The organism is Variovorax sp. CAN15 (assembly GCF_030462475.1).
Lineage (GTDB): Bacteria > Pseudomonadota > Gammaproteobacteria > Burkholderiales > Burkholderiaceae_C > Variovorax.
Genome location: NZ_JASMRZ010000011.1, coordinates 1 through 54,827 on the forward strand (window position 1 = coordinate 1; position 54,827 = coordinate 54,827).

Here is a 54,827-nt window from a genome sequence, read left to right on the forward strand (position 1 = left end):
CAAGAAGATCGCGCTGCTGCTGGCGCGCATGAGGGCGCTTTTATGTCGCGCCAGGCGCTGCGCAGCCATGAAAAGGCTCTTGGAGCGCTACTTGGTCGCTGTCGCTGGGCTGTGGCCCCATCGTCGCGAAATCAGCTTCACCTGAAAGAAAAAACCCCGCGTTCCAGAAAACGGGGGGTTCGTCAGCAGTCTGAGGGCGCTCCATGGAGCGCCCTTTTGTCTTGCCGCGGTCCGCTACTGATTACCGTGCGCGGAAGCTGTCGTGGCAAGCCTTGCAGCTCGCGGCGGCAGGGCCGAACTGCGCCTTGAGCGCGTCGATGTTGCCGGCCTTGGCGGCGCTCGCCGGCTTGCCGGCTTCCTCGATCAGCTTCTGCTGGCGCTCCTTGAACTTGGCGTCTTCCTTCCATATCTCGGGCCCGGCCTTGCCGCCCTCGGTGCCGGCACCGAAAGCCGCCCAGGGCAGCTTCGCCATGTCGGCGACCACTTCGGCATTCTCCGTGGCAGCGGCTGCGTCGTAGGGCACGCGGCCGTTGGCCATGGCGCCGAGGCGGCCGAAGTGCTGGCTCATCACGAACAGCGCGCTCTGGCGGTACTTGATGGCGTCTTAGGGCTTGGCGAACTGGGCGGCAGCGGGAAGGGACATGGCTGCGCAGGCGGCTGCGACAGCCAGGGAGGCGAATCGGCTCATGGGTGATCCTCGCGTGGGGGAAAAACGCCATCGTGCGCGGCGCTGCGGGCGAGTTTAGGGGCGGGTCGTGCCGGCCGCATAGCAACAACCCGAAGCGGCCTGGGGCCCGGACTTTGCTAATCTGCGCCTTCCGCAGCATCGCGCCTCCGCGCCATCCTCGATGACCGACTCCTCCGTGGCCGCCTTACGCGCGGCCTCCGGCCCCGCTGCCCGCACCAGGGTCTGGGACCTGCCGACGCGCCTTTTCCATTGGGCACTGGCCATCGCCGTGTTCGGCATGATCGGCACCGGCCTGAACGGTGCGATGGAATGGCACTTCCGCGTCGGCTACTCGGTCCTTGCGCTGTTGCTGTTCAGGCTGCTCTGGGGTTTCGCAGGCGGGCGCTGGTCGCGCTTCGGGTCCTTCGTCTACGGACCGGGTTCGCTCGCGGCCTATCTGCGCGGACGGGCGCATCCCGATCACCTGATCGGCCATACGCCGTTGGGGGCGCTGTCGGTGTTCGCGGTCTTGATCATCCTCGCGCTACAGGTCGCGACCGGCCTGATGGCCGACGACGAGATATCGGCCTCCGGGCCGCTGACGCGCTTCGTCTCCGGCGACATCGTGAGCCTGGCCACCGGCTGGCACAAGGCGCAGGGCAAGTGGATCGTGATCGCTCTCGCAAGCCTGCACGTGGTGGCGGTGCTGTTCCACGTGGTCGTCAAGCGGCACCGCCTGGTGCGACCGATGGTGACGGGCGACAAGCTGGTCGCCCCCGCGAGCGGCCGGATGGCGCCCAGCCGCGACGACGCGGCTTCGCGCTGGCTGGCGCTGGTGTTGTTCGCGCTGTGCGCGGGCGTGTCCTGGTGGATTTCCTCGTTGCGCGTATGAGCTTTTCCATTTCACGTCCCCTGCCGCTGTCGGCCATGCCGGCGGTGATGCTAGTCATCCCTGAAGGGGCCCACGAGATCGAGGCGGCGCGCACGATCTTTCGCGACTACGCGGGTTCGCTGGGCATTGACCTCGATTTCCAGGATTTCGACGGCGAACTGGCGCAACTGCCCGGTGAATACACCGAACCGCGCGGCACGCTGCTGCTGGCATTGGTCGATGCGGCGAACGTCAAGGAAGAGGCCGGGCGCCAGGCGCCGACGCTCAGGCGAGCCGACGGCACGCTGGCCCACGTGGCAGGCTGTTGCGCGCTGCGGCCGTTGGACAACGCGGACTATGCGAACGCGGCGGAAATGAAGCGCCTGTACGTGCGCCCTGGCTTCCGTGGGCTGGGGCTGGGCCGCCAGCTGGCCGAGGCGATCCTCGATGCCGCACGCAGCGCGGGCTACGGCTGCGTGCTGCTCGACACGCTCGACGACATGGAGTCGGCCCGGGCGCTGTACGAAGACCTGGGTTTCGTGGAGGTGCCGCCTTACTATCACAACCCCGTCGCCGGGGCTCACTACCTGAAAGTGGAGCTTTAGCGCCTCACGCTGTACGCACTTTGTGTCGCTTCGCCAACCCCTGCGGGGAGCGGGCCGGCTGCTTCGGGCGGCCGTGCGCGGCGGCCCTCCCGAAGAACTCAAGATTCAGCCGCGAGCCTGGGCCAGAAGCGTATCGGCGTCGCTGACTTCGAACTTGCCCGGTGCCTCGACGTTGAGCGTCGCGACCTTGCCGTCCTTCACGAGCATCGAATAGCGGTTGCTGCGCAAGCCCATGCCGCGGCCGGTCAGGTCGAGCGTGAGGCCGGTGGCTTTCGCGAAGTCGGCGCTGCCGTCGGCCAGCATGCGCACCTTGGCGCCGGTCTTCTGGTCGCGCGCCCAGGCGCCCATCACGAAGGCGTCGTTCACGCTCACGCACCAGATCTCGTCCACACCGGCGGCCTTGAAGTCGTCGAAATGCTGCACATAACCCGGCACGTGCTTGGCCGAACAGGTGGGGGTGAAGGCGCCGGGCAGCGCGAACAGCGCGATGGTCTTGCCCGCCGTTGCCTTGGCCACGTCCACCGGGTTCGGCCCGATGCTGCAACCTTCACCCTCGACTTCGGAATATTCCTGCAGGGTGGCCGAGGGAAGGGTGTCGCCGACTTTGATCATTGAATGTGCTCCTGGAAAAAGAAAACGGCCCACATTGTGGGCCGTTTCCGGATGGGCTGTATCGAGCCGGGGATGATCAGACCAGAACGGCCTTCTCGACCAGACGGGTCACGACCCAGTTCTTGGTCTTCGAGATCGGACGGCTTTCCGTGATCTCGATGGTGTCGCCCAGCTTGTACTCGCCCTTTTCGTCGTGGGCGTGGTACTTGCTCGTCTTGGCCACGATCTTGCCGTAGAGCTCGTGCTTCACACGGCGCTCGACCAGCACGGTCACGGTCTTGGCACGCTTGTCGCTGACCACCTTGCCGATCAAGGTGCGCTTGAGGGATTTTTTAGCTTCCGTCATGTTCACTCCTTACTTGGCGGCTTGGGTTTCTTGCTGCTTCTGGGCAAGAATGGTCTTGGCGCGCGCGATGTCGCGGCGGGTCACGCGCAGCGTCGAGGTGTTCGACAGCTGTTGCGTGGCCTTCTGCATGCGCAGGCCGAAGTGGGCCTTCTGCAGATCCTTGATTTCGGCTTGCAGACCCGCGACGTCCTTCGTGCGCAGGGTTGCGGCCTTCGTCACCTTGGCGGCAGCCGCGGTGTTCTTCTTACGTGTTGCCATGGGTGTTCTCCTCTCAGGCGCCGAGCTGGCGAGCGACGAACGTCGTACGCAGCGGAAGCTTGGCGGCGGCCAGGCGGAACGCTTCGCGGGCGAGTTCTTCGGGCACGCCGACGATCTCGAACACGATCTTGCCAGGCTGGATCTCGGCGACGTAGTACTCGGGGTTGCCCTTGCCGTTACCCATCCGCACTTCGGCGGGCTTGGTAGAGATCGGCTTGTCGGGGAACACGCGGATCCAGATACGGCCACCGCGCTTCACGTGACGCGAAATCGCGCGACGAGCGGCTTCGATCTGGCGCGCCGTCAGGCGGCCGCGGTCGGTGCATTTGAGACCGAAGTCACCGAACGCAACCGAGTTACCCGTGGTTGCGATGCCGGTGTTGCGGCCCTTTTGTTCCTTGCGGAACTTTCTGCGTGCAGGTTGCAGCATGTTTTGTTACTCCGTGAGGGCCCCAGGCGCTTGCGCGCCCGGGAGCGACCGATTACTCGGTCTTGGCACCGTCCGCTGCTGCAGCGGGCGCGGCTTTGCGGACGCGCTTAACGGCGGGTTTCGAGTCTGCACCGGCACCGCCGGTTGCTTCCGCGGGCTTGTCGCTGCCATCGGCCGGAGCGGTGTTGCCACCGATCGGGCCGCGGGCACCGGCGCGCGGGCCGGGGCCACGGCGGTCGCTGCCCGGACGGTCGCCACCGGGGCGGCCATCGCGGCGGGGACCACGCGGGCGACGTTCTTCTTCGGGACGCGGCGTCTCGACGGCGGGCAGGTCGTTACGACCCAGCGTGTCGCCCTTGTAGACCCAGACCTTGACGCCGATGACGCCGTAGGTGGTCTTGGCTTCCGAGGTGCCGTAGTCAATGTCGGCGCGCAGGGTGTGGAGAGGCACGCGACCTTCGCGGTACCACTCGGTACGAGCGATTTCGATACCGTTCAGGCGGCCAGCCGACATGATCTTGATGCCCAGGGCACCCAGACGCATGGCGTTCTGCATGGCGCGCTTCATGGCGCGGCGAAACATGATCCGCTTTTCGAGCTGCTGCGTGATGCTGTCGGCGATCAGCTGCGCATCGATTTCGGGCTTGCGCACTTCTTCGATGTTGACCGCGACCGGCACGCCGAGCTGCTTGCCCAGTTCGCGCTTGAGGTTCTCGATGTCTTCACCCTTCTTGCCGATCACGACGCCCGGACGTGCCGAGTAGATCGTGATGCGTGCGTTCTTGGCGGGACGTTCGATCATGACGCGCGAGACCGAAGCGTTCTTCAGCTTCTTCTTCAGGTATTCGCGGACCTTGATGTCTTCGGCCAGCATGCCCGCGAAATCGCGGTCGCTTGCGTACCAGCGGCTGGACCAGTTACGGGTAACCGCAAGGCGGAACCCGGTTGGGTGGATTTTCTGTCCCATATTTCTTCCAGGCCTTCTTAGTTGCCGACCGTCACGTACACATGGCACGTGGGCTTGCTGATGCGATTGCCGCGACCCTTGGCCCGCGCGGTGAAGCGCTTGAGCGTTGCACCTTGCTCGACGTAGATGGTCTTGACCTTCAGCTCGTCGATGTCGGCACCGTCGTTGTGCTCGGCGTTGGCGATAGCCGACTCCAGCACCTTCTTGATGATCACAGCGGCCTTCTTCTGCGTGAATTGCAGAACGTTGAGCGCTTGATCGACCTTCTTGCCGCGGATCAGGTCAGCGACCAGACGGCCCTTGTCGACCGACAGGCGGACACCGCGGAGGACTGCACGTGTTTCAGACATGGTCGTTCCTTACTTCTTCTGGACTTTCTTGTCCGCGGGGTGCCCCTTGAACGTGCGCGTGAGCGCAAATTCGCCGAGCTTGTGGCCGACCATCTGGTCGGTGATGTACACAGGCACGTGTTGCTTGCCGTTGTGCACAGCGATGGTCAGGCCGATGAACTCGGGCAGAACCATCGAGCGGCGCGACCAGGTCTTGATCGGCTTCTTGTCCTTGGTCGTCACGGCCTTGTCGGCCTTGGCCACGAGGTGGTGGTCGACGAACGGACCCTTTTTGAGAGAGCGAGTCATTGGCTATCCCTTACTTCTTGCGACGCGACACGATGAAGACCTGCGTGCGCTTGTTGTTGCGGGTCCGATAACCCTTGGTCAGGTTGCCCCACGGGTCGACCGGATGACGGCCTTCGCCAGTCTTGCCTTCGCCGCCACCGTGCGGGTGGTCCACAGGGTTCATCACCACGCCGCGAACGGTCGGGCGAATACCCATGTGACGCTTCACACCGGCCTTGCCGAGCTGGCGCAGGCTGTGCTCTTCGTTGGCCACTTCACCGATGGTCGCGCGGCATTCGATATGAATGCGGCGGACTTCGCCCGAACGCATGCGGACCTGGGCGTAGACGCCTTCACGGGCCAGCAGCGTGGCCGACGTACCGGCCGAACGAGCGATCTGCGCGCCCTTGCCGGGTTGCAGTTCGATGCAGTGGATCGTCGAACCCACCGGGATGTTGCGGATCGGCAGGGTGTTGCCGGCGCGGATCGGCGCTTCGGAGCCCGACAGCAGCGTCGCACCGGCTTCCAGACCGCGCGGGGCGATGATGTAGCGGCGCTCGCCGTCGGCGTAGCAGACCAGAGCGATGTGGGCGGTGCGGTTCGGGTCGTATTCGATGCGTTCGACCTTGGCCGGGATGCCGTCCTTGTTGCGCACGAAGTCGACCACGCGGTAGTGGTGCTTGGCACCGCCGCCACGATGACGGATCGTGATGTGGCCGTTGTTGTTGCGGCCGGCCTTCTGGAACTGGGGTTCCAGCAGGGGAGCGTGAGGAGCACCCTTGAACAGGTGGTCACGCGAGATCTTCACCGCGCCGCGTTGGCCCGGCGAAGTGGGTTTCATCTTGATGACGGCCATGATTAAGCGCCTTCCCCGACGAGGTTGAGCTCTTGACCGGCCTTCAGCGTCACATAGGCCTTGCGAACGTTGTCGCGGCGGCCGACGGACTTGCCGAAGCGCTTGGTCTTGCCCTTGGTGTTGAGCACCGATACACCCTTGACCTCGACCTTGAACATCAGTTCGACGGCGGCCTTGATTTCGGGCTTGGTGGCGTCTTGCAGCACCTTGAAAGTGACAGAGTTCGACTTCTCGCCGACCATCGTGGCCTTTTCGGACACGACTGGGGCGACCAGCACGTTCATGAGACGGCCTTCGTCGAACTGGCGTTGTGCAGGGGTGGGGTTCACGCGGCTCATGCGAACATCTCCTTGAGCTTGTCGACGGCACCCTTGGTGACCAGCACCTTCTTGTAGTGAACCAGCGACACCGGATCGGCGTAACGGGGTTCGACCACGAGAACGTTGACCAGATTGCGCGAGGCGAGGTACAGGTTTTCGTCGACTTCTTCGGCGATCACGAGCACGGACTCGAGATTCATCGCCTTGAAACGGGCAGCCAGCGGCTTGGTCTTGGGCGAGTCGACCTTGATCGAATCGACCACGGCCAGACGGCCTTCGCGGGCGAGCTGCGAGAAGATGGACGCCATGCCGGCGCGATACATCTTCTTGTTGATCTTCTGCGAGAAGTTTTCGTCAGGCATGTTCGGGAAGATCCGGCCGCCTCCGCGCCACAGCGGCGAGGAAGTCATACCGGCGCGGGCGCGGCCCGTTCCTTTTTGCTTGAAAGGCTTCTTGGTCGAGTGCTTGACCTGCTCGCGGTCCTTCTGGGCGCGCGTGCCTTGGCGTGCGTTGGCCTGGAATGCGACGACGATCTGGTGGACTAGGTCTTCGTTGTAGTCACGGCCGAACACGGTCTCGGGGGCGTCGTACTTCGACGCAGCCTGGCCTTGTTCGTTCAGGAGTTCGAGTTCCATTACTTCGCTCCTTCAGCCGCTTGCGGCTTGGCCTTGATGGCGGGACGCACGGTGACGAAGCCACCCTTCGAACCCGGAATCGCGCCCTTGATGAGCAGCAGTTGACGCGCTTCGTCGATGCGGAAGACGTCGAGGTTTTGGGTGGTGCGGGTGACGTCGCCGAGGTGGCCAGTCATGCGCTTGCCGGGGAACACGCGGCCGGGGTCCTGCGCCATACCGATCGAGCCGGGCACGTTGTGCGAACGACTGTTACCGTGCGACGCGCGCTGCGAGCTCATGTTGTGACGCTTGATCGTGCCAGCGTAGCCCTTGCCGATGGAAGTGCCCTGCACGTCCACCTTCTGGCCCACGGAGAAGACGCTTGCCACCGGGATCACGCCGCCAGCCTTGTGCTGACCTGCGGTATCGGCGGTAACGCGGAATTCCTGGATGATTTCGCCAGCTTCGACACCCGCCTTGGCGAGGTGGCCGGCTTCGGGCTTGGTCACGCGCGATGCCTTGCGCGAACCGAACGTCACCTGCAGGGCGACGTAGCCATCGTTCTCTTGGGACTTGATCTGGGTCACGCGGTTGTTGGACACATCCACCACCGTGACAGGGACTGCGTCCCCGTCATCGGTGAAGAGACGCATCATCCCCACCTTGCGGCCCAGCAACCCGAGGGAGTTGCTCAGACTCATTTGTTTTCTCCAAAAAATGGAAGCTTCCTTCGCCGCTGCCACTTCAATTGGCGACAGCGTTTGCCGGGTTTCCCCGAACTGCGGAAGAAGGTTGATAAATCTCTGCTCGCATAGCGCCCATATGGACGCAACAAGGGCAGAGCCAGCGATTATAGCCCGCGCGGCGGGCACTGTGCAAGCGCCGCTGTTGCGGCGTTTTTCAGGCCTTGGAAGCCCGTTTTCGGTGCGTTTCCCGGCCTATTTCGGCTCTTTGGCCGGCATCGAGATGATCTTCTCGCCCTCTGCCGAAGAATTCAGCTCACCCGCTGCCTTCATGGCGGGCGCGCTGGCACCCGCCTGGATGGGAATGGCGACGATGCTCGTGGCCCCGTCTTGCGTGACGAAGACGTTCAGGTAGGCAAGGCCTTCGCGGGCGACCGTGACTTTTGCGTTGATGGTCGCGCCCTGCCCGGCGGGAAGAGTCAGGCTGCTGGCCGTTGCCAAGGAGAGGCCCGAGTCGGCCGTCAGGCGCACGGTGGCTCCGGCCGGGTCGCTCACGCCGTCGAACTGGAGAATGACGGAGACAGACTGCCCGATCCGCGGCGTGCCTTCGACCCTGTACTGGATCGCCACACCGGAATCGTTGGGCTTGCGTGCGGCAACCGTCATGGGTGCCGCATTGCGGGAAGCGCCGGCTTGCTTGGCGGCGCGCTGCCCCGGCACGCCGTCTGCGCACGCGGACGCCGCGGCGAGCGCCAGAAACGCGGTGGCGGCGGCGATGGTCGAACGGGAACGGAGGTTCATGGGTGGACTTCCTCGCTGCTACTTATTGGATCAGCACACCGAAGCAAGTGTTTGCGCCGGAGTTGTTGACATCGTTGACGACCAGAACGTAGTCGCCGGCCGAGAGGCTGACCGAATTGGTGTTCCGGCTCACCACCCCTCCCCTGTAGACGACGAAATTGGGGCTGGCACCAGCCGGCGCAGTGATGGCGAACTGGTAGTTGCGGCTGGTCGGCGCGGTGAAACGCAGATAGGAGAAGCTCCCGAGCTTGTTCCCGTTGCTCCGAGGGTCCTCGGTGTTCGTTACGCAAGCCGACGTGCTTGCACCGATGGTCGCCTGGCCGTACATCGGCAACGCATAGTTCACGGTGGGCGATCCGCCATTGTTGGTTTCCTGGGTGCCGTAGGCATCGTTGGAAGCCGCGCTGATGCTCTGGCCCGAAAGCAGAGCCGCCAACGCCGAAGCACTGCCGGGCGCGGCGACATTGAACGCCGCCGTGAAAGGATGGATCGAGGTGACTGGCGCGCCGCCCTTGAACAGCGCGCTCGTCATCGTGTCGTGGATCGGCTTGAACCCGACCTGCTGATTCAGGCTCCAGAAGATCGACTGGATCGAAGACTCCCGGAACCAGCCTGGATTGGTCGTGGGCCCCCGCGTGAGATCGAGGTTGCTGCCTTGCGCCTGGCCGGGCCCGTCGGAATCGACATAGTTGCTGCGTCCGAGCACGATGCCCGACCAGCCATTGCCCCATCCTTCGGAGAAGGCCAGCCGGCGATCGACGCGCTCGCTCGTGGAGTGCGCACCGCCGGTCGAGTCGTCGCGGCTGAAGGAGGCCTGGTAGTAGTGACCCCATTCATGGGCGATCACCGGTGCGTCGAATTCATCGGTATCCACGTCCTCCTTGCCGAGCACGTAGATCTCGGCGCCCGAGCTCCTTCCAACGAAGAAGGTGGTCCCGATCTGCCCCAGCGCGACGCTGCCGCTGGCGTTCGTGTTGTTGACGCTCCAGAACACCTTCAGCGAAGGAAAGGCCGTCGCCGGCGCGGCCGTCATCACCTTCTGCATCGCGGTGTAGACCGTGTCCATGATGGCGAACGGCCCGGACACGCGCTGGCCGGTGTAGCTCGAACCACCCCAGCCGCTGGGGGCGCGCAGGTCGCGGGTGAGCGCGGCGCCGCCGGTGGAGAACACCGACGACTGCATGGAATAGATTGCGCTCGACTGCGTGTTGTCGCGCACGGTGACGTCCCAGCTCGGAAGGGCACCGGTGCGGGTCAATTGCGCCCGCACGCGGACGATCACGTTCGTGTTTCCCTGGACGTTCACCGAATAGGCGCCATTGTCATCGGTGGCGGTCGTGGCCAACTGGTTGCCGCTGCCGGCATCGAGCACTTCGACAAAGGCGCCGCGCACCGGCTTGACCTCGGTGTTGGCATACACGAGGCGGCCATTGGGGTTGGGCACCGACTCGTAGGTGGCCGTGCCACTCAGCGCGACCTGAGCGGCGGGAATCAAGGGCAGCAAGGGAATACCACCACCGCCTCCCCCTCCTCCACCACCGCAAGCGGTCAGAAGCACTGCCGCCACGCAGGCAACCAAGCCCGATGAAAAAGAGATGCGTTGTCCCATGATTGTGCTGCCCTCGCTTCAGCTACCGACGCCTGGAAGATTGGCGGACGCCGTCACGGGAGGATGCCACATTCGCGAGACATAAAGCACAAAACCCGCCTGCATTTCTGCAGGCGGGTTTTTCAACGACATTGGCGCGAAGCCGAATGTGTTATTGCAGCTTGATCTCGACGTCCACGCCGGCCGGCAGGTCGAGCTTCATCAGCGCGTCCACGGTCTTGTCGGTCGGGTCGACGATGTCCATCAGGCGCTGGTGCGTGCGGATTTCCAGCTGGTCGCGCGACGTCTTGTTGACGTGCGGCGAACGCAGGATGTCGAAGCGCTTCATGCGGGTCGGCAGGGGCACGGGGCCCTTGACGATCGCGCCGGTGCGCTTGGCGGTGTCCACGATTTCAGCGGCCGACTGGTCGATCAGCTTGTAATCGAATGCCTTCAGGCGGATGCGGATCTTTTGCTTGGTTGCCATGGTGATTCCTTTGCGCTCGGCTTAGATGTCGAGGATCTTCGCCACGACGCCCGAACCCACGGTACGGCCGCCTTCACGGATGGCGAAGCGCAGGCCTTCTTCCATCGCGATCGGGTTGATCAGCTTCACGGTGATGCTGACGTTGTCGCCGGGCATGACCATTTCCTTGTCCTTGGGCAGCTCGATCGCGCCGGTCACGTCCGTCGTGCGGAAGTAGAACTGCGGACGGTAGTTGTTGAAGAACGGCGTGTGACGGCCGCCTTCATCCTTCGACAGGACGTACACCTCGGCGGTGAAGTGCGTGTGCGGCTTGATCGAGCCGGGCTTGCACAGCACCTGGCCGCGCTCGACTTCTTCGCGCTTCGTGCCGCGCAGCAGCACGCCCACGTTGTCGCCGGCTTGACCCTGGTCCAGCAGCTTGCGGAACATTTCCACGCCGGTGCAGGTGGTCTTGACCGTCGGGCGGATGCCCACGATTTCGATTTCTTCACCAACCTTGATCACGCCGCGCTCGACGGCGCCGGTCACCACGGTGCCGCGACCCGAGATCGAGAACACGTCTTCCACGGGCATCAGGAACGTGCCGTCCACGGCGCGCTCGGGCGTCGGGATGTACGTGTCCAGGGCTTCCGCCAGCTTCATGATGGCGCCTTCGCCCAGCTCGCCCTTGTCGCCTTCCAGGGCGAGCTTGGCCGAGCCGTGGATGATGGGGGTGTCGTCGCCGGGGAATTCGTACTTGTCGAGGAGTTCGCGGACTTCCATTTCGACCAGTTCGAGCAGTTCCTTGTCGTCGACCATGTCGCACTTGTTCAGGAACACGATGATGTAGCCCACGCCCACCTGGCGAGCCAGCAGGATGTGTTCACGGGTCTGGGGCATCGGGCCGTCGGCGGCCGAGCACACCAGGATGGCGCCGTCCATCTGGGCGGCGCCGGTGATCATGTTCTTCACGTAGTCGGCGTGGCCGGGGCAGTCGACGTGTGCGTAGTGGCGGTTGGCCGTTTCGTACTCGACGTGCGCGGTGTTGATCGTGATGCCGCGGGCCTTTTCTTCGGGCGCAGCGTCGATCTGGTCATAGGCCTTGGCTTCGCCGCCGAACTTGGCCGACAGCACCGTGGCGATCGCAGCCGTCAGCGTGGTCTTGCCGTGGTCGACGTGACCGATCGTGCCCACGTTCACGTGCGGCTTGGTGCGGGTGAATTTACCTTTTGCCATTTTTCAATCCTTGAAAGAGCAGTTCCCGTGCATTGGTTTTATGTCTGCACCCGATTGCTGGTTCGCCTCGCACGGGAACGTGGCGGCACCGGATCGCAGACAACGGGGGCCGCGCACTGCGCGGCCCCGCATTCTTGAAAACTTACTTGGCGCGAGCGGCCACGATGGCTTCGGCGACGTTGCGCGGAGCTTCGGCGTAGTGCTTGAACTCCATCGTGTACGTTGCGCGGCCTTGCGACATCGAGCGCAGCGTGGTCGAGTAGCCGAACATTTCCGACAGCGGCACTTCGGCCTTGATGGCCTTGCCGCCACCGACCATGTCGTCCATGCCCTGCACCATGCCGCGGCGGGACGACAGGTCGCCCATCACGTTGCCGGCGTAGTCTTCAGGCGTTTCGACTTCCACGGCCATCATCGGCTCGAGGATCACGGGGTTGGCCTTGCGGGCACCTTCCTTGAAGCCGAAGATCGCGGCCATCTTGAACGCCATTTCGTTCGAGTCCACGTCGTGGTACGAACCGAAGTGCAGCGTGACCTTGACGTCCACGACGGGGTAACCCGCCAGCACGCCTTGCGTCAGAGCTTCCACGACGCCCTTTTCCACTGCGGGAATGTATTCGCGCGGAACCACGCCGCCCTTGATGGCGTCGACGAACTCGAAGCCCTTGCCGGCTTCCTGGGGTTCGATCTTGAGCACGACGTGGCCGTACTGGCCCTTACCACCCGACTGGCGGACGAACTTGCCTTCGGCTTCCTCGACGGTCTTGCGGATCGTTTCGCGGTAGGCCACCTGCGGCTTGCCCACGTTGGCTTCCACGCCGAATTCGCGCTTCATGCGGTCCACGATGATTTCAAGGTGGAGCTCGCCCATGCCGGCGATGATGGTCTGGCCCGATTCTTCGTCGGTGCGAACACGGAACGAAGGGTCTTCCTGAGCCAGACGCTGAAGCGCGATGCCCATCTTTTCCTGGTCGGCCTTGGTCTTCGGTTCCACAGCCTGCGAAATCACAGACTCCGGGAACACCATGCGCTCCAGCGTGACGATGGCTTCGGGATCGCACAGCGTTTCGCCGGTGGTCACTTCCTTCAGGCCCACGCAGGCGGCGATGTCGCCAGCGCGGATTTCGCTGACTTCTTCACGGTTGTTCGCGTGCATCTGCACGATGCGGCCGATACGTTCCTTCTTGCCGCGCACCGGGTTGTAGACGCTGTCGCCCTTCGAGAGCACGCCAGAATAGACGCGCACGAAGGTCAACTGGCCCACGAACGGGTCGGTCATCAGCTTGAATGCGAGAGCAGAGAACTTCTCGTTGTCGTCGGCCTTGCGAACGACAGGCGCTTCGTCTTCGTCCAGGCCAGCCACCGGCGGGATGTCCAGCGGCGACGGCATGTATTCGACGACGGCGTCGAGCATGGCCTGCACGCCCTTGTTCTTGAAGGCCGAGCCGCACAGCATCGGCTGGATTTCGCCAGCGATGGTGCGCTGGCGCAGGGCCTTCTTGATTTCTTCCTCGCTCAGCTCGCCGCCTTCGAGATACTTGTTCATCAGCTCTTCGCTGGCTTCGGCAGCCGCTTCGACAAGCTTTTCGCGGTATTCGTTGCAGACGTCCACCAGGTTGGCGGGAATCTCGCCGTACTGGAAGGTCACGCCCTTGTCTTCGTCCCAGATGATCGCCTTCATCTTCACGAGGTCGACGATGCCCTGGAAGTGCTCTTCGGCACCGATCGGGATCTGGATCACGACGGGGTTGGCCTTCAGGCGGTCGACCATCATCTGACGAACGCGCAGGAAGTCGGCGCCGGTACGGTCCATCTTGTTGACGAACGCGAGACGAGGCACCTTGTACTTGTTGGCCTGGCGCCAGACGGTTTCCGACTGGGGCTGCACGCCGCCGACAGCGTCGTACACCATCACGGCGCCGTCCAGCACGCGCATCGAGCGCTCGACTTCAATGGTGAAGTCCACGTGGCCGGGGGTGTCGATGATGTTGATGCGGTGTTCGTCGAACTTGCCGGCCATGCCCTTCCAGAAGCAGGTGGTGGCGGCGGACGTGATCGTGATACCGCGCTCTTGCTCTTGCTCCATCCAGTCCATCGTGGCGGCACCGTCGTGCACTTCACCGATCTTGTGGTTCACACCGGTGTAGAACAGGATACGTTCGGTCGTCGTGGTCTTGCCAGCGTCGATGTGCGCGGAGATGCCGATGTTGCGGTAGCGCTCGATGGGGGTCTTGCGGGACATGATTTACTTTCGGGTTGAAATGCGTTGAGCGCTGGGCCCCGGGCACGGGCACAACGCCCGAAACCCGACACCCAACGCCCAAGCGAAGTTTGATTTTTAGAAGCGGAAGTGGCTGAACGCCCGGTTGGCTTCTGCCATGCGGTGCACTTCGTCGCGCTTCTTCATGGCACCGCCACGGCCTTCCGTGGCTTCCATCAGTTCGTTGGCCAGACGCAGGGCCATCGACTTCTCACCGCGCTTGCGGGCGGCTTCCTTGATCCAGCGCATCGACAGAGCGAGGCGGCGGACGGGACGGACTTCGACCGGCACTTGATAGTTCGCACCGCCGACGCGGCGCGACTTCACTTCGACCATCGGCTTCACGTTGTTGATGGCAACGGTGAACGCCTCGAGGGGGTCCTTGTCCGGGTTCTTCTTCTCGATGAAATCGAGCGCGCCGTAGATGATGCGCTCGGCAACAGCCTTCTTGCCGCCTTCCATGATCACGTTCATGAATTTGGACAGCTCGACATTGCCGTACTTGGGATCCGGCAGGATTTCACGTTTGGGGACTTCGCGACGACGTGGCATTTTTCTAACCTCTTTGCTTCAGTTGGCACCGTTTCCGGCACCGCGAGAGCCAAGCGGGACTCTCACTTACTCGACCCGATATTGGGTCACTACGTTCGATGTACCCGCCAAGGTAACCGAACACCGTTTGTTCTTGACGACAGGAAGACCTATCAGGCCTTCTTGGGACGCTTCGCGCCGTACTTGGAACGCGACTGCTTGCGGTCTTTCACGCCTTGCAGGTCAAGCGAACCACGAACGATGTGGTAGCGCACACCGGGCAAGTCCTTGACACGCCCGCCGCGAACCAGCACGACGCTGTGTTCCTGGAGGTTGTGGCCTTCGCCGCCGATGTAGGAAATGACTTCGAAGCCGTTGGTCAGGCGGACCTTGGCAACTTTACGCAGAGCCGAGTTCGGCTTCTTCGGCGTCGTGGTGTAGACGCGGGTGCAGACACCGCGGCGCTGCGGCGAGTTCTGCATGGCAGGGCTCTTCGAAGCGATCTTTTCGACCGTCCGACCCTGACGCACCAGTTGATTGATGGTTGGCATGAATTAAAAAGTCCCCAAAACGAGAAACGCCCCGGCCCTGGCTGTGAAAACCGCCCTTGTCGTGACTCAAGGAGGCCGGGAATGACGAAAACGTGAAACCCTTCGGAAAATTCCGAAAAGCCCACGAGTATAGCAAACGAGCCTGAAACGGCAAAGTCGGCTGCCGCGGATGACCGCCAGCAGCCCTTTCCGCCTCTTTTTCCGCCCCCGGCTTACTTGATCCAGAGACGCAGGGCATCCCAGGCGCGGCCGAGGACTCCGGCCTGCTCGACCGGCTCCAGGGCAACCAGCGGCACATCGGCCAGAGGCTGGTCATCCAGCGTGACCTTGAGCGAGCCGACCGGCTGGTACTTGGTGAAAGGCGCCACCAGCGGGTCGGGGCGCGACACCTGGGTCTTGATCTTGTTGGCCGAGCCCGCGGGCACCGCCACCACGATGGGCTCGGGACGACCCAGCTTCAGGACGTTGGCCTTGCCCTTCCAGACGGCCGGGGTGGCCGCCGGCTGGCCGCCGTCGAACAGGCGGACGGCGTCGTAGGCCGTGTAGCCCCAGTTCAGCAGCTTCTGCGACTCGTTGGCGCGCACAGTCTCGCCCGTGGCGCCCAGCACGATCGACAGCAGGCGGCGCCCGCCCGTCAGGTTGGGAAAGTCGCGCTTGGCGGTGGCGATCATGCAGTAGCCGGCCGCCTCGGTGTGGCCGGTCTTGAGGCCGTCGACGGTCGGATCGCGGAACAGCAGCAGGTTGCGGTTGGTATCGTTGGTCGACGGGGTGCCCGGGTAGCGGTACTTCTTGATGGCGTAGTACTTGGCTTCTTCCGGGAAGTCGCGCACCAGGCGGGTCGCCAGGATGCTCAGGTCGCGGGCCGTCGTGGTGTGGCCGGGCGCTGTCAGGCCCTCGGGGTTCTTGTAGGTCGTGTTCTTCATGCCCAGCACCTTGGCCTGGGCGTTCATCATCTCGACGAAGTGTTCCACAGTGCCACCCACGCCTTCGGCCAAGGCGACGGTGGCGTCGTTGCCCGACTGCACGATCAGCCCCTTGATCAGGTCTTCCACCGGCACCTGCATCTTGGGATCGATGAACATGCGCGAGCCGGGCATCTTCCAGGCGCGGGTGCTGACCGGCAACGTCTGGGTCAGCGTGATCTTCTTGGCGCGCAGCGCGTCGAACACCAGGTAGGCGGACATCAGCTTGGTGAGCGAGGCCGGCTCGACCGGGCTGTCAATGTCCTTCTGCGCCAGGATCTGGTTCGCGGTCACGTCCAGCAGCAGGTAGCTGCGCGCGGCGATTTCAGGCGGCGCCGGCATCTGGGCGGCGGCAATCAGGCTGAAGGAGGCGGCGGCGGTAAAGACCAGCGCGCGGAGCGCGCCAAGAAAACGATTCATTGGGAGTTCGGAATGAGACGAAAACAAGCCAGAGAGGCTTTCAAACGATGTCCGCGCGCAGATGGCGGACGACCAGACCCTTGAGCAGCGGCAATTGTCCGTGAAAGAAATGACCGCCCCCGGGGATGACTGTGACAGGAAGTGACTGCGGCCGCGCCCAGTCCATCACGGCGGACAGCGCCACCGTGTCGTCGGCTTCGCCATGAACCACCAGCGTGCGTTCGTGCGCCTCCACGGGCAACGTGGCCACGTTGTTGCGCGCGGCGGCCGTGCCCACCAGCACGATCTGCCGGATCTCGCGCTCGGACCACAGCCTGGCGACGGCACCGCCCGCGACGAAGGCCCCGAAGGAGAAGCCGGCGATCGCCAGCGGCCCCTCGGGCGCGAGCCGTCCGACGACATTCAGCATGTCCTCCAGCTCGCCACGCCCTTCGTCGTGCACACCTTCGCTGGCACCCACGCCGCGGAAGTTGAAGCGCACCGTGGTCCAGCCGCTGGCGACGAAGGCACGCGCAAGCGTCTGCACCACCTTGTTGTCCATCGTGCCGCCGAACAGCGGATGCGGATGGGCGACGACCGCGATGCCGCGCGGGGTTCCGGCAGGCTGGTCGCGCTGCACCTCGATCGCGCCGGCGGCGCCCTGGAGGCTGATCTTTTCGGTCTGGGAATTCATTGGCGCAGGTACGAGCAAGGGGCCGGCGTAAAAGTTCAGCGCCCGACGTTCGGGGGCAGCAGCAGCCGCTCGACGACCTGGCCGTTCTTCAGGTGCGACTCGACGATCTCGTCGATGTCCTCGCTGTCGACGAAGGTGTACCAGACGGCCTCGGGGTACACCACGGCCACCGGACCGCCGGCGCAGCGGTCAAGACAGCCGGCCTTGTTGACGCGCACCTTGCCGGGCCCCGCCAGGCCCTCTGCCTTGACCTTCGCCTTGCAGCGGTCGAAACCTTCCTGAGCGTTGTGCATGGCGCAGGAGTCCTCGCCGTTCTTGCGCTCGTTGAGGCAGAAGAAGATGTGGCGGCCGTAGTAGCCGGACGGTGCGGCTGGGGTGGAGCTGGGCATCGGCGGATTTTAGTGACCACCCTCTTTACCCTCACTCCGGCCGAGCAATCCGCACGCTCAGCTCGTCGGAACCGCACCGGCCCGCCCGCGGCGCGACAAGGCCGCCACCACGTAGACCATCACCGCGTAGGGCCACGCCCAGCCCAGCCATTGCGCCAGCCCGTGGAACCGGATGAAGCGCCCCTGTTCCCAGGTGGCCAGGGTCTGCGCGAAGTACGCGCTCTCGGGCGCCTGGTTCAGCAGGCTCAGCTGCAGCACCAGCCCCATCAGCAGCAGCGCCGCGCACAGGCGGCGCGGCGCGAACAGCAGCAGCACGCCGGCAAAGAAGGCCGCCGCCATGCCGACCTGCGCCGGCAACCCGAGCCAGGCCCAGGCGTGTTCCGGCCCGTAGCTCAGCGCCGCCGACAACGCGGAGGCCGCGACGCCGGCCAGCAGGGTCAGAGGCAGCAGCACCGCGCGCTGGACTACCGAGCGCGCCACCAGATAACCCAGCAGGCACGGCACCAGCGCGCCCAGCATCACGCACAGCAGTTCCACCGCCGGCACCAGTGGCTCGAGTTCGAACTGGCGCAGCGGCAGCCAGTCGATGAAGGGCGTGTCGAGCAGCCACTCGGAGATCGCCACCTCCAGCCGCTCGAACACCTGCCCCAGCCCGAATGTGACGGCCGCCGGAAAAAGCAGCGCAAAGGGCCACAGCGCCAGCAGCACCAGCGCGCCGCGCGAGTCCTCGGCGAACCACTGCGAGCGCGCACGGCTCCAGTACGCCACCGCCCCCAGCCGCTCGAGCCCCGCCGCCAGTACGGCGCCGGCGAGAGCGCCTGCCATGTTCAGCCCCAGGTCCACGTTGGACGGGATGCGCGCGGGCAGGTAGCTCTGCAGCGTCTCCATGGTGAAGGAAACCGCCGCCCCCGCCACGGTGGCGCGCAGCACCGGGCGCCAGACGCCGGAAACCCGGCCGGCCCGCAGAATCGCCAGGGCGCACAGAAAGCCGAAGGGCACGTAGCCCGCGACGTTGACCGCGAAGTCGAAACCCGTCCAGTACTTGGGCCAGGGCGCGGACAGATACGCCCAGGGCACGATCCCCTGGTCGCGCCAGTCTGCGAACGGATAGAGGCTGGCGTAGACGATCAGCGCTCCGTAGGCGAGCGCCAGCGGGAGCGCGGCGGACTTGTGCTGCGGCCGATCCACCGTGTCCCCCGGCGCCGGCTCAGAACGGCTTGACCACCACCAGGATCACGATACCCAGCAGCAGCAGCACCGGCAGCTCGTTGAACCAGCGGAACCAGCGGTCGTTGCGCCGGTTCTCGCCGGCCGCGAAGCGGCGCAGCAGCACGCCGCAGCCGTGGTGATAGCCGATCACCACCAGCACGAGTGCCAGCTTGGCGTGCATCCAGCCGTTGCCCGGGCCGCGCCCGATGCCGTAGCCCAGCCAGAGCCACAGGCCGAAACCGATCGCGGGAACCGCCAGGAAGGTCGTGAACCTCAGGAGCTTGCGCGCCATGAGCAGCAGGCGCTCGCGCTCGGCCACCGATTCGGGCGGAACCATCGCCAGGTTGACGAAGATCCGGGGCAGGTAGAAGAGCCCCGCGAACCAGCTTGCAGTGAAGACGATGTGTAGAGATTTGACCCAGAGCATGGCGGCAGTTTAGTGGCGCGCCCTCTCTGGTACTGCCCGTTTCCCCGGTACGCACTCGTACGACAGGCAAAAAAAAGCCCGACGTCTTCACGTCGGGCTGGGAAGCCCTTTTGCTGTCACACATCAAGGCACCCGCTCAGGGAGGAAAAGCGGGGAGCGGCAAGCCGCCCGCTTCAGAATTTAACAAAGACGAAACAAGGTTTCAAGCGACTGGGGCACTTTCTTTGACATTCAAAGCGAAAAATCTAAAACCTTGGTTCTACTAATTCCCGTAGTTGTCGGACAACCGAACGCCCGTGCAAAAGGGTCGCAAACGGTCGCTTCAGGCACAATTTTGGATATATGACGTCATCATCTTCCCCCTTGGCCGCATTCCCCGCCGGGCGGCCGCGGCGCCTGCGCCGCGACGCTTTCACCCGCAACCTGGTGCGAGAGCACGCGCTGACGGTCAACGATCTGATCTACCCTGTGTTCGTCCAGGAGGGCGAGAAGCGCCGCGATGCCGTTCCCTCGATGCCCGGCGTGGAGCGCCTGAGCCTCGACCTGCTGCTGCCCGTGGCTGAGCAGTGCGTAGCCGCCGGCATTCCGGTGATGGCGCTGTTCCCGGTGATCGACGCCGGCCTCAAGACCCCCGATGGCCGCGAGGCCTTCAACCCCGACGGACTGATCCCGCGCGTGGTGGCGGCGCTGAAGGCGCGCTTTCCCGAGCTGGGCGTGATGACCGACGTCGCCCTCGACCCCTACACCAGCCATGGCCAGGACGGCCTGCTCGACGACACCGGCTACATCCTCAACGACGCGACCGTCGAGGTGCTGGTGAAGCAGGCGCTCGCGCAATCGCAGGCCGGCGTGGACATCGTGGCGCCCAGCGACATGATGGACGGCCGCATCGGTGCCATCCGCACCGCGCTGGAAGCCCGCGGCGACATCCACACGCGCATCATGGCCTACAGCGCCAAGTACGCCAGCGCCTTCTACGGGCCCTTCCGCGACGCCGTGGGCTCGGCCGCCACGCTCGGCAAGAGCAACAAGAAGGTCTACCAGATGGACCCGGGCAACAGCGACGAGGCCCTGCGCGAGGTCGCCATCGACATCGCCGAGGGCGCCGACATGGTGATGGTGAAGCCCGGCATGCCCTACCTGGACATCGTGCGCCGCGTGAAGGACCAGTTCCACGTGCCCACCTTCGCCTACCAGGTGAGCGGCGAGTACGCGATGCTCAAGGCCGCCGCCCAGAACGGCTGGCTCGACCACGACGCCGTGGTGCTCGAAAGCCTGCTGGCCTTCAAGCGCGCCGGCGCCGACGGCGTGCTGACCTATTTCGCGCTCGACGCCGCGCGCCTGCTGCAGAAGTAACGGCGCGCCGAAGCCGGGCATGCGCATCTTCGAAATCAACCGCTCGCAGGTCAGCGAGCACGCCGCGCTGGCGCCGCTGACCGTGCCGGGCGCCTGCGGTGCCAGCGGCTACCTCTGGATCTCGCTCACGCGGGATGAATTCCGGGCCTCGCTGGCCGAGGTGCAGCAGATATTGCAGACGCTGTGCCTTACGCAGCTGGTCGACCTGCACGTGGCCGACCTGCTCAACGACCAGCTGCCCTCGCATTACGACTACACCTCGCTCTACGACGTGCTGGTATTCCGGCGGCTGGCCAACGGCCAGGCCGCTTTGGGAAACGGCAAGGGCAATGGCAACGAAGCCCCTGCGGCCGCCCCTGCTCCCGTCACGGCCGCCGGGTCCCGTCAGCCCCGCAGCGGTCCGCCCGTGCTGCGCCGCGTCGACACCCGGCCGGTAGGTTTCGCCGTGTTCGACCGCGTCCTGCTGTCGGTGCACCCCGAGGACGGCGCGGTGCGCGACGCCTTCGCCGCCCGGCTGCTGGCCGCCGCCTCGGCCGACGGCGGCACCCCGGCGCTCGACGTGCGCGCCACCTCGGCCCGCCTGCCGACCGGCCCCGCGGACCTGATGCTGCGCGTCATCAACCAGATCGTCGACGGCTATCTAGACCTGCGGCGCGAGCTCACCAAGCAGCTCGACCACTGGCAGACCGAGCTGATCGACCCGCGCAGCCGCTTCACCAACTGGGGGGCGCTGATGGAGGCGCGCCAGTCGCTGCACCATCTGGACGAGATCTGCGAGGACCAGCGCGCCGCCATGCAAGACTGGATCGACTCGCTGGAAACGCTCCCCGCGCCCAAGGGCGAGGCGGAACAGCGCGATCGGGAGCTCATCATGATCCGCAGCCGCGACGTACTCGAGCACATCGAGCGCGTGGCGCACCACGTGCATCGGCTGGAGCAGAACGCCGAGACGGCCGTGCAGATGCACTTCAGCGTCCAGGGCCACCGCGCCAACGACATCATGCGTGTGCTGACGGTGCTCACCGCCGTGTTCCTGCCGCTGAACCTCATCGCGGGCATCTTCGGCATGAACTTCGAGTTCATCCCGCTGGTGCACAAGGCCGACGGCTTCTGGATCGCGATGACTTCCATGCTGGTCATTGCCGTGCTGCTGGTCGTCATCTTCTGGCGCAAGCGCTACCTCGCCCGCACGCGCTGAGCGCAAACTTTGCGCCAAAAGCAAGAGGGCCACGCTTTCGCGTGGCCCTCTTTCATTGCTGCAGTCCCGAGGACCGCCTCAATTACTTGGCGGTAGCGCCAGCGCCTTGCTGGGCCTGGACGCGCACGTCCATCGGGTGGGGCATGGTCGAGATGACCTTGCTGTTGACGCGCGAACCGCCGGTCACGTTCTGGTCGGGAGCGTAGGCGGTGCGAACGGCTTCGGCTTCGACGATCGAACGGTCCTTCGACACGGCAACCGTTTCGGCGCCGCGCGAGCCGCGCACGACGTTCTGGTTCGGAGCCGACGCGGTACGCACGGCTTCGGCGTTGACTTCGTCGCGGCTCTTGGTCGAGACGGCGGTGTTCACGCCTTGGTAGGTTTCAGCCTGGGCACCGGTGGCGGCGAGCAGGGCGAGGGTGGCGGCAGCGAGGATTTGCGAGGTCTTCATGTTCATTTCTCCTAGGGTGTTCGTTGGATGGTTCGTCCACCAGGCCTGCTGGTTCGCGAGCCTGTGCGGCGAGTTTCCGGGGGAACGGCATTGCCGGAACACCCGGTTCAGAGACACCGTGTTTCCTCTATTGAAACAATGGCGACATGAAGGCATGCAAAGCAAAAAGCCGGGCCCGGTTCGCACCGGCCCGGCCTTGTCTGGGGGAAGACTTCCGGCCTAGCGTCCGGCGCGCTGGAACTGGGCCGGCACTTCACTGTTGACGAAGGCGCGGCGGTCCAGGTTCTGGTTCGGCGCATGGGCTGCGGCCACGGCCTCGGCACGGACCAAGGCCCGGTCACGGGAACCGGGCCGCGAGATCAGCGGCGCCGCGACCACGTCGCCGTAGACATTGCCGTCGCGCGCCGCGGCGTCGGCTTCGGCCGACACGGCACTGCGGCTGGTGACGGCCTTGAGCGGCTGGACAGGCTCGAAGCCCTGCGCCAGCGCGCCGCCGGAAGCGGCGAGGAGCGACAGGGCAGCGGCGGCGATGATCTTCGGGGTCTTCATTCCAGTTCCTTCCAACGGCCCAGCCGGGCTGGCGACGTCGGCGCGTAGCGCAAGTGTCGCCCAGCCCGGCCAGGCAAAACCCGGGAGAATCGAACCTTCGCGTTCCCAAAACGGAAACAATGGACCCATCCACATGGACAGCCTCGATCTGATCAGAACCTTCCGGGAGGTCGCCTCGCACGGCAGCTTCTCCCAGGCAGCCAAGAGGCTGGACATGTCGAAGGCCACCGTCAGCAAGTATGTGGCCGAGCTGGAAACCCGCTTCGGGGTGCGCCTTCTGAACCGCTCCACCCGCTCCGTGAGCCTCACCGACGCCGGCCAGTTGCTGCTGGAGCGCAGCACGCCGGTACTGGAGATGGTCGAACTCACTCAGGCGGAGCTTCAGGAGCGCGCCAGCCAGCCCGGCGGCCGGCTGCGCATCTCGGCGCCGCACGGCATGGGCAACGGCGAGTTCCCGAACCTGCTGGCCGACTTCATGCGCTACTACCCCGACGTGAGCATCAGCCTGCAGCTCACCAACCGCACCGTCGACCTTGCCGAGGAAGGCATCGACGTCGACATCCGCAGCGGTCCCGTGGAAGACGCCAACCTCATCGTGCGCAAGCTTCGGCTCATGGACATGGTGGTCTGCGCCTCGCCCGTCTACTGGAAGAAGCACGGCAAGCCCGAGCATCCGCGCGACCTGGCCAACCACGAGGCCCTCACCCACTCGCTGCTCGGCGCCCAGCCGGTATGGCGCTTCGACGACGGTGGCCAGCCGCTGGACGTGCAGGTCAAAAGCCGCATGGACTGCACCGAGGGCGCCCCGTTGATCCGCGTCGCGATGCGCGGCTTCGGCGTGATCTACCTGCCCTCGATCCTCGTGCAGTCGCACATCGAGCAAGGCGAACTGGTGCCGGTGCTGCAGGGCTACACGCGCAAGGACATGTGGCTCTCGGCCGCGTACCTGCAACGGCGCCACAACAGCGCCGCGCTGCGCGCGCTGCTCGATTTCCTGCAGACCCGCGTGGGCGACGGGCCCGGCCTCAAGCGCAAGCCGGCGTCCTGAGAAACAAGAAAGAAAGCCCGGCATGCACCGGGCTTTCTTCATTCGCGAGCGAAGAGGAAAGAGAAAGGCGTCAGCCGAGATGCTTCGCGAAGAACGCCAGCGTGCGCTCGCGCGCCAGCCTGGCCGCGTCGGCGTCGTAGGAGCCACGCTGGTCGCAGTTGAAGCCGTGGCCCACCGGGTAGACGTGCACTTCCACTTCGGGATGCGCCTTCTTGAACGCCTCGATGGTGTCCAGCGGAATCCAGTGGTCCTGGTTGCCGAAGTGGGCCAGCACCGGCACCTTGGGCTGGCGCGCCGTTTCTTCCGGCGAGGTCATGCCGCCGCCGTAGTAGGGCACCGCCGCCGACAGGCCCGGCAGCAGCGCGGCAGCCCGCCACGTCAGCAGGCCGCCCCAGCAGTAGCCGACGATGCCGACCTTGCCGGCCTTCGACGCGTAGGCGATGGCAGCTTCGATGTCCTGCAGCACGCCCGGCGCCGGCAGCGCCTCGACCGCCGTCTTCAGGCCGAAGCCGTTCTTCATGTCGTCTTCCGAATAGCCCAGCTCCACGCCCGGCTTGACGCGCTGGAAGGTGGCAGGCGCCACGGCGAGGTAGCCCTCGGCCGCGTAGCCGTCGGCCACCGAGCGGATGTGCGAGTTCACGCCGAATATTTCCTGCACCACGACCACCGCGCCGCGCGGTTTGCCGGCCGGCTCGGCCACGTAGGCGGGAAAGCCAAGGCCGTCCTTGGCCTTGAGATCGATGAATTGACCCATGTTGTCTTGCTCCTTGATGGCATCCGGTGAGAGGAAAAGGATGCCGGGGTTACGGGCGCAGCGCCCGCTCGACGAAGTCGAGGCGGTCCTGCCCCCAGAAAATTTCGCCGTCGATCACGTAGCTCGGCGCGCCGAACACCTGAATGTCGATGGCCTCCTGCGTGTAGGCCTCGTAGCGCTCCTGCACCGCCTGGCTCTGCGACTGCTCGCCGCGCTTGGGCGACAGCCCGCATTCGACCACCAGCGAATCGAGCACCTTCGGATCGCCGATGTTGCGCTCCTGCACCCACACGGCCTGGAACACCGCCGCGCACATGCGCATGGCGGCCTCGGCGCCGTCGTGCATGTCGACCGCGATGATGAGCCGCGCCGCGTCGTCGCCCGCCACCGGAAAGAACTTCGGCTTGACGTTCAGCGGCAGCCCCAGGTGTTTCGAGTAGCGCGCCAGGTCGACCAGCCGGTAGGCCTGGCGCTGCGGCGCCCGCTTGCCCAGCGGCAGCCCGCCCGACACCGGGAAAACGCTGCCCATGTCGATGGGCCGCACCCGAACCGTGGCGCCCGCAGCCGCCGCGATCGCCTCGAAGCGGGAATGCCCCAGATATGTCCACGGGCTCTGTGGCGCAAAGTAATAGTCGATCGTCTTGGTGCTCATGCGCATGCCCCCGGGTGATGTAATCCAAGCCAGTCGTTTTAACTGACACGCAGTTTCTCTGCAGGAGGTGGGTTTTGGACCAGGTGCTATTGATCACGGGCGGCGGCCGGGGCATCGGCGCGGCCACGGCCCTGCTCGCGGCCAGCCGCGGCTACGCGGTGGCCGTCAACTACGCCACCAACTCGCTGGCCGCCGACGAAGTGGTGCGCACCATCCGTGACAACGGCGGCAACGCCATGGCCGTGCAGGCCGACGTGGGCGACGAGGCGCAGGTCCTGGCCATGTTCCAGAAGGTCGACGCCCGCTTCGGCCGCCTTACCGCGCTGGTCAACAACGCCGGCGTGGTCGACGTGACGGCGCGCGTCGACGAGATGAGCGTCGCGCGGCTGGAGCGCATGTTCCGCATCAACGTGATCGGCAGCTTCGTCTGCGCGCGCGAGGCGGTGCGGCGCATGAGCACGCGCTACGGCGGCTCGGGCGGCGCCATCGTCAACATCTCCAGCGGCGCCGCGCGGCTGGGCTCGCCGGGCCAGTACGTCGACTACGCCGCGAGCAAGGGCGCCATCGACACCTTCACCATCGGCCTGGCCAAGGAGGTGGCGGAAGAAGGCATCCGCGTCAACGCGGTGCGCCCGGGCCTGATCGACACCGAGATCCACGCCTCGGGCGGCCTGCCCGACCGCGCCTTCGAACTCGCGCCCACCGTGCCGATGAAGCGCACCGGCACCGCCGAGGAGATCGCCGGCGCCATCCTGTGGCTGCTGTCGCCCGAGGCCAGCTACACCACCACCGCCCTGCTCGACGTCACCGGAGGCCGCTGAGCATGAGCACCTCGATGGACCTGATCAAGCCGCTGGTGACACTGGTGGCCATCGTCAACCCGCTGGCCATCGTGCCCTTCTTCATCCACTACACGCAGGGCTACAGCGACGCGCAGCGCCGCCACACGGTGCGCATGTCGGCCTTCAGCGCCTTCGTGGTCATCGCCGTGAGCGCGCTGCTGGGGTTGCAGCTGCTGTCCTTCTTCGGCATTTCCATCGCGAGCTTCCAGGTCGGCGGCGGGCTGCTGCTGCTCATGAGCTCGCTGTCGATGCTCAATGCGAAGCCGGCCGAGAGCAAGACCAATGTGGAGGAACTGCGCGCCACCGAGGTGAAGGCGTCGATGGGCGCGTCGATCGCGGTGGTGCCGCTCACCATTCCGCTGCTCACCGGGCCGGCCACCATCTCCACCGTGGTGATCTACGCCGACAAGGCGCAGCACCTGTGGGAGCTGGCGATCCTCGTGGGCTACGGCGTGGTGGTGGCGCTGGCCACTGCCCTGGCGTTCTCGCTCGCGCAGCCGATCGCGCGCGTGCTCGGCAAGACCGGCATCAACATCATGACGCGGCTGATGGGCCTGATCCTCGCGGCGCTCGCGGTCGAGGTGATGGCCGACGGGCTCGGCAAGCTGTTCCCGATCCTGAACAAGATCGGCTGAGCCGTCAGGCCAGCATCTTCTCGATGATCTTCCAGTGCGCCGGCTCCACCGGCGTGATCGACAGCCGGTTGCCCTTGCGCAGCACGACCAGGTCGGCCAGCTCGGGCTTGGCGCGCAGCTCGGGCAGCGCCAGCAGGCGCGTCTTGCGCAGCGCCTGCACATCCACCAGCAGCCAGCGCGGATCGTCCTTCTTCGAGCCCGCGTCGTAGTAGGGCGACTTCGCATCGAACTGCGTCGGATCGGGCTTGATGCCCGAGGCCACCCGCGCGATGCCGGCGATGCCCGGCTCCGGGCAGCTCGAGTGATAGAACAGCACGCCGTCGCCGATCTTCATGCCGTCGCGCATGAAGTTGCGTGCCTGATAGTTGCGCACGCCGGTCCAGGCCACGGTGGCGTCGGGCGCGGCGAGCGCATCGTCGATCGAGACCTCGTCGGGCTCGGATTTCATCAACCAGTACTGCGGCATTGCGGGCTCTTCACCAGAGGAGTTCGCCGCAAATATAAACCCGCACCAGACTGCGCGCCTTCATCGCGGAACACCGCGGCACCGGCTCTGCCGGGCCGCGGGTGTTGCCCCCGGCGAGGGGGTGTGCGTAGCGACACGAAGTGCGTGAAGCATGGGGAAGTACCCGGTCAGGGTGTCACATAGTCGGACACCACCACCCACTTGCCGTCCTTGATCTGCGACAGGCGCGACTGGTCGTTGCCCAGGCGCTTGGTGGCGGTGTAGGTGCTCTTGGGGCTGCCGAACATGTCGGGCTCGAAGGTCATGCTGTCCATGGCCTTGATGAAGCTGTCGGTCGTGAGGTTCGGGCCGGCCTTGGTGGCAGCCTTGATGAACGAGTCGATGATCACGTAGCCGTACACAGAGAACACCGTCGGGTCCTCGTTGAACTTGGTCTTGTACTTGTTGGCCCAGAAGCGCAGCGGCTGCGACTGCTCGTCGGTGTAGGGGTTCTGCACCGTCATGGTGGCGTAGACGCCGTCCATCGCCTTGCCGCCCAGCTTGTGGATCAGGTCGGTGTAGGCCGCGCTCGAACCCAGGAAGGTCGGGTTGAAGCCGGTCTTGCGCGCCTCGCCCACGGTGCCGATGGTCTCGCGGATGATGGTGCCGAGCACCACGAGGTCGCAGTTGGCGGCCTTCATCTTCGCGACCTGCGAGCTGAAGTCGGTGGCGCCGCGCTTGAACGAGGTCTTCTCGACCAACTCCATGCCCGCGGCCTTCAGGCCCGCCTCGGCGCCGCGCTGCACTTCCAGGCCGAACTCGTCGTCCTGGTAGATGGTGCAGACCTTCTTGGCGCCCTTGTCCTTGATCATCTTCGGCAGCGCCAGCCTGATCTGGTCGTAGTAGGTGGCGGCGAACGAATACTTCAGGCGGTTCAGCGGCTCGTACATCTCGCGCGCCGCGGTGATGGGCATGTAGTTGATGATGTTCTTGTCGAACTGCACCGGCATGGCCGCCATGTTCTGCGCGGTGCCGATGTGGCCGGCCATGATGAAGATCTTCTCCTGGTTCACCAGCTTCTGCGCGGCCAGTACGGCCTTCTTCGGGTCGTAGCCCGAGTCCTCCACGAAGAGCTTGAGCTTGCGGCCGTTGACGCTGCCCTGCTCGTTGAGTTCGTCCACGCGCAGCTGCATGCCGTTGCGCGCCTGCTTGCCGAAGCCCGCGAGCGGGCCCGACAGGTCCTGGATGGTGCCGATGCGGATCTCGTCCTTGCTCACGCCCTGCTGCTGCGCGGACGCGAGCGTCGCGATCAGTCCCAGCACGGCCAGCGTCGTCAGTGTCTTGAGCTTCATGCGGTTGTCTCCTCGGGTTGACGAAAAAAACGGATCTGCAATGTCGATCAGCTGTACATGGCCTCGATGCGCCCTGCGTATTTGGTCTGCACCAGCTTGCGCTTGAGCTTCATCGTCGGCGTCAGCTCCTCGTCCTCCGCGCTGAGCTGCGTCTCCAGCAGGAAGAACTTCTTGATCTGCTCCACGCGCGCGAACTTGGCGTTGACGCGGTCGATCTCTCCCTGGATCAGGTCCTGCACTTCCTTGGCGCGCGTCAGGCTCTCGTAGTTGCTGAACGGCACGTCGTTGTCCTGCGCGAATTTCTCGACGTTCTCCTGGTCGATCATGACGATCACCGTGAGGTAGGGCCTCCGGTCGCCGATGACCACGGCATCGGTGATGTAGAGGCTGAACTTGAGCTCGTTCTCCAGCTCGCTGGGCGTCACGTTCTTCCCGCCCGCGGTGATGATGATGTCTTTCATGCGGTCGGTGATGCGGAAATACCCGTCCTCGTCCATCACGCCCACGTCGCCCGTGTGCAGCCAGCCGTCGGCGTCGATGGTCTCTGCCGTCTTCTCCGGCAGGTTGAGGTAACCCATGAAGACATTGGGGCCGCGCACCAGGATCTCGCCGGTGGCCGGGTCCACGCGCACCTCGTTGTAGCTGGTGGCCGGGCCGATCGAGCCCGGCTTGATGCGCGCGGCCGGCACTGCCGTGGAGGCGCCGCAGGATTCGGTCATGCCCCACACCTCCAGCATCGGTACGCCCAGCGCCAGGTACCACTTCACCAGCTCCGGCGAGATGGGCGCCGCACCCGTCACCAGGAAGCGCGAACGGTGGATGCCGATGAGCTTGCGCGCGTTGTCCAGCGCGAGCACCCGCGCCAGCCGGAACTTGAGCTTCAGCGCTGCCCCCACGGGCCGGCCGGCCAGCACGCGGTCGGCGATCTGCCCGCCCACGCCGATGCTCCACTTGTAGGCCGCCTGCTGCAGCGGGCCGGCTTCCTTCAGCGCGATCATCACGCCCGAATAGAACTTCTCCCACACGCGCGGCACCGCCGTGAACACGGTGGGCGCGATCTCCCGCACGTTCTCGGGCACCGTCTCCGGGTTCTCGACGAAGTTGAGGATGGAGCCGGTGTACATCGCGAAATACTCGCCGCCCATGCGCTCCGCGATGTGGCACAGCGGCAGGAAGCACATGCGCTCGTCCTGCTGGTCCTGAGCCACCAGCGTGTTGTAGCCGCGCGCGGTGTAGACGAGCCCGGCATGGCTGTGCATCGCGCCCTTGGGCTTGCCCGTGGTGCCCGAGGTGTAGACCAGGATCGCCAGGTCTTCCGGGCGGCAGGCGGCCACCGCGCGCTCCACGGCCTGCGGGTCGGCCGCCAGGCGCTCGCGGCCCAGGGCGCGCAGGGCGTCGAGGCTCATCACGCCGGCGTCGTCCAGCTCGCGCAGGCCCTCCATGTCGAACACGATCACGCGGCGCAGCACCGGCAGGCCGGCGCGCACTTCCAGTGCCTTGTCGAGCTGCTCATCGTCTTCGACAAAGAGCACGGTGGTGCGCGAGTCCTCGCACAGGTAGTGCACCTGCGAGGCCGCGTCGGTCGGATAGATGCCGTTGGAGACGCCGCCGCAGCTGAGCACAGCGAGATCCGCCAGCACCCATTCGATGACGGTGTTCGACAGGATCGATGCGCACTCGCCCGGCGCGAAGCCGATGGCCTGCAGCCCCGCGGCGATCTCGCGCACCGCGTCGGCCGTCTGGTGCCAGCTCCAGCTGCGCCAGATGCCCAGCTTCTTCTGCCGCATCCAGACGCTGTCGCCGCGCTGCTTCACGGCGTTCCAGAACATCGCGGGAATGGTGTCGCCGGGCACGACGATGTCGTGCTTCGGCGCGAAGGTGTTCAGGTCCCAGAGTCCTTGCTGCATGGCTGCTACCTCCAGGTCTTCTTTTTCTTCCAGCGCCGCTCGCCGCGCACGCCGTCGTCCTTCATGCCGAGGTAGAACTCCTTGATGTCCTCCTTCTCCCTCAGGCGTTCGCAGGAGTCTTCCATCACGATGCGGCCGTTCTCCAGCACGTAGCCGTGGTCGGCCGCGTTGAGCGCCATGTTGGCGTTCTGCTCCACCAGCAGGATGGTGGTGCCGCGCTCGCGGTTGATGCGCACCACGATCTCGAAGATCTCTTTTGTCAGCTTCGGGCTCAGGCCGAGGCTGGGCTCGTCCAGAAGAATGAGATGCGGCGCGGCCATGATGGCGCGCGAGATCGCCAGCATCTGCTGCTGCCCGCCCGACAGCAGCCCGGCGTCCTGCGAGGCGCGCTCGCGCAGGATCGGGAAATAGGCGTAGACCGTCTCGATGTCCCGCGCCACGCCGTCGCGGTCCTTGCGGGTGTAGGCGCCCATCAGCAGGTTGTCCTTCACCGACAGCAGCGGAAACACCTCGCGCCCCTCGGGCACGTGGCTCAGGCCCTGCTGGACGATATAGGCCGGGTCCTTGGCCGTGATGTCCTTGCCCTGGAACTCGATGCTGCCCTTGCGCGGGTCGATGATTCCCGAGATGGTCTTCAGGATGGTCGTCTTGCCCGCGCCGTTCGAGCCGAGCACGGTCACGATCTCGCCCTTGCTGACCTTCAAGCTCACGCCCCGGATGGCCTTGATCGGGCCGTAGGCGCTCTCGATGTTCATGAGCTGGAGAACGATGTCGCTCATGCGGTGGCTCCTTCGTTCGGGGAGCGGCGTTGGGGCGGATGCCCCGGGCGGGCCGACGTCACCGGCCCGCCCGGGGTATCCGCCCCAACGCCGTGGACACGCACAGGACGATTCCACCTCCGACCAAGCCCGGTGTGCGGTGCGGGGCGGGCGCCCCCTCTGTGCCGCTGAGGAGCGCAGCTTTCCGCGGATAAGGGCCCGCCCTTGTTTGAGCGAAGCGAGTTTGGGCGGGACCCCGCGGAAAGCGAGCACCGGAAGGGAGCCCGAAGGGCCGGCATAGTGGGGGCGCCCGCCCCGCACCGCACACCGGGCGTCCCCAAAGAGGCAACGAACGAAGCATTCACGCCGCCACCCTCCTCAAACTGCTCACATCGTCCACGGTCCCCAGATAGGCCTCGACAACACGAGGATCGGCCTGAACTTCCCCCGGAGACCCGGTAGCCAGCACCTCGCCCTGGTTCATCGCAAGCACCCGGTCCGACACCTTCGACACGAGCGACATGTCGTGCTCGACCATCAGCACCGACACGCCCAGCTCATGCTGGATGTCCTGGATCCAGAACGCCATGTCGGCCGTCTCCTCCACGTTGAGGCCGGAGGAAGGCTCGTCGAGCAGCAGCAGCTTGGGCTCTGTGCACAGCGCCCGCGCCAGCTCCACCACCTTGCGCACGCCATAGGGCAGCCCCGCCACCATCGAGTCGCGATGGTGCTGCAGGTCCAGCAGGTCGATCACCTGCTCGGCCTTCTCTCGCGCCGCGATCTCCGCGCGCCGCGTGGCCGGCGTGAAGAACACCTCGCTCCAGAAACCCGTCTGCCGGTGCGTGTGGCGGCCGATCAGCAGGTTGTGCAGCACCGTCGCATGCTCGAAAAGCTCGATGTTCTGGAAGGTGCGCGCGATACCCAGCGCCGCGATGGCATGCGGTGCCTGCTGCGTCAGCGCGAGCGGCCCGCCCGGCTCGCCATGCCACTCGATCGCGCCGGTGGTCGGCGTGTAGATGCGGCTGATCAGGTTGAACACCGTCGTCTTGCCCGCGCCGTTCGGGCCGATCAGCGTGAACACCTCGCCGCGGCGCACGTCGAAGCTCACCTTGTTGACCGCCAGCACGCCGCCGAAGCGCACGCTCAGTTCCCTGGCCGAAAGAAGAATGTCGCCGCCGCTCATCTCAGCCGGTCCGATTTGGTGAAGGACTTCTGCCGCTTGAACAGGCCCTTGCGGTAGAAGGGAAAGAGCTGCAGCCAGGTGCGAATCTTCAGCCAGCGCCCGTACAGGCCCAGCGGCTCGAACAGCACGAAGGCGATCAGCACCAGCCCGTACACCAGCCCCTGCAGGCCCGGCGCCTGTCCGATGGCCTCGGGCAGCCAGTCCTTGCCGATGGAAATGAGCTGCGGCATCGCGATCAGGAAGATCGCGCCCAGGAACGCGCCGTGCACCGAGCCCAGTCCACCGATCACAACCATCAGCAGCAGGTCGATGGACTGCAGGATGCTGAACTGGTCCGGCGAAATGAAGCTCAGCTTGTGCGCGTACAGCGCGCCGCCAAGCCCCGCCAGCGCCGCAGAGATCGCGAACGACATCGTCTTGTAGCGCGCCAGGTGGATGCCCATGCTCTGCGCCGAAATCTCCGAATCGCGGATCGCGACGAAGGCCCGCCCCGTCGGCGAACGCAGCAGGTTCAGGATGCCGAGCGTGGCCAGCACCGCCACCACCAGGCACAGGAAATAGAAGCCCTCGCCCGAGCCCAGCGACCAGCCGAAGAGCTGCGGCGACTTCACGTGCAGCCCCGCGTTGCCGCCCGTCACGCTCTCCCACCGCGCGAACACTTCTTCGACGATGAAGCCGAAGGACAGCGTCGCAATGCCCAGGTAGATGCCCTTCACGCGCAACGCCGGCAGCGCGACCACCACGCCCACCGCCGCCGACAGCGCCGCAGCTGCAATCAATGCCAGCGGAAACGGCACGCCCAGGTTCGTCAGCACGCCCTGCGTGTAGGCCCCCGCGCCCAGGAACGCCGCATGCCCGATGGAGAACTGCCCCGTGAATCCGGCCAGCAGCATCAGCCCCAGGCCGACGATGCCGTAGATCAGCACGAAGGTCAGCTGCGCGAGCCAGTACTCGTCGATGACCCACGGCGCGGCGATGAGGAACGCAACGAGCATGCCGTACCAGAACACATGGCCGCCGTGCCGCGCAAGGCGGATGTCCTGGTCGTAGCTGGTCTTGAAGATGAAGCGCATATGGGATCTACACCTTCTTGCGCAGCTTCTCGCCGAACAGGCCGTTCGGCTTGATCATGAGCATCAGCAGCACCACGATGTACGGCGCCGTGTCCTTGAACCCGTCGGGCAGGTAGAAGCCCGCGAACGATTCGACGATGCCGATCACCAGCCCGCCGACGATCGCGCCCGGCAGGCTGCCGAAGCCCCCCACCACCGCCGCCGGAAAGGCCTTCAGCCCGATGAAGCCCATGTTCGCGTGCACGAAGGTGATGGGCGCCAGCAGCATGCCCGCGATGGCCGCGACCGCCGCCGCGAGCCCCCACACCAGTCCGTTGAGCCGCTTCACCGGAATGCCCATGTAGTAGGCCGCCAGCTGGTTCTGCGACGAGGCCTGCATCGCGATACCCAGCTTGCTGTAGCGGAACATCGCGAACAGCAGGCCGCACAGCACGGCGGTGGCGATGATGATCGCGAGCTGTTCCAGGTTGACCACCAGCTCGCCCAGCTTCCAGATCTGGTCCTTGTAGGGCACGGCCAGCGTGTGGGTCTCGGTGCCGATGCCCGGCACCATGGTGATGATGCCGCGCGCCACGTAGGCGATGCCGATCGTCAGCATGACGATGGAGAACTGCGGCTGCCCGAGGATCGGCCGGATCACCACCAGCTCCAGCAGCACGCCGAAGGCTGCCATCGCCACCACCGTGAGGATGGCCGCGAGCCAGAAGGGCATGCCGAACAGCGACATGCCCGCGAACGCGCCGAAGGCACCGAGCATCATCAGGTCGCCCTGCGCGAAGCTCACCGTCTCGGTGGCCTTGTAGATGAGCACGAAGCCCAGCGCGATCAGGCCGTAGATGCAGCCTTGCGCAATGCCCGACAGCAGCAGCTGAAGAATCTGCATGGACTCTGTTCCGCCGCGTTCATTGCCGGGTGAAGCCACCGCTGCCGCCGGCCGCGTCATGCAGCGCGAGCCGGCGCGAACCCGCCACGATGTCGCTGGGCTTGAGGCCGTAGACCTGGCGGATCGAGTGGCTGAAGTGCGTCGAGTCGGGGTAGCCGGTGTCGAGCGCGATGTCGGTCAGCGTGCTGCTCTGGCGCACGTAGCGCAGCAGGCTGCGCCCGCGCTTCCATGCCCGGAAGGCACGGAAGGCCATGCCGGTCTCCTGCTTGAACAGATGCAGGAAGCGCGAGAACGACAGGTGCACCGAAGCCGCCCACTCCTCCGCCGAGGCCGGCGAGGCCGGATCGGCGTTGATGGCGTCGGCCACCTTGCGGATGCGCCCGTCGAGCGCGCGCGGCGCGAGCGGCTCGCCGAAGAACATGGCGTCGAAGTCGAAGCCCTCGAAATTCATGCCGCGCGCCGAGGCAGCAAGCAGGTTCGCATGGGCATCGCGCACGCGCTGCACGAAGGCCGGCGCCTCCACCGGGCCGCAGTGCTGCAGGAAGGCCGGCATGCGCGCGGGGTCGACCGACTCCGACTCGACCAGCAGGTTGAAGATCAGCGGATGCGCGGTCTCCACCTCGTGCGGCACGTGCGGCGGCACCACGATGAATTCGCCGCTCATCCAGGCCCCGCCGCCGATGCGGATGCGCGTGGGCGGCGCGCCGGCGGGCGACACGTACACGCCGTGCCCGCCCATCGTGCGCTCGGCGGCGGCACCGAGCAGGCCGGCGTAGAACACGCGGTGCGGCGTGAGCCACATCAGGCGTTCGCCTTGCCTCTCGGCGTCGCGCGCGGGCGGCGGCGTCGTCCTCGTTCGCTGCATGGTGTTTGTCTCCTGCATCGGTGGACTGCCACTGCGTGGTGGCGTCTTTGTTGGCTGGATCGTAGCGGCGAGGGCCGCATGGGCGATATCGATTTGCGCGGGGACTTTCCCTAGGCTTGCGCGAACGCGCGGCGCAGCTCGGCGGCACACAGCGCGACCGCCGCGTTGGCCTCGTCGAGCACCTTGCCCATCGGCACGAAGCCGTGGATCTGCCGCTCGAAGCACACGTACACGGCGCTGTTGCCGGCGGCGGTGAGCGCCTCGGCATACGCGGCACCTTCGTCGCGCAGCGGGTCGTAGCCGGCGGTGAGCACCAGCGCGGGCGGCAGCTTCGAAAGATCGGGGTGCAGCAGCGGCGAGGCACGCCAGTCGAGGTCGTGCTTCGCGTCTGTGATGTAGTGGTCGTGGAAGTAGCGGATCGTGTCCGCCGTGAGCAGGTAGCCCTGCCCGTTGGCCTGGTGCGAGGCGTGGCCGCGCCGCATGTCGGTGGCGGGGTAGATCAGCAGCTGGTAGACGATGGGCAGGTCGCCCGCGTCGCGCGCGGCGATCGACACCACCGCCGCGAGGTTGCCGCCCGCGCTGTCTCCGCCCACCGCAAGGCGGCTCGCATCCAGCCCCAGCGTGGCGGCTTCGCGGCGCACCCAGCGGGTGGCGGCCAGCACGTCGTCGACGGCGGCGGGAAAGCGGTGCTCGGGGCCCATGCGGTAGTCCACCGCGACCACCGCGCAGCCCGCGCCGTTGGCCAGCTCGCGGCACAGCACGTCGTGCGTGTCGAGGTCGCCGATGACCCAGCCGCCGCCGTGGTAGTACACCAGCACCGGCAAAGGCCCAACGCCGGAGCCCATCGGCCGGTACAGGCGCACCGGGATGGTGCCGTGCGGCCCGTCGGCGGCGAGGTCGCGCACCTCGGCCACTTCGGGCGGCAGCGGCTGCGTGGCGGTGCGGCGCTCGCGGTAGAAGGCCCGCGCATCGGCGGGGGACAGGGTGTGCGTCGGCGGAATGCCGCGCGCCTCGATGAAGTCCAGCAGGGCGCGCGCCTGGGGATGCAGCATGGTGTCTCCGGTAGATCTTGCGAGCGTCCAGTGTGGGAGGCATCGGGCGCCCGCGGTATCCGCATGCACCCGCCCCCCCGACCGGGCCCGGCAAGCCCCAGCACCATGCCCGCGCGCGCCAAGGCAAGGCTTGCGGAAACTGGCTACATCTATCGCGGAGGCTCCTCCTCCGCAAGGCCCACGCGCCGGCATGGCTCGGGCCAGGGACACCGCGGAACCGGCTTTGCCGGGCCGCTGGTGTCGCCCCCGGCAGGGGGTTGGCGTAGCGACACGAAGTGCGCGAAGCCTGGGGGCCAGCTCTACTTTCGGGGTTTCACACGCGAAGCGGCTTCCTTGGCCAGCTTGCGGGCGGTGTCGGTGTCGGCTGCATGCACGAGCGCCACGCCCATGCGGCGCCTGGTGAAGCTCTCGGGCTTGCCGAACAGGCGGATGTCGCTGCCGGGCACCCGCAGCGCATCGGCCACGCCGTCGAAGGCGATGCCGGTGGCGTCCACGCCGCCGTAGATCACCGCGCTGGCGCCCGGGCTCTTGAGCGACGTATCCACAGGCAGGCCAAGGATGGCGCGCGCATGCAGCTCGAACTCGTTCTGCCACTGGGTGGCCATGGTGACCATGCCGGTGTCGTGCGGGCGCGGGCTGACCTCGCTGAACCAGACCTCGTCGCCCTTCACGAAGAGCTCCACGCCGAACAGGCCCTGGCCGCCCAGGTCGGCCGTCACGGCCTGGGCGATCTGCTGCGCCTTCGCGAGCGCGGCGGGCGCCATGGGKTGAGGCTGCCAGCTTTCCACGTAGTCGCCGCTCACCTGCACGTGACCGATGGGGTCGCAGAACTGCGTCTGCACGCCGCCGGCGGCGTCCTTGGCGCGCACGGTGAGCAGCGTGATCTCGTAGTCGAAGTCGATGAAGCCCTCGACGATCACGCGGCCGTGGCTCACGCGGCCGCCGGCCATGGCGTAGTCCCAGGCCTTCTGCACGTCGGCGGGCCCGTCGATCTTGCTCTGGCCCTTGCCGGAGCTGCTCATCACCGGCTTGACGATGCAGGGGTACCCGATGCCTTCGTCGATGGCCGCCTGCAGCTCGGCCTGCGAGTCGCAGAACTTGTAGGGGCTGGTGGGCACGCCCAGCGTCTCGGCGGCCAGGCGGCGGATGCCTTCGCGGTCCATGGTCAGGCGGGCGGCGCGGGCCGTGGGAATGACGCGCACTGTGCCGGCCTCTTCCAGCTCCTGCAGCATGGGCGTGGCGATGGCCTCGATCTCGGGCACCACCAGCGCGGGCTTCTCGGCCTCGATCAGCGCCTTGAGCTGATCGGGGTCGCTCATGGTGATGGTGCGCGCGTGGTGCGCCACCTGCTGGCCGGGGGCGTTCTCGTAGCGGTCGACGGCGATGGTCTCGACGCCGAGGCGCTGCAGGGCGATCAGCACCTCCTTGCCGAGTTCGCCGGAGCCCAGGAGCATCACGCGGGTTGCGGAGGGGGAAAGGGGGGTGCCGAGGGTGGTCATGGTCGGAAATCGAAAAGAACGGAAAGAGCGGAAAAAAGCAACCGCAGCACTGTAAGCCACCGGCAGCCGGCGGTGTCGCACGCGGGAACGGCGAGGGCGCGGGGCTGATTCACAATCGATGTCTTTGCCGTGGCGCCAGCCGCGCGTTCCCCCTTTTCTTTTTGCTTTCTCCAAGGAGTTCTCTCATGGCTATCCAGACTGTAGGCATCATCGGCGCCGGAACGATGGGCAACGGCATCGCGCAGGCCTGCGCGGTGGCCGGCGTGAACGTGGTGATGGTCGACATCGCCCAGGCAGCGGTCGACAAGGGCCTGGCCACGGTGTCGGGCAGCCTCGACCGCCTCATCAAGAAGGAAAAGCTCACCGCCGAGCAGAAGACCGCCGCGCTGGCGCTCATCAAGGGCTCGACGAACTACGAAGACCTGAAGAGCGCCCAGCTGGTCATCGAGGCGGCCACCGAGAACCACGCGCTCAAGCTCAAGATCCTCAAGCAGGTCGACGAGATGCTCGCGCCCGAAGTCATCATCGCCTCCAACACCTCGTCGATCTCGATCACGCAGCTGGCCGCCGCCACCTCGCGCGCAGACCGCTTCATCGGCATGCACTTCTTCAACCCGGTGCCGATGATGGCGCTGGTGGAGCTCATTCGCGGCTACCTCACGAGCGACGCCACGCACGACACGGTGAAGGAACTGGCCGAGCGCCTGGGCAAGTCGCCCATCACGGTGAAGAACGCGCCGGGCTTCGTCGTCAACCGCATCCTGGTGCCGATGATCAACGAGGCCTTCTTCGTGCTGTCCGAAGGCATCGCCACGGCGGAAGACATCGACGCCGGCATGAAGCTGGGTTGCAACCAGCCCATCGGCCCGCTGGCGCTGGCCGACATGATCGGCCTGGACGTGTGCCTGGCCGTGATGGAGGTGTACCTGGAGCAGTTCGGCGACTCCAAGTACCGCCCCTGCCCGCTGCTGAAGGAGATGGTGGCTGCCGGCCAGCTGGGTCGCAAGACGGGCCGCGGCGTCTACACGTACTGACACTGGCTCGCCCCCAGTCTTCGCGCACTTCGTGTCGCTTCGCCAACCCCCTACCGGGGGCAACACCAGCGGCCCGGCAAAGCCGGTTCCGCGGTGTTCCTTGAAAAGACAAGAAAAGGAGACCGCTCACATGACCGCCACGCCCACCACCCCGCCCGCCGAAGGTTGCATCGACACCCAGGTGCTAGACCACGTGCTGCTGATCGGCATCAACCGCCCCGCCAAGCGCAACGGCTGGACGCCGCCGATGTTCAAGCAGCTGGCCGAGGCCTACACCCGGCTGGACGACGATCCGAACCTGCGCGTGGGCGTGCTGCATGCCTTCGGCGACCACTTCACGGCGGGCCTCGACCTGCCGGCGGTCACCGAGTACATGAAGCGCGGCGAGAAGGCGATTCCCGCCGGCCTGGTGGAGCCGCACGACTTCGGCCTGCCCGACTACCGCCGCCGCACCAAGCCGATGGTGGTGGCGGTCAAGGGCATCTGCTTCACGGTGGGCATCGAGCTGATGCTGGGCGCCGACATCGTTGTGGCGGCCGACAACTGCCGCTTCTCGCAGATGGAAGTGCAGCGCGGCATCATGGCCACGGGCGGCGCCACGCTGCGCATGGCCGAGCGCGCGGGCGTGGGCAACGCGATGCTGCACCTGCTGACGGCCGACGAGTTCGACAGCGCCGAGGCCTATCGCCTCAACTTCGTGCAGAAGGTGGTGCCCACCGGGCAGGAGCTCGACGCGGCGCTGGCCATCGCGCAGCGCATCGCGGCGCAGGCGCCGCTGGCGGTGGTGGCCACGCGGCTGAACGTGATCAAGGCCGTGGAACAGGGCCCGCTGGCCGCCGTGTCGGAATTCATCGAGACGCAGAAGCGCCTGTCGAACAGCGAGGATGCCGCCGAGGGCGCGCGCTCCTTCATCGAACGCCGTCCGGCACGCTTCAGCGGCCGTTGATCCCTTTCACCGAGAACGACAAGATGCCTTTTTCTCCAGCACGCACGGCGCTCGCCGCCGCCTTCACCCTGCTCGCCGTGAACACCACTTCCGCACAGACGCCCACGCCTCCCGCGCTGCCCGACCCTGCCGCCACCTCGGTCGACGCCATGGGCTGGATGAAGGGCTTTCCGCCCCCGCCCGACAAGCTCATCACCTTCGACAACCCGGCCGGCGGCGTGTTTCCGCGCACGCGCTGGAGCTTCTCGCACGTGCGCGAGACGGTGCCCACCGCCAACGTGTGGCGCGGCGGCGGCGCGGCCAGCCCGCTGCCTTCGGCGCCAGCGCGCTTCGACGTCGAGGCCGTCACCTTCAAGCCCCTGGGCGGCGAGCAGACGCTGAACTTCGCCCAGATGATCTCGGGCACCTACACCGACGGCATCCTGGTGATGCATCGCGGCAAGGTGGTCTACGAGAAGTACTTCGGCGCGCTCACGCCAGAGCGCCCGCACATCGCGATGTCGGTCACCAAGTCCTTCGTGGGCACGCTGGCGGCCATCCTCGCGGACGAAGGCAAGCTGGACCCGGCCGCGCCGGTCACCAGGTACATCCCCGAGCTCAAGGACACGGCCTACGGCGACGCCACCGTGCGCCAGGTGATGGACATGACCGTGGGCGTGCACTACTCCGAGAACTATGCCGACCCCAAGGCCGAGATCTGGGACTACGCGCGTGCCGGCGGCATGCTCACCCAGGGCGCGAACTACACCGGCCCGAAGTCGTTCTACGAATTCCTCGTCACGCTGAAGAAGGAAGGCGAGCACGGCGATGCCTTCGCCTACAAGACGGTCAACGCCGAGGTGCTGGCCTGGATCGTTCGCCGCGCCAGCAACCAGTCGCTGGCCGACCTGCTGAGCGAGAAGATCTGGCGCCGCATCGGTGCCGAGCAGGACGCCTACTTCATGGTCGACCGCATCGGCACCGAGTCGGGCGGCGGCGGCCTGAACACCGTGCTGCGCGACCTCGCGCGCTTCGGCGAGACCATGCGCAACGGCGGGCGTGCCTCCAACGGGCAGCAGGCCATTCCGAAGGCGGTGGTCGACGACATCCAGCGCGGAGGCGACCCGGCGAAGTTCATGAAGGCCGGCTATCCGCTGCTCAAGGGCTGGTCTTACCGCGACATGTGGTGGGTGTCGAACAACCCGCACGGCGCCTACATGGCGCGCGGCATCCACGGCCAGAGCATCTACGTGGACCCGAAGGCCGAGATGGTGATCGTGCGCTACGCGGCGCACCCGGTGGCGGCCAACGGCGCGAACGATCCGCTCACGCTGCCGGCGTTCCAGGCGATGGCCGAGGCGCTGATGCGCCCCTGAGCCTCTTCAGGCCGATGCCCGCTCGCGGGCGATTACGAGCAGGCCGTCCATGATGAGGCTCTCGACCAGCTCGAAGTGCCCGTTCATCACGGGCGCCATCTTCCAGCCCGCGCCGCCGGTCATGTAGCAGGCCGGCTCGGCGCCGCAGTGCGAGCGCACGTGCTGCACCATGCGCTCCACCGCGCCCGCGATGGCGTAGGTGCCGCCGCTGGTCAGCGCGTCGCTGGTGTTGGTGGGGAACTCGCGCACCTCGCCGGTGGGCACGTGCAGGCCCGCCGTGCCCGACTCGAGCGCGCGCAGCATGATGCCGTGGCCCGGCAGGATCAGGCCGCCGAGAAACTTGCCGTCGGCGTCGACGGCCTCGACCGTCACGGCCGTGCCGATCAGCACCACCACCATCGGCCGCGGCGGCTGTCCCGGCTTCGCCGCAGCCAGCATGCGGTGGCGCGCGCCGATCATCGCCACGAAGCGGTCGGCGCCCAGGCGCGTGGGATGGTCGTAGCCGTTGACGATGCCGGCCTCGCCCGCGCTCGACATCACCCAGCGCGGCGTGCAGTCGAAGCGCTCGACGATCTGCTCCTCGGCGCGGCGCCGCACCGCGTCGCCGGCCACCACGCAGCCCAGCATCGAGCCGGGCGAAGGCAGGTCGGCCCACGGGCCGTCGGCCAGCCGTTCGATGTGGTCGAGGAATTCGGCGCCCTGCGCCTGCAACGCGGCACCGGGGCGGGCCGAGTCGTAGAGCGCCCACTTGAGGCGGGTGTTGCCGATGTCGATGGCGAGGAAGGGGGATGACATGCGCGGGATTATTGCGACTTTGTGTCTATTTCTGCTGGCACGTCGTTGACACACGCGGCATGGGCCTACGCCGGCCGCCGGAGTTCCACCGCTAAATTAGCCAGTTCCATCATTCATTCACCACCGCACAAGGAGAGAACCATGGGATTGCTGAGTTTCATCAAGGAGGCTGGTGAGAAGCTGTTCGGCGGCTCGTCGGCGCAGGCCGCCACGCCCGACGCCAACCAGGCGGCCGCTGCCGCCATCAAGACCTACATCGAGACGCAGAACCTCGGCCTCACGGGCCTGGAGGTGACCTACACCGCCGCAACCGGCGTGGTCACCCTCGCGGGGCAGGCGCCTTCGCAGGAGGCCAGCGAGAAGGCATCGCTCGCAGCCGGCAACGTGGCGAACGTGACCAGCGTCGAGAACAACCTCGTCGCACCGGCCGCGCCGCCCGCCCAGTACCACGACGTGGTGCGCGGCGACACGCTCTCGGCCATCTCGAAGAAGTACTACGGCGACGCCAACAAGTACAACGTGATCTTCGAGGCGAACAAGCCGATGCTGACGCATCCGGACAAGATCTATCCGGGGCAGAAGCTGCGCATCCCGGCACTGGGCTGATCTCTTTTCGTCGCGCGATTCGGAAGGCCCGCGGCGTGCCGTGGGCCTTTCTGCTTTTTGCGAAGCCGATTACGAGGCAACCAAACGCGGCTCGTACCCATCCATGCGGGCCGGATGCCTGTTGCTCGATCAGCAACGATCGTCGCCTTGTGGGCAACGAATTCCTCCTACCCCTGCCATGAGGTACTCGGCCTGGCGGCTGCGGGCTCAGCTCTGCCGCCAGGGCAGCCCGCGCTTGCGCCAGCCGCCCGTCAACCCGCGATGCCCGTTCTCGTCCGGGTTGCCCTCGAACCCTTCGAGGATGTTGTAGGCCTCCACGCCCAGCTCGGTGGCTCGCTTGGCCGCCGCGATGGAGCGCACGCCGCTGCGGCACAGCAGCACGACCTTCTTGCTGCCGCCTTCGGCCGCCGCGCGCACGCCTTCGTCGAAGGCCGGGTTCATCGCCATGCCGGGCCATTGCTTCCAGGCCAGGGGCACGGCGCCGGGCACATAGCCGACCCATTCGCGCTCGGCGTCGGTGCGCACGTCGACCAGCACGGCTTCGCCGCTGGCCATCCATTGCGCGGCCTGCTCGGGCGTCACGTCGCCTGCATAGCCCTTGTTATCGACGGGTTCTGTCATCTCTGTTGCGTCCTTGCGATGCGGGTTTTCATGCCCCGGAATTTTTCCCCGGTTCGTGAAAACCCTGTTTGTTGAGTGCTCCCCTGCGCCAAAGATGGCGCCTTGGGCCTGTCGAACCATAACTCCAAGACGGACAGCCTGGGTTTTCCCAAGTCAGAACCGTTTGGAGAGAGACAAATGACAGACAGCAAGATGCCCCGCCGCCGCGGGCTGCTCAAGGGCGCCGCCGTGGCTGCGGGCGCCATGTCCGTGCCGATGGTCAGCATGGCCCAGACCACCACCCTTCGCTTCCAGAGCACCTGGCCCGCGAAGGACATCTTCCACGAGTACGCGCAGGACTACGCCAGGAAGGTCAACGACATGGCGGGCAACCGCCTGAAGATCGAGGTGCTGCCGGCCGGCTCGGTGGTGCCCGCCTTCCAGCTGCTGGACGCGGTGGCCAAGGGCACGCTCGACGGCGGCCATGGCGTGGTCGCGTACTGGTACGGCAAGAACTCCGCGCTCGCGCTGTGGGGCTCGGGCCCGGGCTACGGCATGGACGCTAACATGGTGCTGGCCTGGCACACCTTCGGTGGCGGCAAGGCGCTGATGGAAGAGATCTACAAGGGCCTGAACCTCGACGTGGTCTCCTACCTCTACGGCCCCATGCCCACGCAGCCGCTGGGCTGGTTCAAGAAGCCGGTGGCCAAGGCCGAGGACATGAAGGGCCTGAAGTTCCGCACCGTGGGCCTGGCGGTGGACGTGTTCACCGACATGGGCGCGGCCGTGAATCCGCTGCCCGGCGGCGAGATCGTGCCCGCGCTGGACCGCGGCCTGATCGACGCGGCCGAGTTCAACAACGCATCGAGCGACCGCGTGCTGGGCTTTCCCGACGTGGCCAAGAACTGCATGCTGCAGAGCTTCCACCAGAGCGGCGAGCAGTTCGAGGTGCTGTTCAACGGCGGCAAGCTGAAGGCGCTGCCGGCCGAGCTCAAGTCGATCATCGAGTACGCCACGCAGGCCGCGAGCGCCGAGATGAGCTGGAAGGCCATCGACCGCAACTCGAAGGACTACGAGGAACTGAAAAAGTCCGGCATCAAGTTCTACAAGACGCCCGACGCGGTGCTGCGCGCGCAGCTCGCCTCGTGGGACAAGACCATCGCGAAGAAGTCGGCCGAGAACCCGATGTTCAAGAAGGTGCTCGACTCGCAGCGCGCCTTCGCCGAGCGCGCGGGCCAGTGGCAGAACGACTACTCGGTCGATTTCAAGATGGCCTACAACCACTACTTCGGACGGCAGGCGAAGAAGACCTGAGCCAACGGGTTCGATGCGACGCGAGGGCACCCGGGCGGTGCCCTCTTTTCATGCCTGCGCCAAAGCTGCCGCGCGAGACAAGAACGACGCGGCGAGGAGTTCGTTCCGATGCAATCTTTCCTGCTGGCGGTCGACCGGTTCTCCACATGGATCGGCAAGACCTTCGCCTGGTGCGCCCTGCTGCTCACGCTGCTGATCAGCTGGGAGGTGTTCTCGCGCTACGCCCTCAACAAGCCCCACGCCTGGGTGCTGGACGCGCAGATCATGCTGTACGGCACCATGTTCATGACCGCGGGCGCCTACACGCTCTCGAAGAACGGCCACGTGCGCGGCGACGTGCTCTACGGCTTCTTCCGCCCGCGCACGCAGGCGCTGGTGGACCTGGTGCTCTACATCGTCTTCTTCCTGCCCGGCATCGTCGCGCTGACCTGGGCCGGATGGGTCTACGCGGGCGAATCGCTCGCCATCCGCGAGCAGACCTTTTCGGCGGAGCCGCTGCCGCTGTACCCGTTCAAGTACGTCATTCCGCTGGCGGGCTTCACGCTGCTGCTGCAGGGGCTGGTGGAGATCATCCGCTGCGTGCGCTGCATCCGTGACGGCGCCTGGCCCTCGCGCGAGCAGGACGTGGAGGAAGTCGACGTCGAGAAGCTCAAGGAGATGGTGCACGTGAAGGACGAGGACATCGCCGCGCTCGACCGCGTGGTCGCCTCGAAGGAGGCCGCGCGATGATCCGACGCGAACTCTGGTTCGGCCTCTCGTTCATGGCGCTGATCGTGGCCGGCGCGATAGCGGTGCTGGCCAGCGCACCCACCATCACCAACGGCCACCTCGGCCTGCTGATGCTCTCGCTGGTGGTGGTGGCCATCATGCTGGGTTTTCCCACCGCGTTCACGCTGATGGGCATGGGCATGCTCTTCACCTGGCTGGCCTACGACCGCGACTGGCACCGCACGCTCGACCTGATGGTGCAGTCGGCCTTCAAGACCATGGCCAACGACGTGCTCATCGCTGTGCCGCTCTTCGTCTTCATGGGCTACCTGGTGGAGCGCGCGAACCTCATCGAGTCGTTGTTCAAGAGCCTGCACCTGGCGCTGGCGCGGCTGCCCGGCGCGCTCGCGGTGGCCACGCTGGTGACCTGCACCATCTTCGCGACGGCCACGGGCATCGTGGGTGCGGTGGTCACGCTGATGGGCCTGCTCGCATTGCCCGCCATGCTGCGCGCGGGCTACAGCGTGCCGCTGGCCGCCGGCTCGATCACCGCGGGCGGCTGCCTGGGCATCCTGATTCCGCCGTCGGTGCTGCTGATCGTCTACGGCGCGACGGCGGGCGTGTCGGTGGTGCAGCTCTACGCGGGCGCGTTCTTTCCGGGGCTGATGCTGGCTTCGCTCTATGTGCTGTACATGATCATCGTCGCGTGGCTCAAGCCGCAATGGGCGCCGCCGCTGTCGCAGGCGGAGCGCATCGTGCCGCTGCCGCCGCTGTCGCAGCGGTTGGCCGACAGCCCCGCCGCGCATGCGCTGGTCGGCCTGCTGAAGGGGCGGCGCAATGCAGACGTGCCGTTCTCGCATGTGCTGAAGCAGTTGGGCATCGTCGCGATGCCGGGCGTGATCTTCCTGCTGCTGGCCGCCTTCAGCTACAAGGCCGTGACGACAGTGGAAGCCCAGGCGCGCTACGAGATCGAGGAGATCGGGGCCGTGCGCAGCAGCACGCCGGAGTCCGGCGGCCTGCAGGAGCCTCCGGTCGAAGGCGGGTTGCAGGAGCCACCGCAGGAAGGTGGACTGCAGGAGCCTCCCGGTGACGATACGCAACCATCGGCACCGGCCACGGCCTCGAGCCAGGGCTCGCTGTCCGAGCCGCCGGGTGCCTCGGCCGCTTCCCCCGCGCCCACCGCCGCAGGAACCGCAGAGCCCTCGGCCCCTGCTGCTACGGAGGCTGCCACGCAGCGACCCGCGCCAACCTGGTGGTGGGTCACCTTCGCGATCTTCGGCGCCATCGTCACGCTGTTCTACCTGTTCCTGAGCTTCGCGCGGCTCGAGATCTTCAAGATGCTGCTGGCATCGTTCTTTCCGCTGGTGCTGCTGATCCTCTCGGTGCTGGGCTCGATCGTGCTGGGCCTTGCCACGCCCACCGAGGCGGCCGCCATGGGCGCGCTCGGCGGCATGCTGCTGGCGGCGGCCTACAGGCGCCTCAATCTCGCGGTGCTGAAGGAGTCGGTATTCCTCACGGCCAAGACATCGGCCATGGTGTGCTGGCTCTTCGTCGGCTCGGCCATCTTCTCGGCCGCGTTCGCGCTGCTGGGCGGGCAGGCGCTGGTGGAGGAGTGGGTGCTCGGCATGAACCTCACCAAGGTGGAGTTCCTGATCCTGAGCCAGGTCATCATCTTCCTGCTGGGCTGGCCGCTGGAGTGGACCGAGATCATCGTGATCTTCATGCCCATCTTCATCCCGCTGCTCGACAACTTCGGCGTCGACCCGCTGTTCTTCGGGCTGCTGGTGGCGCTGAACCTGCAGACCGCCTTCCTCTCGCCGCCGGTCGCGATGGCCGCCTTCTACCTGAAGGGCGTGAGCCCGCCGCACGTGACGCTGAACCAGATCTTCCTGGGCATGCTGCCCTTCATGGGCATCCAGGTGCTGGCCATCGTGCTGCTGTACGTGTGGCCGCAGATCGGGTTGTGGCTGCCGCAGCTGCTGTACAAGTAGCGGCGGCAGGCCGAGCCAGGAGTGGCGGCTTCAGCGCTGCCTTTCCACATACGGCCGCGCCTGCAGCAGCACGATCCTGTCCCCCACCGTTGCCCACTCGATGTCCTGATCGACCGCGTTGAAGGTGCGCTTCACGGCGGCGCCCACGTTCGCGAGCCGCACCACCAGTTCGTCGGTGAGCACGTTGCGGCCGGCTTCCACCGGCACTTCCTTCACACCGCCGTCCTTGTCGAGCTGCAGCGCGGTGTCTTCGGCCGAACGGCTGAGCACCTGGATGGCCCTGGACCAGCTGGAGTACATCACCTGCTCGGCCACTCGGCGGCCCTCGACCACGCGGATGCCGATGCCGCGCTTGGCGGAGATGTAGGTGATGTGCGGGTGCCCGGCGTCGAAGGGGTCGCGGGTGATCATCACGCCGGCGTTGGTCGAGTCGATGGCGGTCTGCACGAAGACGCCCATCAGTACCGATTCGGCGGCGAAGCCGGCGGCGCTGCGGGCCTCCCAGGCCTCCGGGTTGAACACCGAGGCCCAGACCTTCTTCACCGCCACTTCGAGCGCATCGCCGGTCTTGACGTTGGGTACGGTGGTGTAGAGCCCCGCGCCGCTGAAGCCGGGCAGGTCTTCGGAGTTGGACGAACTGCGCACGAACACGCCGCCTCCTCCCAGCTGCGATTGCCAGGCCGCGCGCCAGCCGGCGGCGGTGGCTGCATCGACGGGCCACTGCACGATCTCGTCGCGCAGTTGCGCCAGCGCCTTCTGGCGCACCTTCGGGTCGCTCGCGAAGCCCGGCTGCTGCTGCATGCGCGCGATGCGATCGGCCAGGCCGTTGGCGCGCATGAAGCGGTCGTAGTGCGCGAAGGGAATGCAGAAGCCGTCGGGCACCGAGGTGCCGGGGATGCGCGCGGCCTGCATGGCGCCGAGGTTCGCGGCCTTGACGCCGCACTGCGCGCTGTTTCGCGCACGCAGCGAGGCAAGCGGCAGCAGCCGGCTTTCGCGCAGGTCGGGCTTGATGGCGCGCGAGCTGCCGGGCATGGCGCCGGTGGCCGCGGTGCGCACCGCGCGCGGCGGCAGCGCGGCGATTTCATCCGCCGTGAGACGGCGCACCTGGTAGCCAGAAGCCGCCACCTTCAGCGCCACCCACTGGCCCGCATGCTCCTTCAGCACGGCGGCGGCGTCGCGCACGTAGGCGTTGGGAATGCCCCAGCCCTTGGCCAGCAGGTTGACGTGCGAGAGCGCGGTCGAGGGCCGCTCGGTCAGCACGGCCGCCACCGGCGGCAGGCCGATGGGCACCTGTCGCAGCACGGCGATGTCGTCGGGCAGCAGGGCGTTGATGCCCGAGTCGTCTTCCACGATGCGCACGCGGCCGGTGGCGGTGCCGAGGTTCATCGGCAGGAAGGGCTGCTCGCGGATCAGCGCCTCCTGGCTCACGAAGTCGATGCCGGTTTCCTTCGCCACGCGCTCGTGCAGCGTGGAGTTGGTCTTGAACTTCACCGGCCCGAAAAAGCTGGCCCTGACCTGCTGGTCGGCCTGCCGCAGCAGCGGCGCGGTGAGCTTGTCGCCCTCCCAGAACTCGTAGGTGAAGCTGCCGATGTTCTGCTGCCAGCTCAGCGTGCCGAACAGGAAGCGGCGATCGGGCACGAGGTAGTTGCGGTCGATCTCGCGCTTGATGGTGTTGGGCACGAGCCGGGTGTCGCGCAGGAAGCGCACGTGCAGCTGGTAGCGCGGCGTGTCGATGTAGTACATGCGCGGCGGCCTGGCCTGCCGGTCGATGGCGAACAGCGCGTGCGCCAGCTGCATCGGCGTGCCGGCGTCGTAGACGCGGGCGAGCTGGTCGAAGTCGCCCTGGCTGCGCAGCGCGGGCAGCGACGACGGCACCGAGGGGCGCGGCACGAGCTGGGCGGCGGGGCCTTCGGGCAGCGGCTGGCTCTGCTGCTGGTTCTGCTGCTGGTAGTACGACGGCTTGCGCGCCAGCTGGGCGGCAGCGGGCTGGGCTGCCAGCATGGCTGCGGCGGCTGCCACGCAAAACGCGATCGCGCTACTTTTTTGGAAGCACGATGCACTCACGGGCCGTGCGTTGTTCTGGTTTTTCATGCGGTGTCCCTCCTTACAACCGGTTGCCGAGTCCACGCGCGCTTCACCAAGCAGGGGAGCGGCGCTGACAGCGGCAGCGGATTCTCGCGCGTTACAACCTCACCGCTTCGTCCATCCGGGGATCAGAGAAATCACATGACTCGCACAAGAACAAGCCTTTCGGCCCTTCAACGCCCCTTGCACCAATGGCTGCTCGGGCTGGCACTGGTGTGCGCCGGCTTCGCGGCCAGCGCCCAGCAGGGCTCGCAGATGTCCATCGGGCGCCTGAACCTGCAGCAGGGAACCGTGAGCGTCTCGTCCGCCGGCGACGATCGCTGGTCCGCCGCCCGGCCCGGCCGCCAGCTTGCCGTCGGCGACCGCATCTGGACCGACCGCAACGCACGCGCCGAGGTCTACATCGGCCCGGCCGCGCTGCGGCTGGACGGCGGAACCTACGTGGAGTTCACCGGCATCGACGAGGACACGATCCGCATCAACGCGAGCCGGGGCAACCTGCAGCTGAGCGTGCGAGACATGTCCCCGGGCCAGCGCATCAGCATCGACACCCCCAACCTCTCGGCGGCGATCGGTGCGCCGGGCGAATACCGCATCGCCACCGACGCGGCCGACACCACGACCACCTGGGTGGCGGTGGCCTCGGGCCATCTCACGCTCCATGGCCAGAACGGCATCTCGCAAGTGCTGACCGAGCGCCAGCAGACCACGGTGTCGGGCCGGAACCTCACGACCGTGCGCACCACGCGCTCCCAGAACAGCAGCTTCGATACCTGGGTGGCCGAGCGCAGCCGGTTCGACGACCAGTCGGAGCCCGCGCGCTACGGCCAGCCGGCGGTGGTGGTGCCGCCTGCGGCACTGGTCGCGCGGCAGCAGCAGATCGAGTACGAACAGGCGCAGCAGCAAGCGCAGTGGATGGAGCAGCAGCGCGCGGCGCAGGCCGCCCAGCAGCAACAGCAGGAGTGGCAGCGCGAACAGGACTGGCGCCAGCAGCAGGAATGGCGCCGGCAGGAAGACTGGCGCCAGCAGCGCGAATGGCAGCAGCGGCGTGATTGGCGCGAGCGCGCCGAGCAGGACCGCTGGCAGCAACAGCAGCAACAACAGCAGTTGCAGCTGCAACTCCAGCGGCAACAGCAACAGGCCTTGCGCCAGCAGCAGGAAATGCAGCAGCGCGCCGCGCAGGCGCAGGCCCTGCAGCAGCAACAGCTGCTTCAACAACAGCAGGCGGCGCAGATGCAACTGCAACAGCAACGCGCGGCCCAGCAACAGGCCTTGGCCCAACAGCAGATGCTTCGCCAGCAACAGGAGCTGCAGCAGCGGGCCGCGCAGATGCAGCAGCAGGCGCAGGCTCAACAGCAGGCATTGCAACAGGCCCAGCTGCGTGCACTGCAGCAGCAGCKCGGCATCCAGCCGCAACCTGGCCAGCCCGCCGGCGACGATCCGCGCAGGCTCTGGACTTCGCCGGACTCGCGCTAGCAGGCTCGCCCCGCAGGGCTCTCGGACAGCGGACTCCGTGAAGGAACTCCACGGTCAAGCAAGGCCCGCCCCAAGCGCCGCCTTCGGCCCGCCGCTACAGTCGGCGGCCAAGGAGCAAGATTTCCCATGCCCACTTTCGACTTCGATCTCTTCGTCATCGGCGCCGGCAGCGGCGGCGTTCGCGCCGCGCGCATGGCGGCGCAGACCGGTGCCCGCGTCGCCGTCGCCGAGGCCGCCGAACTCGGCGGCACCTGCGTCAACGTGGGCTGCATTCCCAAGAAGCTCTACAGCTATGCGGCCGGCTATGCCGAATCCTTCGAGGAAGCCGCGGGTTACGGCTGGAAGCTGCCCGAGGCGCCGCAGTTCGACTGGGCGCACCTGAAGGCGCAGCGCGCAAAAGAAATCAGGCGGCTCAACGGCATCTACGCCTCGCTGCTGAAGAACGCGGGCGTCACGCTCGTCACAGGGTGGGCGCAGCTGGCCGATCCGCACACGGTGGAGGTCGACGGCAAGCGCTACACCGCCCGCCACCTGCTCGTGGCCACCGGCGGCACGCCCTTCGTGCCCGACATCCAGGGCCGCGAGCACGTCGTGACCTCCGACGCGATGTTCGACCTCGACCCATTCCCCAAGCGCCTGCTGGTGGTAGGCGGCGGCTACATCGCCTGCGAGTTCGCATCGATCTTCAACGGGCTGGGCTCGAAGGTGACGCAGCTGCACCGCCGCGCGCACCTTCTCACAGGCTTCGACGACGACGTGCGGCAGTTCCTGGCGAGCGAGATGGGCAAGGCCGGCGTCGACGTGCGGCTGAACTGCGAGGTCGCCTCGGTAACCCGCCGCACCGGTGGCGCCGACGGCCTCACGGTCACGCTCTCGCGCGGCCAGCAGATCGAGGCCGATACGGTGCTCTTCGCCACCGGCCGCGTACCCAACACGCAGGGGCTGGGCCTCGAAGCGGCGGGCGTGAAGCTCGACGAACGTGGCGCAGTCGCGGTCGACGCGCACTACCGCAGCTCGGTGCCGTCGATCTACGCGGTGGGCGACGTGTCCACCCGCGTGCAGCTCACGCCGGTGGCGCTGGCCGAGGCGATGGTGGTGGTCGACGAGCTCTTCGGCAAGGGCAAACGCCGGCTCGACTACGAGTTCATTCCCACCGCCGTGTTCACCCACCCGAACATCGGCACCTGCGGCTACACCGAGCTCGACGCGCGCGCGAAGTTCGGCGACGTGACCGTGTTCTCCAGCGAATTCAAGTCGCTGCGCCACACGCTCTCGGGCCGCAGCGAGCGCACCTTCATGAAGCTGGTGGTCGACAAGGCCACCGACCGCGTGGTGGGCCTGCACATGGTGGGCGCCGATGCGGGCGAGGTGGTGCAGGGCTTCGCGGTGGCGATGCGGGCGGGGGCGACGAAGGCGATCTTCGACAGCACGGTGGGTATCCATCCCACCGCGGCAGAAGAGTTCGTGACGATGCGCGAGCCGATGCCGGGGTAACAGCTCACCCGCCCAGGCTGCGCGCACTTCGTGTCGCGCGCGCTTTCCCCCTTCCGGGGGCAGCACCTGCGGCCCGGCAAAGCCGGTTCCGCGGTGCTCCCGCCAGATCGGGGTCAACTTGAGCGTTGCTTGCCCTCGAGCAGCTTCACCATCACGAACAGCACGCGATTCGCCGGCGTCGGCACGCCCAGCGTCTCCCCGCGCCGCACGACCAGGCCGTTGAGATGGTCGATTTCGCTGGGCTTGCCGCGCGCCAGGTCCTGCGCGGTGGACGAGTACTGCGAGGGCATGGTCTGCGCGATGGCTCGTACAGCGGCGTCGGTGTCGCCGGCCACTTCCACGCCCTCGGCCTTGGCAACCGCAAGGCATTCGGCCACCACGTCGCGGATCATGTCGGTCACGCCGGCGCCCTTCACGAGCACGCCGTAGGGCAGCTGCGTGACGGCGGAGAGCGCGTTGTAGGCGCAGTTGAGGATCAGCTTGGCCCAGAGCGATCCGCGCACATTGGCCGAGATCTGCGTGGGCACGCCGGCGGCTTCGAGGTGCCGGGCCACTTCCTCGCTGCGGCTCGAGGGCGCGATCACCAGCTCGCCGCGCCCGTGGTGCTTCACATGGCCGGGCCCGGCCATTTCTGTCGCGACGTAGACGACTGCCGCCGCGACCTCGTTCGATGACGGCAGCACGGAGCGCACGCGCTCGTCGTTGTCCACGCCGTTCTGCAGCGTGAGCACCAGCGCGCCGGGCGCGAGATGCGGCTTGATCTGCCCGGCGGCCGCTTCGGTGTCGGTGGATTTCACGCAGAACAGCACGAGGTCGGCGCCCTGCACGGCAGAGGGCTCGGTGCTCGCGGCCACCTTCACATGCTCATCGAAAGCCTTGGCCTCCAGGCGCAGGCCCTTGGCGTTGGCGGCCTCGACGTGCGAGGGGCGGCCTATCAGCACCACCTCGTGCCCGGCGCGCGCGAGCATCGCCCCGTAGTAACAGCCGACCGCGCCGGCACCCATCACTGCGACTTTCATCGGTTCGTTTCCTTGCTTGTCCGTATGGGGGCAGAGCCTAGCGAAGATGGCGGCTTCATGCTTCGGTCTCCACACCGCGCGACTTCAGCCCCTCGTCGAGCAGCCATTCGCGGAACGCCGCGAAGGCGGGCAGGTCGAGCCGGTCGGGCCGGTAGCAGAGATAGTGCCCCTGGTTCACGCTCACCGGCGTGCCGCAGGGGCTCAGCAGGGCGCCTTCGGCCAGCTCTTCCTGCACCAGCAGCCTGGGCACGAGGCCGATGCCCAGGCCGTTGAGCGCCGCCTGGATCAGCGCCGAATACTGGGCGAAGCGCGGCCCGGCCACGATCTGCACCTCGGGCACGCCGTGCTGCGCGGCCCACTGGCGCCAGGCGCTGGGCGCGCCCTCGTGGTGCAGCAGCGTGTGGCCGACGATGTCTGCGGGCTGGGCGATGCGATGGCGCCCTTCGACCAGCGAGCGCGCCACGATCAGCACGAACTCGCGCCCCGCGATGTATTCGGACACCACGCCGGGCCAGCCATCGGGACCGTAGCGGATGGCGGCATCGACGCCGGCCGGGATGCCGTCGCTGGGCTCCAGGTGGCGGCTGAAGCTCAGCATCACGTGCCGGCTCTTCTGGCTGAAGGCGGGCAGGCGCGGAATGAGCCACTTGGTAAGGAAGGTGGGCACGCTCGCCAGCGTGAGCAGGCCGGCGCCCGCGTCGCCCGAGCGGGCCTCGAAGGTCGCTGTTTCGATGGCACGCAGGCCGCCGGAGATCTTCTGCCAGTACACGCGCCCCTGCGGCGTGAGCTGCACGCCGCGCCCGTTCTTCTGCAGCAGCTCGCGGCCGAGGAAGGCTTCGAGCCCCGCGATCTGCTTGCTGACCGCGCTCACGGTGATGCACAGTGCGCCGGCGGCCAGCGTGATGCTCTGGTGACGCGCGACGGCGTCGAAGGCCAGCAGCTCCTGGATGGTGGGGCAGTCGCGCTTCATGCATGGCCTCGCTTCGTGAAAGCCGCATGAAAAACGCTTTCCAATTGCTCAAGTGTCGTCATCCAAGTTTCACCCATAAGTTCGTACGCGATTCCTAGAATTCGAGGCAACGCGGCGGCAAGCCCGGCGCGAACAGTAGCGCATCCGGAAAGTATGCCGGGTGTCCACGACATTGGAGACAACCTTGGTTCGCGTCATCTCGCTCATCTACGGCCTGTACCTGCTGCTGCCCATCGCGCTGCTGCTGGTCGGCAGCGTGGGCGGCAACTGGACCAACACGCTGCTGCCCACGGGCATCACCGGCCAGTGGTATGCCGACCTCTGGATCGACACCTCCTTCCGCAAGGCCTTCGTGAGCAGCCTCGTGGTGGCGCTCTCGGCCTGCGCCATCAACACGGTGCTGGCGCTGCCGCTGGCCTATGCGCTGTACCACGGCGCGCGGCGCGGCGGCAGCCTGGCGGCGCGCATCGTGAGCGCCACGCCGGTGGCGGTGCCGGCGATCACGCTGGCCTTCGGCTACATGATCGTGTTCAACACCGACCTCGCGCCCTGGCTGGGCTCGATGCCGCTGCT

General features: G+C 66.5%; 60 protein-coding genes (1 of these 60 running past the window's edge). 17 read left to right on the plus strand and 43 right to left on the minus strand.

What is annotated here, in order from left to right:
• Positions 1–241: 241 nt before the first annotated feature.
• The gene (locus QMO14_RS10520; RefSeq protein WP_301507116.1) at positions 242–598 is read right to left on the minus strand and encodes a cytochrome c; all 357 of its coding nucleotides are present in this window, start codon (positions 596–598) and stop codon (positions 242–244) included.
• A gap of 250 nt (positions 599–848) precedes the next feature.
• Between QMO14_RS10520 and QMO14_RS10525 the strand changes: the two genes are divergently transcribed.
• Entirely contained in the window at positions 849–1,559 is a 711-nt protein-coding gene (locus QMO14_RS10525) for a cytochrome b/b6 domain-containing protein (protein WP_301506814.1), read from the plus strand.
• Positions 1,556–2,143 (plus strand): GNAT family N-acetyltransferase, encoded by a 588-nt coding sequence (locus tag QMO14_RS10530; protein ID WP_301506816.1) that lies wholly within the window; start codon positions 1,556–1,558, stop codon positions 2,141–2,143. The genes QMO14_RS10525 and QMO14_RS10530 overlap by 4 nt, the downstream gene beginning before the upstream one ends.
• A 105-nt stretch (positions 2,144–2,248) precedes the next feature.
• Here QMO14_RS10530 and QMO14_RS10535 read toward each other — a convergent pair whose 3' ends face one another.
• From QMO14_RS10535 to QMO14_RS10645, 23 genes are all read right to left on the minus strand, one after another.
• Positions 2,249–2,755 (minus strand): peroxiredoxin, encoded by a 507-nt coding sequence (locus QMO14_RS10535; RefSeq protein ID WP_301506818.1) that lies wholly within the window; start codon positions 2,753–2,755, stop codon positions 2,249–2,251.
• A gap of 76 nt (positions 2,756–2,831) precedes the next feature.
• A complete protein-coding gene (gene rpsQ, locus QMO14_RS10540) occupies positions 2,832–3,101 on the minus strand; it encodes a 30S ribosomal protein S17 (RefSeq protein ID WP_015867662.1) in 270 nt (89 codons plus the stop codon).
• A gap of 9 nt (positions 3,102–3,110) precedes the next feature.
• A complete protein-coding gene (gene rpmC, locus QMO14_RS10545) occupies positions 3,111–3,320 on the minus strand; it encodes a 50S ribosomal protein L29 (protein ID WP_026284221.1) in 210 nt (69 codons plus the stop codon).
• A gap of 52 nt (positions 3,321–3,372) precedes the next feature.
• On the minus strand, positions 3,373–3,789 hold the full coding sequence (gene rplP, locus QMO14_RS10550) for a 50S ribosomal protein L16 (protein WP_007838137.1): 417 nt from the start codon (positions 3,787–3,789) through the stop codon (positions 3,373–3,375).
• Positions 3,790–3,841: 52 nt separating this feature from the next.
• Positions 3,842–4,756, minus strand: a complete 915-nt coding sequence (rpsC, locus tag QMO14_RS10555) for a 30S ribosomal protein S3 (protein WP_093057771.1) — start codon at positions 4,754–4,756, stop codon at positions 3,842–3,844.
• A gap of 17 nt (positions 4,757–4,773) precedes the next feature.
• Positions 4,774–5,106, minus strand: a complete 333-nt coding sequence (rplV, locus tag QMO14_RS10560) for a 50S ribosomal protein L22 (protein WP_007838134.1) — start codon at positions 5,104–5,106, stop codon at positions 4,774–4,776.
• A 9-nt stretch (positions 5,107–5,115) separates the two neighbouring features.
• Positions 5,116–5,394 (minus strand): 30S ribosomal protein S19, encoded by a 279-nt coding sequence (rpsS, locus tag QMO14_RS10565; protein WP_007838132.1) that lies wholly within the window; start codon positions 5,392–5,394, stop codon positions 5,116–5,118.
• Between the two features lie 10 nt (positions 5,395–5,404).
• A complete protein-coding gene (rplB, locus tag QMO14_RS10570) occupies positions 5,405–6,229 on the minus strand; it encodes a 50S ribosomal protein L2 (RefSeq protein WP_015867666.1) in 825 nt (274 codons plus the stop codon).
• Between the two features lie 2 nt (positions 6,230–6,231).
• Positions 6,232–6,567, minus strand: a complete 336-nt coding sequence (rplW, locus tag QMO14_RS10575) for a 50S ribosomal protein L23 (protein WP_301506858.1) — start codon at positions 6,565–6,567, stop codon at positions 6,232–6,234.
• The gene (gene rplD, locus QMO14_RS10580; RefSeq protein ID WP_019657681.1) at positions 6,564–7,184 is read right to left on the minus strand and encodes a 50S ribosomal protein L4; all 621 of its coding nucleotides are present in this window, start codon (positions 7,182–7,184) and stop codon (positions 6,564–6,566) included. Before rplD ends, rplW begins: the two co-directional genes overlap by 4 nt.
• The gene (rplC, locus tag QMO14_RS10585) at positions 7,184–7,864 is read right to left on the minus strand and encodes a 50S ribosomal protein L3 (RefSeq protein WP_301506862.1); all 681 of its coding nucleotides are present in this window, start codon (positions 7,862–7,864) and stop codon (positions 7,184–7,186) included. Before rplC ends, rplD begins: the two co-directional genes overlap by 1 nt.
• Positions 7,865–8,101: 237 nt before the next feature.
• A complete protein-coding gene (locus QMO14_RS10590; protein ID WP_301506863.1) occupies positions 8,102–8,647 on the minus strand; it encodes a hypothetical protein in 546 nt (181 codons plus the stop codon).
• 22 nt (positions 8,648–8,669) lie between these two features.
• Positions 8,670–10,256: a hypothetical protein gene (locus QMO14_RS10595; protein ID WP_301506866.1), complete on the minus strand. Its 1,587-nt coding sequence runs from the start codon at positions 10,254–10,256 to the stop codon at positions 8,670–8,672.
• Positions 10,257–10,407: 151 nt separating this feature from the next.
• Positions 10,408–10,722: a 30S ribosomal protein S10 gene (gene rpsJ, locus QMO14_RS10600; protein WP_007838118.1), complete on the minus strand. Its 315-nt coding sequence runs from the start codon at positions 10,720–10,722 to the stop codon at positions 10,408–10,410.
• A 21-nt stretch (positions 10,723–10,743) separates the two neighbouring features.
• Positions 10,744–11,937 carry an elongation factor Tu gene (gene tuf, locus QMO14_RS10605; RefSeq protein WP_093060175.1) on the minus strand — a complete coding sequence of 398 codons (1,194 nt, stop codon included), beginning with the start codon at positions 11,935–11,937 and terminating at the stop codon, positions 10,744–10,746.
• Positions 11,938–12,079: 142 nt separating this feature from the next.
• A complete protein-coding gene (gene fusA, locus QMO14_RS10610; RefSeq protein WP_301506891.1) occupies positions 12,080–14,179 on the minus strand; it encodes an elongation factor G in 2,100 nt (699 codons plus the stop codon).
• 96 nt (positions 14,180–14,275) lie between these two features.
• Positions 14,276–14,749: a 30S ribosomal protein S7 gene (rpsG, locus tag QMO14_RS10615; RefSeq protein ID WP_007829591.1), complete on the minus strand. Its 474-nt coding sequence runs from the start codon at positions 14,747–14,749 to the stop codon at positions 14,276–14,278.
• Between the two features lie 152 nt (positions 14,750–14,901).
• Positions 14,902–15,279 carry a 30S ribosomal protein S12 gene (rpsL, locus tag QMO14_RS10620; RefSeq protein WP_019657814.1) on the minus strand — a complete coding sequence of 126 codons (378 nt, stop codon included), beginning with the start codon at positions 15,277–15,279 and terminating at the stop codon, positions 14,902–14,904.
• 212 nt (positions 15,280–15,491) lie between these two features.
• On the minus strand, positions 15,492–16,661 hold the full coding sequence (locus tag QMO14_RS10625) for a D-alanyl-D-alanine carboxypeptidase family protein (RefSeq protein ID WP_301506909.1): 1,170 nt from the start codon (positions 16,659–16,661) through the stop codon (positions 15,492–15,494).
• A gap of 40 nt (positions 16,662–16,701) precedes the next feature.
• Positions 16,702–17,334 (minus strand): alpha/beta hydrolase, encoded by a 633-nt coding sequence (locus QMO14_RS10630; RefSeq protein WP_301506911.1) that lies wholly within the window; start codon positions 17,332–17,334, stop codon positions 16,702–16,704.
• Positions 17,335–17,369: 35 nt separating this feature from the next.
• A complete protein-coding gene (locus tag QMO14_RS10635) occupies positions 17,370–17,723 on the minus strand; it encodes a ferredoxin (protein ID WP_301506913.1) in 354 nt (117 codons plus the stop codon).
• Between the two features lie 57 nt (positions 17,724–17,780).
• Positions 17,781–18,911 carry a VanZ family protein gene (locus tag QMO14_RS10640; RefSeq protein WP_301506915.1) on the minus strand — a complete coding sequence of 377 codons (1,131 nt, stop codon included), beginning with the start codon at positions 18,909–18,911 and terminating at the stop codon, positions 17,781–17,783.
• Between the two features lie 19 nt (positions 18,912–18,930).
• Entirely contained in the window at positions 18,931–19,359 is a 429-nt protein-coding gene (locus tag QMO14_RS10645) for a CopD family protein (protein WP_301506917.1), read from the minus strand.
• A gap of 342 nt (positions 19,360–19,701) precedes the next feature.
• Between QMO14_RS10645 and hemB the strand changes: the two genes are divergently transcribed.
• Complete coding sequence (gene hemB / locus QMO14_RS10650) at positions 19,702–20,715, plus strand: porphobilinogen synthase (RefSeq protein WP_301506919.1); 1,014 nt, start codon at positions 19,702–19,704, stop codon at positions 20,713–20,715.
• Between the two features lie 19 nt (positions 20,716–20,734).
• Positions 20,735–21,913 (plus strand): magnesium transporter CorA family protein, encoded by a 1,179-nt coding sequence (locus QMO14_RS10655; RefSeq protein ID WP_301506921.1) that lies wholly within the window; start codon positions 20,735–20,737, stop codon positions 21,911–21,913.
• A gap of 82 nt (positions 21,914–21,995) precedes the next feature.
• Here the strand turns inward: QMO14_RS10655 and QMO14_RS10660 are convergent, their stop codons facing one another.
• Together QMO14_RS10660 and QMO14_RS10665 are read right to left on the minus strand one after the other, a co-directional pair.
• A complete protein-coding gene (locus tag QMO14_RS10660; RefSeq protein ID WP_301506923.1) occupies positions 21,996–22,364 on the minus strand; it encodes a DUF4148 domain-containing protein in 369 nt (122 codons plus the stop codon).
• Positions 22,365–22,583: 219 nt separating this feature from the next.
• Positions 22,584–22,913: an alpha/beta hydrolase gene (locus QMO14_RS10665; RefSeq protein ID WP_301506925.1), complete on the minus strand. Its 330-nt coding sequence runs from the start codon at positions 22,911–22,913 to the stop codon at positions 22,584–22,586.
• A 133-nt stretch (positions 22,914–23,046) separates the two neighbouring features.
• Here QMO14_RS10665 and QMO14_RS10670 point away from each other — a divergent pair, with 133 nt between their 5' ends.
• Positions 23,047–23,961, plus strand: a complete 915-nt coding sequence (locus QMO14_RS10670; RefSeq protein WP_301506926.1) for a LysR family transcriptional regulator — start codon at positions 23,047–23,049, stop codon at positions 23,959–23,961.
• A 70-nt stretch (positions 23,962–24,031) separates the two neighbouring features.
• Here the strand turns inward: QMO14_RS10670 and QMO14_RS10675 are convergent, their stop codons facing one another.
• Together QMO14_RS10675 and QMO14_RS10680 are read right to left on the minus strand one after the other, a co-directional pair.
• Entirely contained in the window at positions 24,032–24,715 is a 684-nt protein-coding gene (locus tag QMO14_RS10675) for a dienelactone hydrolase family protein (RefSeq protein ID WP_301506928.1), read from the minus strand.
• 49 nt (positions 24,716–24,764) lie between these two features.
• Positions 24,765–25,367, minus strand: coding sequence for a 2-hydroxychromene-2-carboxylate isomerase (locus tag QMO14_RS10680; protein ID WP_301506930.1), 603 nt, complete (start codon positions 25,365–25,367; stop codon positions 24,765–24,767).
• Between the two features lie 74 nt (positions 25,368–25,441).
• Here QMO14_RS10680 and QMO14_RS10685 point away from each other — a divergent pair, with 74 nt between their 5' ends.
• Together QMO14_RS10685 and QMO14_RS10690 are read left to right on the plus strand one after the other, a co-directional pair.
• Complete coding sequence (locus QMO14_RS10685) at positions 25,442–26,188, plus strand: SDR family oxidoreductase (protein WP_301506932.1); 747 nt, start codon at positions 25,442–25,444, stop codon at positions 26,186–26,188.
• A gap of 2 nt (positions 26,189–26,190) precedes the next feature.
• On the plus strand, positions 26,191–26,844 hold the full coding sequence (locus tag QMO14_RS10690; protein WP_081270399.1) for a MarC family protein: 654 nt from the start codon (positions 26,191–26,193) through the stop codon (positions 26,842–26,844).
• A 4-nt stretch (positions 26,845–26,848) separates the two neighbouring features.
• Here QMO14_RS10690 and QMO14_RS10695 read toward each other — a convergent pair whose 3' ends face one another.
• The 10 genes from QMO14_RS10695 to purT form a co-directional block, all read right to left on the minus strand.
• Complete coding sequence (locus QMO14_RS10695) at positions 26,849–27,310, minus strand: EVE domain-containing protein (RefSeq protein WP_301506934.1); 462 nt, start codon at positions 27,308–27,310, stop codon at positions 26,849–26,851.
• 167 nt (positions 27,311–27,477) lie between these two features.
• Positions 27,478–28,641, minus strand: a complete 1,164-nt coding sequence (locus QMO14_RS10700) for an ABC transporter substrate-binding protein (RefSeq protein WP_301506936.1) — start codon at positions 28,639–28,641, stop codon at positions 27,478–27,480.
• A 47-nt stretch (positions 28,642–28,688) separates the two neighbouring features.
• Complete coding sequence (locus QMO14_RS10705; protein ID WP_301506938.1) at positions 28,689–30,548, minus strand: long-chain fatty acid--CoA ligase; 1,860 nt, start codon at positions 30,546–30,548, stop codon at positions 28,689–28,691.
• Positions 30,549–30,553: 5 nt separating this feature from the next.
• Positions 30,554–31,327, minus strand: coding sequence for an ABC transporter ATP-binding protein (locus QMO14_RS10710; RefSeq protein ID WP_301506940.1), 774 nt, complete (start codon positions 31,325–31,327; stop codon positions 30,554–30,556).
• A gap of 340 nt (positions 31,328–31,667) precedes the next feature.
• Positions 31,668–32,489: an ABC transporter ATP-binding protein gene (locus tag QMO14_RS10715; RefSeq protein WP_301506942.1), complete on the minus strand. Its 822-nt coding sequence runs from the start codon at positions 32,487–32,489 to the stop codon at positions 31,668–31,670.
• The gene (locus QMO14_RS10720; protein WP_301506944.1) at positions 32,486–33,562 is read right to left on the minus strand and encodes a branched-chain amino acid ABC transporter permease; all 1,077 of its coding nucleotides are present in this window, start codon (positions 33,560–33,562) and stop codon (positions 32,486–32,488) included. The genes QMO14_RS10715 and QMO14_RS10720 overlap by 4 nt, the downstream gene beginning before the upstream one ends.
• 7 nt (positions 33,563–33,569) lie before the next feature.
• Positions 33,570–34,445, minus strand: coding sequence for a branched-chain amino acid ABC transporter permease (locus QMO14_RS10725; RefSeq protein WP_301506946.1), 876 nt, complete (start codon positions 34,443–34,445; stop codon positions 33,570–33,572).
• A gap of 19 nt (positions 34,446–34,464) precedes the next feature.
• Complete coding sequence (locus QMO14_RS10730) at positions 34,465–35,310, minus strand: AraC family transcriptional regulator (RefSeq protein WP_301506948.1); 846 nt, start codon at positions 35,308–35,310, stop codon at positions 34,465–34,467.
• Between the two features lie 110 nt (positions 35,311–35,420).
• Positions 35,421–36,362 carry an alpha/beta hydrolase gene (locus tag QMO14_RS10735; protein ID WP_301506950.1) on the minus strand — a complete coding sequence of 314 codons (942 nt, stop codon included), beginning with the start codon at positions 36,360–36,362 and terminating at the stop codon, positions 35,421–35,423.
• Between the two features lie 299 nt (positions 36,363–36,661).
• Positions 36,662–37,861 carry a formate-dependent phosphoribosylglycinamide formyltransferase gene (gene purT / locus QMO14_RS10740; RefSeq protein ID WP_301506952.1) on the minus strand — a complete coding sequence of 400 codons (1,200 nt, stop codon included), beginning with the start codon at positions 37,859–37,861 and terminating at the stop codon, positions 36,662–36,664.
• A gap of 185 nt (positions 37,862–38,046) precedes the next feature.
• Between purT and QMO14_RS10745 the strand changes: the two genes are divergently transcribed.
• The 3 genes from QMO14_RS10745 to QMO14_RS10755 all read left to right on the plus strand — a co-directional run bounded on the left by QMO14_RS10745 (position 38,047) and on the right by QMO14_RS10755 (position 41,196).
• Positions 38,047–38,895, plus strand: a complete 849-nt coding sequence (locus QMO14_RS10745; RefSeq protein ID WP_301506954.1) for a 3-hydroxybutyryl-CoA dehydrogenase — start codon at positions 38,047–38,049, stop codon at positions 38,893–38,895.
• Between the two features lie 130 nt (positions 38,896–39,025).
• On the plus strand, positions 39,026–39,841 hold the full coding sequence (locus QMO14_RS10750; protein WP_301506956.1) for a crotonase/enoyl-CoA hydratase family protein: 816 nt from the start codon (positions 39,026–39,028) through the stop codon (positions 39,839–39,841).
• 23 nt (positions 39,842–39,864) lie between these two features.
• Complete coding sequence (locus tag QMO14_RS10755; RefSeq protein ID WP_301506958.1) at positions 39,865–41,196, plus strand: serine hydrolase; 1,332 nt, start codon at positions 39,865–39,867, stop codon at positions 41,194–41,196.
• Positions 41,197–41,202: 6 nt separating this feature from the next.
• Here the strand turns inward: QMO14_RS10755 and QMO14_RS10760 are convergent, their stop codons facing one another.
• Positions 41,203–41,991, minus strand: coding sequence for a type III pantothenate kinase (locus QMO14_RS10760; protein WP_301506960.1), 789 nt, complete (start codon positions 41,989–41,991; stop codon positions 41,203–41,205).
• 141 nt (positions 41,992–42,132) lie between these two features.
• Between QMO14_RS10760 and lysM the strand changes: the two genes are divergently transcribed.
• Positions 42,133–42,597: a peptidoglycan-binding protein LysM gene (gene lysM, locus QMO14_RS10765; protein ID WP_301506962.1), complete on the plus strand. Its 465-nt coding sequence runs from the start codon at positions 42,133–42,135 to the stop codon at positions 42,595–42,597.
• 207 nt (positions 42,598–42,804) lie between these two features.
• Here the strand turns inward: lysM and QMO14_RS10770 are convergent, their stop codons facing one another.
• On the minus strand, positions 42,805–43,218 hold the full coding sequence (locus tag QMO14_RS10770; RefSeq protein WP_301506964.1) for a rhodanese-like domain-containing protein: 414 nt from the start codon (positions 43,216–43,218) through the stop codon (positions 42,805–42,807).
• A 177-nt stretch (positions 43,219–43,395) separates the two neighbouring features.
• Here QMO14_RS10770 and QMO14_RS10775 point away from each other — a divergent pair, with 177 nt between their 5' ends.
• The 3 genes from QMO14_RS10775 to QMO14_RS10785 all read left to right on the plus strand — a co-directional run bounded on the left by QMO14_RS10775 (position 43,396) and on the right by QMO14_RS10785 (position 47,210).
• Positions 43,396–44,511: a TRAP transporter substrate-binding protein gene (locus QMO14_RS10775; protein WP_301506966.1), complete on the plus strand. Its 1,116-nt coding sequence runs from the start codon at positions 43,396–43,398 to the stop codon at positions 44,509–44,511.
• Positions 44,512–44,619: 108 nt separating this feature from the next.
• Positions 44,620–45,240: a TRAP transporter small permease subunit gene (locus QMO14_RS10780; RefSeq protein ID WP_301506968.1), complete on the plus strand. Its 621-nt coding sequence runs from the start codon at positions 44,620–44,622 to the stop codon at positions 45,238–45,240.
• Positions 45,237–47,210: a TRAP transporter large permease subunit gene (locus QMO14_RS10785; protein WP_301506970.1), complete on the plus strand. Its 1,974-nt coding sequence runs from the start codon at positions 45,237–45,239 to the stop codon at positions 47,208–47,210. The genes QMO14_RS10780 and QMO14_RS10785 overlap by 4 nt, the downstream gene beginning before the upstream one ends.
• 30 nt (positions 47,211–47,240) lie before the next feature.
• Here QMO14_RS10785 and QMO14_RS10790 read toward each other — a convergent pair whose 3' ends face one another.
• Positions 47,241–49,301, minus strand: coding sequence for a PEP/pyruvate-binding domain-containing protein (locus QMO14_RS10790; RefSeq protein ID WP_301506972.1), 2,061 nt, complete (start codon positions 49,299–49,301; stop codon positions 47,241–47,243).
• Positions 49,302–49,436: 135 nt separating this feature from the next.
• On the opposite strand from QMO14_RS10790, the gene QMO14_RS10795 reads away from it, so the two are divergent.
• Positions 49,437–50,771 carry a hypothetical protein gene (locus QMO14_RS10795; protein WP_301506973.1) on the plus strand — a complete coding sequence of 445 codons (1,335 nt, stop codon included), beginning with the start codon at positions 49,437–49,439 and terminating at the stop codon, positions 50,769–50,771.
• A gap of 126 nt (positions 50,772–50,897) precedes the next feature.
• Positions 50,898–52,265, plus strand: coding sequence for a glutathione-disulfide reductase (gorA, locus tag QMO14_RS10800; RefSeq protein WP_301506975.1), 1,368 nt, complete (start codon positions 50,898–50,900; stop codon positions 52,263–52,265).
• 113 nt (positions 52,266–52,378) lie between these two features.
• Here the strand turns inward: gorA and QMO14_RS10805 are convergent, their stop codons facing one another.
• Both QMO14_RS10805 and QMO14_RS10810 read right to left on the minus strand, forming a co-directional pair.
• Positions 52,379–53,284 carry a ketopantoate reductase family protein gene (locus tag QMO14_RS10805; RefSeq protein ID WP_301506977.1) on the minus strand — a complete coding sequence of 302 codons (906 nt, stop codon included), beginning with the start codon at positions 53,282–53,284 and terminating at the stop codon, positions 52,379–52,381.
• 55 nt (positions 53,285–53,339) lie between these two features.
• Entirely contained in the window at positions 53,340–54,254 is a 915-nt protein-coding gene (locus QMO14_RS10810; RefSeq protein WP_301506979.1) for a LysR substrate-binding domain-containing protein, read from the minus strand.
• Between the two features lie 184 nt (positions 54,255–54,438).
• Here QMO14_RS10810 and QMO14_RS10815 point away from each other — a divergent pair, with 184 nt between their 5' ends.
• Positions 54,439–54,827: the 5' portion of an ABC transporter permease gene (locus QMO14_RS10815; RefSeq protein ID WP_301506981.1), read on the plus strand. It continues 379 nt past the right edge of the window; 389 of the gene's 768 nt are visible here — the first part of the coding sequence; its start codon is at positions 54,439–54,441; its stop codon lies off the right edge, out of view.

Coding starts and splice junctions, on each gene's coding strand:
- QMO14_RS10525 (WP_301506814.1), top strand. CDS start 849: ATGACCGACTCCTCCGTGGCCGCCTTACGCGCGGCCTCCGGCCCCGCT.
- QMO14_RS10530 (WP_301506816.1), top strand. CDS start 1,556: ATGAGCTTTTCCATTTCACGTCCCCTGCCGCTGTCGGCCATGCCGGCG.
- QMO14_RS10535 (WP_301506818.1), bottom strand. CDS start 2,755: ATGATCAAAGTCGGCGACACCCTTCCCTCGGCCACCCTGCAGGAATAT.
- rpsQ (WP_015867662.1), bottom strand. CDS start 3,101: ATGACGGAAGCTAAAAAATCCCTCAAGCGCACCTTGATCGGCAAGGTG.
- rplP (WP_007838137.1), bottom strand. CDS start 3,789: ATGCTGCAACCTGCACGCAGAAAGTTCCGCAAGGAACAAAAGGGCCGC.
- rpsC (WP_093057771.1), bottom strand. CDS start 4,756: ATGGGACAGAAAATCCACCCAACCGGGTTCCGCCTTGCGGTTACCCGT.
- rplV (WP_007838134.1), bottom strand. CDS start 5,106: ATGTCTGAAACACGTGCAGTCCTCCGCGGTGTCCGCCTGTCGGTCGAC.
- rpsS (WP_007838132.1), bottom strand. CDS start 5,394: ATGACTCGCTCTCTCAAAAAGGGTCCGTTCGTCGACCACCACCTCGTG.
- rplB (WP_015867666.1), bottom strand. CDS start 6,229: ATGGCCGTCATCAAGATGAAACCCACTTCGCCGGGCCAACGCGGCGCG.
- rplW (WP_301506858.1), bottom strand. CDS start 6,567: ATGAGCCGCGTGAACCCCACCCCTGCACAACGCCAGTTCGACGAAGGC.
- rplD (WP_019657681.1), bottom strand. CDS start 7,184: ATGGAACTCGAACTCCTGAACGAACAAGGCCAGGCTGCGTCGAAGTAC.
- rplC (WP_301506862.1), bottom strand. CDS start 7,864: ATGAGTCTGAGCAACTCCCTCGGGTTGCTGGGCCGCAAGGTGGGGATG.
- QMO14_RS10590 (WP_301506863.1), bottom strand. CDS start 8,647: ATGAACCTCCGTTCCCGTTCGACCATCGCCGCCGCCACCGCGTTTCTG.
- QMO14_RS10595 (WP_301506866.1), bottom strand. CDS start 10,256: ATGGGACAACGCATCTCTTTTTCATCGGGCTTGGTTGCCTGCGTGGCG.
- rpsJ (WP_007838118.1), bottom strand. CDS start 10,722: ATGGCAACCAAGCAAAAGATCCGCATCCGCCTGAAGGCATTCGATTAC.
- tuf (WP_093060175.1), bottom strand. CDS start 11,937: ATGGCAAAAGGTAAATTCACCCGCACCAAGCCGCACGTGAACGTGGGC.
- fusA (WP_301506891.1), bottom strand. CDS start 14,179: ATGTCCCGCAAGACCCCCATCGAGCGCTACCGCAACATCGGCATCTCC.
- rpsG (WP_007829591.1), bottom strand. CDS start 14,749: ATGCCACGTCGTCGCGAAGTCCCCAAACGTGAAATCCTGCCGGATCCC.
- rpsL (WP_019657814.1), bottom strand. CDS start 15,279: ATGCCAACCATCAATCAACTGGTGCGTCAGGGTCGGACGGTCGAAAAG.
- QMO14_RS10625 (WP_301506909.1), bottom strand. CDS start 16,661: ATGAATCGTTTTCTTGGCGCGCTCCGCGCGCTGGTCTTTACCGCCGCC.
- QMO14_RS10630 (WP_301506911.1), bottom strand. CDS start 17,334: ATGAATTCCCAGACCGAAAAGATCAGCCTCCAGGGCGCCGCCGGCGCG.
- QMO14_RS10635 (WP_301506913.1), bottom strand. CDS start 17,723: ATGCCCAGCTCCACCCCAGCCGCACCGTCCGGCTACTACGGCCGCCAC.
- QMO14_RS10645 (WP_301506917.1), bottom strand. CDS start 19,359: ATGCTCTGGGTCAAATCTCTACACATCGTCTTCACTGCAAGCTGGTTC.
- hemB (WP_301506919.1), top strand. CDS start 19,702: ATGACGTCATCATCTTCCCCCTTGGCCGCATTCCCCGCCGGGCGGCCG.
- QMO14_RS10655 (WP_301506921.1), top strand. CDS start 20,735: ATGCGCATCTTCGAAATCAACCGCTCGCAGGTCAGCGAGCACGCCGCG.
- QMO14_RS10660 (WP_301506923.1), bottom strand. CDS start 22,364: ATGAAGACCTCGCAAATCCTCGCTGCCGCCACCCTCGCCCTGCTCGCC.
- QMO14_RS10665 (WP_301506925.1), bottom strand. CDS start 22,913: ATGAAGACCCCGAAGATCATCGCCGCCGCTGCCCTGTCGCTCCTCGCC.
- QMO14_RS10670 (WP_301506926.1), top strand. CDS start 23,047: ATGGACAGCCTCGATCTGATCAGAACCTTCCGGGAGGTCGCCTCGCAC.
- QMO14_RS10675 (WP_301506928.1), bottom strand. CDS start 24,715: ATGGGTCAATTCATCGATCTCAAGGCCAAGGACGGCCTTGGCTTTCCC.
- QMO14_RS10680 (WP_301506930.1), bottom strand. CDS start 25,367: ATGAGCACCAAGACGATCGACTATTACTTTGCGCCACAGAGCCCGTGG.
- QMO14_RS10690 (WP_081270399.1), top strand. CDS start 26,191: ATGAGCACCTCGATGGACCTGATCAAGCCGCTGGTGACACTGGTGGCC.
- QMO14_RS10695 (WP_301506934.1), bottom strand. CDS start 27,310: ATGCCGCAGTACTGGTTGATGAAATCCGAGCCCGACGAGGTCTCGATC.
- QMO14_RS10700 (WP_301506936.1), bottom strand. CDS start 28,641: ATGAAGCTCAAGACACTGACGACGCTGGCCGTGCTGGGACTGATCGCG.
- QMO14_RS10705 (WP_301506938.1), bottom strand. CDS start 30,548: ATGCAGCAAGGACTCTGGGACCTGAACACCTTCGCGCCGAAGCACGAC.
- QMO14_RS10710 (WP_301506940.1), bottom strand. CDS start 31,327: ATGAGCGACATCGTTCTCCAGCTCATGAACATCGAGAGCGCCTACGGC.
- QMO14_RS10715 (WP_301506942.1), bottom strand. CDS start 32,489: ATGAGCGGCGGCGACATTCTTCTTTCGGCCAGGGAACTGAGCGTGCGC.
- QMO14_RS10720 (WP_301506944.1), bottom strand. CDS start 33,562: ATGCGCTTCATCTTCAAGACCAGCTACGACCAGGACATCCGCCTTGCG.
- QMO14_RS10725 (WP_301506946.1), bottom strand. CDS start 34,445: ATGCAGATTCTTCAGCTGCTGCTGTCGGGCATTGCGCAAGGCTGCATC.
- QMO14_RS10730 (WP_301506948.1), bottom strand. CDS start 35,310: ATGCAGCGAACGAGGACGACGCCGCCGCCCGCGCGCGACGCCGAGAGG.
- QMO14_RS10735 (WP_301506950.1), bottom strand. CDS start 36,362: ATGCTGCATCCCCAGGCGCGCGCCCTGCTGGACTTCATCGAGGCGCGC.
- QMO14_RS10745 (WP_301506954.1), top strand. CDS start 38,047: ATGGCTATCCAGACTGTAGGCATCATCGGCGCCGGAACGATGGGCAAC.
- QMO14_RS10750 (WP_301506956.1), top strand. CDS start 39,026: ATGACCGCCACGCCCACCACCCCGCCCGCCGAAGGTTGCATCGACACC.
- QMO14_RS10755 (WP_301506958.1), top strand. CDS start 39,865: ATGCCTTTTTCTCCAGCACGCACGGCGCTCGCCGCCGCCTTCACCCTG.
- QMO14_RS10760 (WP_301506960.1), bottom strand. CDS start 41,991: ATGTCATCCCCCTTCCTCGCCATCGACATCGGCAACACCCGCCTCAAG.
- lysM (WP_301506962.1), top strand. CDS start 42,133: ATGGGATTGCTGAGTTTCATCAAGGAGGCTGGTGAGAAGCTGTTCGGC.
- QMO14_RS10770 (WP_301506964.1), bottom strand. CDS start 43,218: ATGACAGAACCCGTCGATAACAAGGGCTATGCAGGCGACGTGACGCCC.
- QMO14_RS10775 (WP_301506966.1), top strand. CDS start 43,396: ATGACAGACAGCAAGATGCCCCGCCGCCGCGGGCTGCTCAAGGGCGCC.
- QMO14_RS10780 (WP_301506968.1), top strand. CDS start 44,620: ATGCAATCTTTCCTGCTGGCGGTCGACCGGTTCTCCACATGGATCGGC.
- QMO14_RS10785 (WP_301506970.1), top strand. CDS start 45,237: ATGATCCGACGCGAACTCTGGTTCGGCCTCTCGTTCATGGCGCTGATC.
- QMO14_RS10790 (WP_301506972.1), bottom strand. CDS start 49,301: ATGAAAAACCAGAACAACGCACGGCCCGTGAGTGCATCGTGCTTCCAA.
- gorA (WP_301506975.1), top strand. CDS start 50,898: ATGCCCACTTTCGACTTCGATCTCTTCGTCATCGGCGCCGGCAGCGGC.
- QMO14_RS10805 (WP_301506977.1), bottom strand. CDS start 53,284: ATGAAAGTCGCAGTGATGGGTGCCGGCGCGGTCGGCTGTTACTACGGG.
- QMO14_RS10810 (WP_301506979.1), bottom strand. CDS start 54,254: ATGAAGCGCGACTGCCCCACCATCCAGGAGCTGCTGGCCTTCGACGCC.